This is a genomic window from Priestia sp. VA7 (assembly GCF_055710015.1).
Map to the genome: position 1 here is coordinate 733,262 of NZ_JBVQPN010000003.1, position 57,671 is coordinate 790,932.

General features: G+C 38.9%; 61 protein-coding genes (2 of these 61 running past the window's edge). 49 read left to right on the forward strand and 12 right to left on the reverse strand.

The features are described 5' to 3' along the window. Positions 1-422, forward strand: partial view of an isoleucine--tRNA ligase gene (ileS, locus tag AC0C45_RS16545; protein ID WP_472928277.1) — the 3' end only. It extends 2,677 nt beyond the left edge of the window; 422 of the gene's 3,099 nt are visible here — the last part of the coding sequence; the start codon falls outside the window, past its left edge; it ends in the stop codon at positions 420-422. 42 nt (positions 423-464) lie between these two features. Here ileS and AC0C45_RS16550 read toward each other — a convergent pair whose 3' ends face one another. Further along, the gene (locus AC0C45_RS16550; protein WP_205661360.1) at positions 465-968 is read right to left on the reverse strand and encodes an immunoglobulin-like domain-containing protein; all 504 of its coding nucleotides are present in this window, start codon (positions 966-968) and stop codon (positions 465-467) included. A gap of 106 nt (positions 969-1,074) precedes the next feature. On the opposite strand from AC0C45_RS16550, the gene AC0C45_RS16555 reads away from it, so the two are divergent. From AC0C45_RS16555 to AC0C45_RS16565, 3 genes are all read left to right on the forward strand, one after another. Continuing rightward, positions 1,075-1,782, forward strand: a complete 708-nt coding sequence (locus tag AC0C45_RS16555; RefSeq protein ID WP_257062299.1) for a Type 1 glutamine amidotransferase-like domain-containing protein — start codon at positions 1,075-1,077, stop codon at positions 1,780-1,782. An 84-nt stretch (positions 1,783-1,866) separates the two neighbouring features. Next, on the forward strand, positions 1,867-2,451 hold the full coding sequence (locus AC0C45_RS16560) for a hypothetical protein (RefSeq protein WP_047931450.1): 585 nt from the start codon (positions 1,867-1,869) through the stop codon (positions 2,449-2,451). Between the two features lie 55 nt (positions 2,452-2,506). Continuing rightward, positions 2,507-2,749 (forward strand): hypothetical protein, encoded by a 243-nt coding sequence (locus AC0C45_RS16565; protein ID WP_223268895.1) that lies wholly within the window; start codon positions 2,507-2,509, stop codon positions 2,747-2,749. A gap of 54 nt (positions 2,750-2,803) precedes the next feature. Here the strand turns inward: AC0C45_RS16565 and AC0C45_RS16570 are convergent, their stop codons facing one another. Continuing rightward, positions 2,804-3,469, reverse strand: a complete 666-nt coding sequence (locus AC0C45_RS16570; RefSeq protein ID WP_047931451.1) for a cupin domain-containing protein — start codon at positions 3,467-3,469, stop codon at positions 2,804-2,806. 231 nt (positions 3,470-3,700) lie between these two features. Here AC0C45_RS16570 and AC0C45_RS16575 point away from each other — a divergent pair, with 231 nt between their 5' ends. The 4 genes from AC0C45_RS16575 to AC0C45_RS16590 all read left to right on the forward strand — a co-directional run bounded on the left by AC0C45_RS16575 (position 3,701) and on the right by AC0C45_RS16590 (position 8,491). After that, on the forward strand, positions 3,701-4,531 hold the full coding sequence (locus AC0C45_RS16575; RefSeq protein ID WP_257062304.1) for a glycosyl transferase family 2: 831 nt from the start codon (positions 3,701-3,703) through the stop codon (positions 4,529-4,531). A gap of 140 nt (positions 4,532-4,671) precedes the next feature. After that, entirely contained in the window at positions 4,672-5,556 is an 885-nt protein-coding gene (locus tag AC0C45_RS16580; protein WP_034651345.1) for a superoxide dismutase, read from the forward strand. A 550-nt stretch (positions 5,557-6,106) separates the two neighbouring features. Continuing rightward, the gene (locus tag AC0C45_RS16585) at positions 6,107-6,664 is read left to right on the forward strand and encodes a 3D domain-containing protein (protein ID WP_472928282.1); all 558 of its coding nucleotides are present in this window, start codon (positions 6,107-6,109) and stop codon (positions 6,662-6,664) included. 339 nt (positions 6,665-7,003) lie between these two features. Continuing rightward, positions 7,004-8,491: a DHA2 family efflux MFS transporter permease subunit gene (locus AC0C45_RS16590; protein ID WP_034668819.1), complete on the forward strand. Its 1,488-nt coding sequence runs from the start codon at positions 7,004-7,006 to the stop codon at positions 8,489-8,491. 32 nt (positions 8,492-8,523) lie between these two features. On the opposite strand, the gene AC0C45_RS16595 is transcribed toward AC0C45_RS16590, so the two are convergent. Further along, on the reverse strand, positions 8,524-9,204 hold the full coding sequence (locus AC0C45_RS16595; protein WP_047931455.1) for a DUF421 domain-containing protein: 681 nt from the start codon (positions 9,202-9,204) through the stop codon (positions 8,524-8,526). A gap of 158 nt (positions 9,205-9,362) precedes the next feature. Here AC0C45_RS16595 and AC0C45_RS16600 point away from each other — a divergent pair, with 158 nt between their 5' ends. The 4 genes from AC0C45_RS16600 to AC0C45_RS16615 all read left to right on the forward strand — a co-directional run bounded on the left by AC0C45_RS16600 (position 9,363) and on the right by AC0C45_RS16615 (position 13,616). Further along, positions 9,363-10,007 (forward strand): LytTR family DNA-binding domain-containing protein, encoded by a 645-nt coding sequence (locus tag AC0C45_RS16600; protein ID WP_047931456.1) that lies wholly within the window; start codon positions 9,363-9,365, stop codon positions 10,005-10,007. Between the two features lie 132 nt (positions 10,008-10,139). Beyond that, complete coding sequence (locus tag AC0C45_RS16605) at positions 10,140-11,654, forward strand: acetyl-CoA hydrolase/transferase family protein (protein WP_472928285.1); 1,515 nt, start codon at positions 10,140-10,142, stop codon at positions 11,652-11,654. Positions 11,655-11,772: 118 nt separating this feature from the next. Beyond that, the gene (locus AC0C45_RS16610; RefSeq protein ID WP_472928287.1) at positions 11,773-12,735 is read left to right on the forward strand and encodes a quinone oxidoreductase family protein; all 963 of its coding nucleotides are present in this window, start codon (positions 11,773-11,775) and stop codon (positions 12,733-12,735) included. A 104-nt stretch (positions 12,736-12,839) separates the two neighbouring features. After that, a complete protein-coding gene (locus AC0C45_RS16615; protein WP_472928289.1) occupies positions 12,840-13,616 on the forward strand; it encodes an SDR family oxidoreductase in 777 nt (258 codons plus the stop codon). A 16-nt stretch (positions 13,617-13,632) separates the two neighbouring features. Here the strand turns inward: AC0C45_RS16615 and AC0C45_RS16620 are convergent, their stop codons facing one another. Continuing rightward, complete coding sequence (locus AC0C45_RS16620) at positions 13,633-14,415, reverse strand: SDR family oxidoreductase (RefSeq protein WP_034651359.1); 783 nt, start codon at positions 14,413-14,415, stop codon at positions 13,633-13,635. A gap of 306 nt (positions 14,416-14,721) precedes the next feature. Between AC0C45_RS16620 and AC0C45_RS16625 the strand changes: the two genes are divergently transcribed. Together AC0C45_RS16625 and AC0C45_RS16630 are read left to right on the forward strand one after the other, a co-directional pair. After that, positions 14,722-14,919, forward strand: coding sequence for a hypothetical protein (locus AC0C45_RS16625; RefSeq protein WP_013057412.1), 198 nt, complete (start codon positions 14,722-14,724; stop codon positions 14,917-14,919). Between the two features lie 143 nt (positions 14,920-15,062). Next, positions 15,063-15,335, forward strand: coding sequence for a hypothetical protein (locus AC0C45_RS16630; RefSeq protein WP_013083497.1), 273 nt, complete (start codon positions 15,063-15,065; stop codon positions 15,333-15,335). A gap of 29 nt (positions 15,336-15,364) precedes the next feature. Here AC0C45_RS16630 and AC0C45_RS16635 read toward each other — a convergent pair whose 3' ends face one another. After that, positions 15,365-15,601 carry a hypothetical protein gene (locus AC0C45_RS16635; protein ID WP_016764460.1) on the reverse strand — a complete coding sequence of 79 codons (237 nt, stop codon included), beginning with the start codon at positions 15,599-15,601 and terminating at the stop codon, positions 15,365-15,367. A 267-nt stretch (positions 15,602-15,868) separates the two neighbouring features. Here AC0C45_RS16635 and yjcZ point away from each other — a divergent pair, with 267 nt between their 5' ends. Next, positions 15,869-16,006: a sporulation protein YjcZ gene (gene yjcZ, locus AC0C45_RS16640; RefSeq protein WP_013057409.1), complete on the forward strand. Its 138-nt coding sequence runs from the start codon at positions 15,869-15,871 to the stop codon at positions 16,004-16,006. Positions 16,007-16,198: 192 nt separating this feature from the next. Here yjcZ and AC0C45_RS16645 read toward each other — a convergent pair whose 3' ends face one another. Then, positions 16,199-16,399 carry a cold-shock protein gene (locus tag AC0C45_RS16645; RefSeq protein ID WP_013057408.1) on the reverse strand — a complete coding sequence of 67 codons (201 nt, stop codon included), beginning with the start codon at positions 16,397-16,399 and terminating at the stop codon, positions 16,199-16,201. Positions 16,400-16,682: 283 nt separating this feature from the next. Between AC0C45_RS16645 and AC0C45_RS16650 the strand changes: the two genes are divergently transcribed. Further along, a complete protein-coding gene (locus AC0C45_RS16650; RefSeq protein WP_047931462.1) occupies positions 16,683-18,383 on the forward strand; it encodes a pyruvate oxidase in 1,701 nt (566 codons plus the stop codon). A 299-nt stretch (positions 18,384-18,682) separates the two neighbouring features. Beyond that, positions 18,683-20,116, forward strand: a complete 1,434-nt coding sequence (pdxR, locus tag AC0C45_RS16655) for a MocR-like pyridoxine biosynthesis transcription factor PdxR (RefSeq protein WP_472928295.1) — start codon at positions 18,683-18,685, stop codon at positions 20,114-20,116. Between the two features lie 204 nt (positions 20,117-20,320). Here the strand turns inward: pdxR and AC0C45_RS16660 are convergent, their stop codons facing one another. Then, complete coding sequence (locus tag AC0C45_RS16660) at positions 20,321-20,521, reverse strand: cold-shock protein (protein ID WP_013057405.1); 201 nt, start codon at positions 20,519-20,521, stop codon at positions 20,321-20,323. Between the two features lie 345 nt (positions 20,522-20,866). Between AC0C45_RS16660 and AC0C45_RS16665 the strand changes: the two genes are divergently transcribed. From AC0C45_RS16665 to AC0C45_RS16730, 14 genes are all read left to right on the forward strand, one after another. Continuing rightward, positions 20,867-21,745, forward strand: coding sequence for an NAD(P)-dependent oxidoreductase (locus AC0C45_RS16665; protein WP_237892397.1), 879 nt, complete (start codon positions 20,867-20,869; stop codon positions 21,743-21,745). 23 nt (positions 21,746-21,768) lie between these two features. After that, positions 21,769-22,563, forward strand: coding sequence for a GDSL-type esterase/lipase family protein (locus tag AC0C45_RS16670; protein WP_033579231.1), 795 nt, complete (start codon positions 21,769-21,771; stop codon positions 22,561-22,563). 13 nt (positions 22,564-22,576) lie between these two features. Further along, positions 22,577-23,488: an ABC transporter ATP-binding protein gene (locus AC0C45_RS16675; protein ID WP_047931464.1), complete on the forward strand. Its 912-nt coding sequence runs from the start codon at positions 22,577-22,579 to the stop codon at positions 23,486-23,488. Continuing rightward, entirely contained in the window at positions 23,481-24,461 is a 981-nt protein-coding gene (locus AC0C45_RS16680) for an ABC transporter permease (RefSeq protein WP_257062324.1), read from the forward strand. Before AC0C45_RS16675 ends, AC0C45_RS16680 begins: the two co-directional genes overlap by 8 nt. 397 nt (positions 24,462-24,858) lie before the next feature. Continuing rightward, positions 24,859-25,305 carry a DUF6376 family protein gene (locus tag AC0C45_RS16685; protein ID WP_051975590.1) on the forward strand — a complete coding sequence of 149 codons (447 nt, stop codon included), beginning with the start codon at positions 24,859-24,861 and terminating at the stop codon, positions 25,303-25,305. A gap of 595 nt (positions 25,306-25,900) precedes the next feature. Further along, entirely contained in the window at positions 25,901-29,539 is a 3,639-nt protein-coding gene (locus AC0C45_RS16690) for a multifunctional 2',3'-cyclic-nucleotide 2'-phosphodiesterase/3'-nucleotidase/5'-nucleotidase (protein WP_472928300.1), read from the forward strand. A gap of 286 nt (positions 29,540-29,825) precedes the next feature. Then, a complete protein-coding gene (locus AC0C45_RS16695) occupies positions 29,826-30,422 on the forward strand; it encodes a TerD family protein (protein WP_047931466.1) in 597 nt (198 codons plus the stop codon). 24 nt (positions 30,423-30,446) lie between these two features. Next, the gene (locus tag AC0C45_RS16700) at positions 30,447-31,025 is read left to right on the forward strand and encodes a TerD family protein (RefSeq protein WP_013083487.1); all 579 of its coding nucleotides are present in this window, start codon (positions 30,447-30,449) and stop codon (positions 31,023-31,025) included. 34 nt (positions 31,026-31,059) lie between these two features. Beyond that, positions 31,060-31,638: a TerD family protein gene (locus tag AC0C45_RS16705; RefSeq protein ID WP_013057395.1), complete on the forward strand. Its 579-nt coding sequence runs from the start codon at positions 31,060-31,062 to the stop codon at positions 31,636-31,638. A gap of 94 nt (positions 31,639-31,732) precedes the next feature. Then, positions 31,733-33,349 carry a YceG family protein gene (locus AC0C45_RS16710; protein WP_472928303.1) on the forward strand — a complete coding sequence of 539 codons (1,617 nt, stop codon included), beginning with the start codon at positions 31,733-31,735 and terminating at the stop codon, positions 33,347-33,349. An 18-nt stretch (positions 33,350-33,367) separates the two neighbouring features. Continuing rightward, positions 33,368-34,459, forward strand: coding sequence for a toxic anion resistance protein (locus tag AC0C45_RS16715; RefSeq protein WP_257062331.1), 1,092 nt, complete (start codon positions 33,368-33,370; stop codon positions 34,457-34,459). Positions 34,460-34,736: 277 nt separating this feature from the next. Continuing rightward, positions 34,737-35,507: a DeoR/GlpR family DNA-binding transcription regulator gene (locus tag AC0C45_RS16720; protein WP_013083484.1), complete on the forward strand. Its 771-nt coding sequence runs from the start codon at positions 34,737-34,739 to the stop codon at positions 35,505-35,507. Further along, positions 35,504-36,538, forward strand: coding sequence for an oxidoreductase (locus AC0C45_RS16725; protein ID WP_047931470.1), 1,035 nt, complete (start codon positions 35,504-35,506; stop codon positions 36,536-36,538). The genes AC0C45_RS16720 and AC0C45_RS16725 overlap by 4 nt, the downstream gene beginning before the upstream one ends. 13 nt (positions 36,539-36,551) lie before the next feature. After that, positions 36,552-37,025, forward strand: coding sequence for a heme-degrading domain-containing protein (locus AC0C45_RS16730; RefSeq protein ID WP_047931471.1), 474 nt, complete (start codon positions 36,552-36,554; stop codon positions 37,023-37,025). A gap of 37 nt (positions 37,026-37,062) precedes the next feature. On the opposite strand, the gene AC0C45_RS16735 is transcribed toward AC0C45_RS16730, so the two are convergent. Both AC0C45_RS16735 and AC0C45_RS16740 read right to left on the reverse strand, forming a co-directional pair. Beyond that, positions 37,063-38,322, reverse strand: coding sequence for an erythromycin esterase family protein (locus tag AC0C45_RS16735; protein ID WP_237892392.1), 1,260 nt, complete (start codon positions 38,320-38,322; stop codon positions 37,063-37,065). Between the two features lie 93 nt (positions 38,323-38,415). After that, the gene (locus AC0C45_RS16740) at positions 38,416-38,574 is read right to left on the reverse strand and encodes a hypothetical protein (RefSeq protein ID WP_162837676.1); all 159 of its coding nucleotides are present in this window, start codon (positions 38,572-38,574) and stop codon (positions 38,416-38,418) included. Positions 38,575-38,745: 171 nt separating this feature from the next. On the opposite strand from AC0C45_RS16740, the gene AC0C45_RS16745 reads away from it, so the two are divergent. From AC0C45_RS16745 to AC0C45_RS16820, 16 genes are all read left to right on the forward strand, one after another. After that, positions 38,746-39,507 carry an exodeoxyribonuclease III gene (locus AC0C45_RS16745; RefSeq protein WP_171777129.1) on the forward strand — a complete coding sequence of 254 codons (762 nt, stop codon included), beginning with the start codon at positions 38,746-38,748 and terminating at the stop codon, positions 39,505-39,507. A gap of 117 nt (positions 39,508-39,624) precedes the next feature. Continuing rightward, the gene (locus AC0C45_RS16750) at positions 39,625-40,062 is read left to right on the forward strand and encodes a MarR family winged helix-turn-helix transcriptional regulator (protein WP_034651403.1); all 438 of its coding nucleotides are present in this window, start codon (positions 39,625-39,627) and stop codon (positions 40,060-40,062) included. A gap of 193 nt (positions 40,063-40,255) precedes the next feature. Beyond that, positions 40,256-41,911: an MFS transporter gene (locus AC0C45_RS16755; RefSeq protein ID WP_047931474.1), complete on the forward strand. Its 1,656-nt coding sequence runs from the start codon at positions 40,256-40,258 to the stop codon at positions 41,909-41,911. 29 nt (positions 41,912-41,940) lie between these two features. Continuing rightward, positions 41,941-42,573: an HlyD family secretion protein gene (locus tag AC0C45_RS16760; protein WP_047931475.1), complete on the forward strand. Its 633-nt coding sequence runs from the start codon at positions 41,941-41,943 to the stop codon at positions 42,571-42,573. 152 nt (positions 42,574-42,725) lie between these two features. Further along, positions 42,726-44,120 (forward strand): MATE family efflux transporter, encoded by a 1,395-nt coding sequence (locus AC0C45_RS16765; RefSeq protein WP_034651412.1) that lies wholly within the window; start codon positions 42,726-42,728, stop codon positions 44,118-44,120. A 337-nt stretch (positions 44,121-44,457) separates the two neighbouring features. Further along, on the forward strand, positions 44,458-44,889 hold the full coding sequence (locus AC0C45_RS16770; protein ID WP_034651415.1) for a YwqH-like family protein: 432 nt from the start codon (positions 44,458-44,460) through the stop codon (positions 44,887-44,889). Beyond that, on the forward strand, positions 44,886-45,143 hold the full coding sequence (locus AC0C45_RS16775) for a YwqI/YxiC family protein (protein ID WP_045291795.1): 258 nt from the start codon (positions 44,886-44,888) through the stop codon (positions 45,141-45,143). The genes AC0C45_RS16770 and AC0C45_RS16775 overlap by 4 nt, the downstream gene beginning before the upstream one ends. Before the next feature lie 18 nt (positions 45,144-45,161). Beyond that, positions 45,162-47,156 (forward strand): ribonuclease YeeF family protein, encoded by a 1,995-nt coding sequence (locus AC0C45_RS16780; protein WP_047931477.1) that lies wholly within the window; start codon positions 45,162-45,164, stop codon positions 47,154-47,156. A 16-nt stretch (positions 47,157-47,172) separates the two neighbouring features. Further along, the gene (locus AC0C45_RS16785) at positions 47,173-47,886 is read left to right on the forward strand and encodes a hypothetical protein (protein WP_047931478.1); all 714 of its coding nucleotides are present in this window, start codon (positions 47,173-47,175) and stop codon (positions 47,884-47,886) included. Positions 47,887-47,956: 70 nt separating this feature from the next. After that, on the forward strand, positions 47,957-48,109 hold the full coding sequence (locus AC0C45_RS16790) for an immunity protein YezG family protein (protein ID WP_137738957.1): 153 nt from the start codon (positions 47,957-47,959) through the stop codon (positions 48,107-48,109). A gap of 306 nt (positions 48,110-48,415) precedes the next feature. Continuing rightward, complete coding sequence (locus AC0C45_RS16795; RefSeq protein WP_412762263.1) at positions 48,416-49,516, forward strand: HNH endonuclease; 1,101 nt, start codon at positions 48,416-48,418, stop codon at positions 49,514-49,516. Between the two features lie 5 nt (positions 49,517-49,521). Then, positions 49,522-50,007, forward strand: a complete 486-nt coding sequence (locus tag AC0C45_RS16800; RefSeq protein WP_047931480.1) for a DUF6985 domain-containing protein — start codon at positions 49,522-49,524, stop codon at positions 50,005-50,007. A gap of 137 nt (positions 50,008-50,144) precedes the next feature. Further along, the gene (locus tag AC0C45_RS16805) at positions 50,145-50,345 is read left to right on the forward strand and encodes an immunity protein YezG family protein (protein WP_053215304.1); all 201 of its coding nucleotides are present in this window, start codon (positions 50,145-50,147) and stop codon (positions 50,343-50,345) included. A 190-nt stretch (positions 50,346-50,535) separates the two neighbouring features. Next, positions 50,536-51,054, forward strand: coding sequence for an ankyrin repeat domain-containing protein (locus AC0C45_RS16810; protein ID WP_047931481.1), 519 nt, complete (start codon positions 50,536-50,538; stop codon positions 51,052-51,054). A gap of 185 nt (positions 51,055-51,239) precedes the next feature. After that, positions 51,240-51,770, forward strand: coding sequence for an ankyrin repeat domain-containing protein (locus tag AC0C45_RS16815; RefSeq protein ID WP_171777833.1), 531 nt, complete (start codon positions 51,240-51,242; stop codon positions 51,768-51,770). 53 nt (positions 51,771-51,823) lie between these two features. Next, the gene (locus AC0C45_RS16820; protein ID WP_237892387.1) at positions 51,824-52,312 is read left to right on the forward strand and encodes a hypothetical protein; all 489 of its coding nucleotides are present in this window, start codon (positions 51,824-51,826) and stop codon (positions 52,310-52,312) included. Positions 52,313-52,403: 91 nt separating this feature from the next. Here AC0C45_RS16820 and AC0C45_RS16825 read toward each other — a convergent pair whose 3' ends face one another. Both AC0C45_RS16825 and AC0C45_RS16830 read right to left on the reverse strand, forming a co-directional pair. Beyond that, positions 52,404-53,798, reverse strand: a complete 1,395-nt coding sequence (locus AC0C45_RS16825) for an APC family permease (protein WP_257062347.1) — start codon at positions 53,796-53,798, stop codon at positions 52,404-52,406. 41 nt (positions 53,799-53,839) lie between these two features. After that, on the reverse strand, positions 53,840-54,610 hold the full coding sequence (locus AC0C45_RS16830) for a carbon-nitrogen hydrolase family protein (protein WP_415761965.1): 771 nt from the start codon (positions 54,608-54,610) through the stop codon (positions 53,840-53,842). Positions 54,611-54,852: 242 nt separating this feature from the next. Here AC0C45_RS16830 and AC0C45_RS16835 point away from each other — a divergent pair, with 242 nt between their 5' ends. Together AC0C45_RS16835 and AC0C45_RS16840 are read left to right on the forward strand one after the other, a co-directional pair. After that, on the forward strand, positions 54,853-56,112 hold the full coding sequence (locus AC0C45_RS16835) for a sigma-54 interaction domain-containing protein (protein ID WP_415761963.1): 1,260 nt from the start codon (positions 54,853-54,855) through the stop codon (positions 56,110-56,112). A 12-nt stretch (positions 56,113-56,124) separates the two neighbouring features. Continuing rightward, positions 56,125-56,919 carry a carbon-nitrogen hydrolase family protein gene (locus AC0C45_RS16840; protein WP_472928313.1) on the forward strand — a complete coding sequence of 265 codons (795 nt, stop codon included), beginning with the start codon at positions 56,125-56,127 and terminating at the stop codon, positions 56,917-56,919. 26 nt (positions 56,920-56,945) lie between these two features. Here the strand turns inward: AC0C45_RS16840 and AC0C45_RS16845 are convergent, their stop codons facing one another. Next, positions 56,946-57,671, reverse strand: the 3' portion of a protein-coding gene (locus AC0C45_RS16845) for a glycerophosphodiester phosphodiesterase (protein ID WP_280168511.1). It continues 147 nt past the right edge of the window; the window shows 726 of its 873 coding nt (coding positions 148-873); its start codon lies off the right edge, out of view — the gene reads right to left on this strand; its stop codon occupies positions 56,946-56,948.

Below are 57,671 nucleotides of genomic sequence, written 5' to 3' on the forward strand. Positions count from 1 at the left end.
AGTTTGTTGAACAAGGCAAGCTAAGTGTTACGCTTGCTTCAGGAGAGAACCTAACGCTTGAAACGGAAGACGTACTTGTTGAAAAAGTGCCAAAAGAAGGTTTTGCAGTGGCATCAAATGGCATGTATACTGCGGTGTTGGATACGGCGTTAACGGAAGAACTCGTGCAGGAAGGAGTCGCTCGTGAAGTAATTCGAGCGGTTCAAGATTATCGTAAAAAGCTGGATTTACCCGTGAATTTACGTATTAATTTAGAGCTTAGCGGAGACGAAGAAGTGAAGGAAGCCGTCGCGAAGTTTGAAACGCTGCTTCAAGAAAATCTTTTGCTGCACAGTCTCAGTGTGAAAGAAACTATTAAAAACGGAGAGACGGTAAAAATCGGAACAAAGCAAGTTACGCTTCGCGTTTTAAATCAGAACTGATAAAAAGCACTTACCTCGTAGCGGGTAAGTGCTTTTTTACCTTTAATCAAACTGCCCGAGAACGTTCTTAAGACTCGGCCAAACGATTTCAAAAGGAGCCGCTAACACATACTCTTTTCCGTTTTCATCTTTAAAGTGCTGTACAAAACGGTATTTTCCTACCTTGTAGTTAGGTGTTGCGATATCTTGTTTGAATGATTTCCCTGGCTTTAGCGTGACGGTTTTATCAGGGAACTCTAATCCGTTTAGCACAACTTCGTACCACTTTCCGTCTTTTAAGTGATCCGCCGTATTTTCATAAGGAATCGTTAAGGTATGCGTCGAATTGTTTTGGATAACAAAAAAGCCAAACTGCGTTTTATCGTACTTTTCGCTTACAGCAGATAGCGTAATGGTACCTCCGTCAGTGTTAATGGAAGAAGGAATGTGTTTTTCTTGTTTGGCTCCTAGTTCCATTTTTTGACCGTTATAATCGATATAGCCAAAAATACAAAATAAAATAATAAAAATGCCTAGTATTAGTAAAAGTGTTCGTACTATTTTCAAAAGCTTTGCACCACCTTTTTCACTCTTCCATTATACGGAAAGTCATCTATGAGAAATAGTATGATTTTAAATTTTCTATATCACTTTTTTGAAAGGAATGATTGAAATGAGACAAATTATAGCCATGGGCGGCGGAGGTTTTTCGATGGAGCCGGATAACTTGCTGCTGGATCAATACATACTTTCACAAGCTCATACAGATGTGCCGAAAATCTGCTTTATCCCTACAGCCAGCGGAGATGCGGATAATTATATAGAAAGGTTTTATGAAGCGTTTGAGAAATTGATATGCACACCATCTCATTTATCGCTGTTTTCTCAAAACTTTATGAATTTAGAAGCATATGTGATGCAGCACGACATTTTGTATGTAGGCGGCGGTAATACCAGGAATATGCTTTCTTTATGGAAAGAGTGGGGACTTGATACAATTCTAAAAGAAGCTTATAAAAAAGGAATAATCTTAGCAGGAATAAGCGCAGGTTCGATTTGCTGGTTTGAAGAAGGCGTCACTGATTCAATGAACAACAACCTGTCTAAAATCGACTGTTTAGGTTTTTTAACCGGCAGCAACTGTCCTCATTACGACGGAGAAAGCAATCGAAGACCGTCGTATCATGAGTTAATGGCAAGCGGAGAAATGAAAGAAGGCTATGCTGTAGATGATGGAGTCGCGCTGCATTTTAAAGATGAAAAGCTATCGGTATCAGTTAGTTCAAGACCAACAGCAAAAGCGTATGCTGTTAATCGAAAAGCAAGTAAAGTCATTGAGCATGAATTCCCGGTGACCTATTTGGGTGATGGCAAGCAATAAATGGCTGCTTTCCATGTTTCTCTGTATAAAATGAAGCTTATTCGTACATACATAAGCAGAGACTCTATATAGGAGGTTACTTCAGTGAGTTATGAACGATACTGGGGAAACATACATGAACAAAGCGATAAGCTGCAGGAGTTATTATCGTCGTATTGGCATCAGTATTCAGATTTCGGAAACTGGCAGTTTTGGGTGGTACTTGCTTCGCTCGTTCTTCCTCTTGTGTTGTTGTATTTTACCGTAGATTGGACGAGGATCTTTGAGGTGTTTTTCTTCGGTTACACAGTGCATATGCTCTGGGCATATATTGATATTGCACTTGGGAGAAGCGGTCATTTAACGCACACGTTTTTCTTAACGCCGCTGCTTCCCAACGCAACGAATATTACCGCTTCTATTTTGCCAGTAGGCTTTCTGCTGCTTTATCAATATTGTACGAATCAGCAAAAGAATTTTTATCTGTATACGATTCTGCTGAGCGCTGTTTTTTCATTTGGGCTGGCGCCTCTTGAACACCATTTTAAATTTATTGATTCAGAAAAAGGAATGAGTTTGTTTTATATTTTTCTTATTGATATAGGAATAACGTTAGTGGCGTACTGGGTTACAAGGCTGCTTGTAAAAGCAAAAGCCGCAGCCTATCGTAAAGCGGAAAAAGAACGTTGAAAAAATGTTTCAAAATGAGTAGTTAAGGGTATACATACACTTAAGACAAATCGAGGTGAAAAAATTGTATTACTATCGCATTTCAGAAGGACAAGACGAAATGTACTCTGAGACAATTGTTGTCCATGAAGAACAGTTTGATCAAGGTACATTCGAAGAAATGGTAAAAGAAGCGATGGTCGATAAGCCCGGCAAAATCGACCAGGTGGACATTGTGAAATATTTAATTGGACATTATCATTTCCAAGTTGCATATATTGAAGCAGCCTTTCATAGCACGTATATAGAAGAACAATAATGTTATGTATTCGTTAAGAAACCCCGTTGCATTGGCAGCAGGGTTTCTTTGTCTTTACCAATATCGATAGTGATAGGGATTTTGAGGAGAGTAATAAGAATTTTGAGGCAGAGGATACGTATAAGGAGGCGTCTGGTGGTGAACGGGGCCTCCTTGGTTTTTCTTTTTATATTGTTCTTTTTCTCCGCATTCGTCCGTTGGTCCAATCACGATGGTTTGATTTTTTAACGGAGCCAGCGTTTTCTTTAGCTGCTCCGGGTCTAAGCAATACGTGTGAGCAAGGACTTCAATAGGCGTCTTATTTAAAATGTCCGATCCAAAAATGTATTCCGGGTAAGGGGCGTCAAAAATGGCAAGTAAATGCGTATTGTCTTCAGACGCAATCTCCCAGTGCCACCAGCCTTGAGGGATATTGGCTACTTGACCGGGAGTAATCGGAATATTTGTGACTTCGTTGTTAAACGGATTGATTAATGAAACGACGGCTGAGCCTGAAATACAGTAAACAAGCTCAGCGGCATTTTGATGATAGTGCGGTTCGACCACGCGGCTTTTGCTTAAATAAATATCGAGTAACGACACATTTCCTAATGTGTTGAGCACATCCCGACCTAATCGGTTAATGTAATTTTGATCGTTTCGCGTGTTAAGTCTGTTTTTATTCACATCAGAAAAGTATTGCACGTTTGGATTATTGTAATCCATATAAGACGTTGACAACGGTCTTCAGCTCCGATCCTTGAATTTTTTATGATGCTGTATCGTATGTGAAGCGTTGTATTTCGTGACAGAAGCCTAGGCGGAAATGTGGTAAGGGCCTCTTTTTGATGAGATGTACAATCATTTGTCCACTGATTTTCATACACTGTAACAGGTTCTTTTTTTATAGAGCCATGATCAATGTCAGACGCATACGACAGATCATTTTAAGGAAAGTGAGTTGCAGGGCTGTTGCTTGATCAATATGAAAAAATAACTAGTACGTATGAAAAGCTAGATGAACTTCAGCTGCCGTTTAATAGGCCCGTTTTAGTCGCGGTCGAGTGGAACGGAGTGTTGTTTGAGTTTTTAGTGAAATTAAAAAAAGAGTCTTCTCATTTGCTTGTGTTTGGCTCAGGAGGAGGGGCGAGTCAGGAAATGCCGGCAGGCCCTCCCTATTTTCAGCGCCATTCGTGGATGAATGAATTCCAAGATTCCATTATTTATTATAACGATCCTACGCTTTACTTAGGAAAGGTTTCGCTTGCGTGGGGACAAGGGACAAGCGACCGTTTTTATTTAAAAGACATTGCCGTTTTAATTGAAAAGTTCATGAAAAAAGTGCACGTGAATTCGTCCAATGTGCTGTTTTACGGATCATCAGGCGGCGGCTTTATGTCGATGTTTTTAGCGGGGTACGTAAAAGGAGCAAAAGCGCTTGTCAACAATCCGCAGACTTGCTTGACCAAGTGGCTGAAAACGCCGGTTCGGCAAGTGTTTAATTTATCTTATCCGAACTTGACAGAAGATGAAGTGATAGCCTTATACGGTGAGCGAATTAACGCAGTGAAGTTTTTTCGCCATATTAACTATGTGCCGAAGGTGTATTACTTGCAAAACGGGGCGTTTGAATACGATATGAACAATCACTTGCTGCCATTTTTAACGGATTTGCAGGATATGCCAGATGACTGTGAAATCAATAATATAAAAGTCGAGCTCTATTATAATCCAAAGCTGAAGCACGCGGCTGTTAGCAAGCAAGAAACGATTGATTATGTGAATATGGCAAAGAAAATATAATAAAAAAGGCAAGAGTTCAAGCTTAAAGGAACTCTTGCCTTTTTTATGTCGAATTTTCTAACTCAATAGATACAAGTAGGAAGTTATGTTGCTTTTTCTTTTGAATATGATAGTGAAGATGAGGTGTAAGGAGGGAAAGTATGGCCGATCAAGATGAGAGAAAAAGATACTTGATGGAAGTTCAGACCTGGCTTGAACAAGTATGTGATCCGGTATTTGAAGAAGCCATTACAGAAGTAGATATAACGTCATATATAACGCGCACGCAAGAAGACGTTCTTGAATATTTAAGTGAAGAAGATGTCAACGAATATACGTTAGAAGAAATCAATAATGCAGTGCGGCATATTGATAAAGTCTTAAAAGAGCGGCTCGGAGACGACGGCAGGGAGCGAGAATCGATAGCGCCAGGACAGCACGAGCTGCCGCCGCTTGGCTATAGCTATTCAGCTCTTGAACCGTATATTAACCGGGAAATTATGCGTCTTCATCACAGCAAGCATCATCAAAGCTATGTAGATGGATTAAATAAAGCAGAGCTCATGCTGCAGCAAGCCCGTAACACAAACAATTTTGACCTCATAAAACATTGGGAACGGGAAGCTTCTTTTCATGGCTCAGGTCATTACTTGCATACAATCTTTTGGGAAATTATGAGTCCAGAAGGAGGAGGGAGGCCGAGACGACAGCTGCTGCAGCAGCTTCAAAAAGACTTTGGCAGCTATGAGAAATTTATGATGCACTTTTCTCAAGCTGCAAAAAAAGTGGAAGGTGTGGGCTGGGCTATTTTAGTATGGTCGCCGCGTTCGCGAAAGCTTGAAGTTCTGCAAGCAGAGCGCCATCAGCTTCTCACGCAGTGGGATACGATTCCGCTGCTCGTATTAGACGTATGGGAACACGCCTATTATTTGCAGTACAAAAATGAACGTGATCCGTACGTTGATAATTGGTGGAAAATAGTTTACTGGCCAAATGTAGAAAAAAGGTTCGAGGCAGCTAAAATGCTTCAGTGGCAGCCATATTAACAAGTAATGCAGGCATCTTAATTTCAAATAAAAAGGCTATGATAAAAGTATTTTAGTGGAAGAAAAATCCGAACGATGAATTGAGATTCTTGATAGAGAATCCAACTCGTTCGGATTTTTTATTGTTATGGCGGCCATATATGTATGCGCTTCTAGCTGTTGGTTGAAGAGCAAGACTCCAGTGGAAAGCGAAGTCTTGCTCTCCAACCAACGGTGTAAAAAGTGATTTATATTAAGCTCCTTTAACGCATTTATTAATTTTAAATAAACTATGTTCTAAATAACCAATATAAAATAAAATATAAGCCTCTAGAACCAGTGAAATGTTACAAATGAAATAATCCATTATAAATGTGTGTAAAAGCACCGTCATATACCTAAATATGTATGTTTTTTGAAGAGTAAAGGTGATTAATTTACTAGTTTAAAAGGAAGAATCTTTATTTTTACTGTAACTAAACTATCAAACTATTGACATGTTACTGAAATATAACTGTAATATTCATGTGTTATTTTTTATGTATTGGTAGATAAAGGGGAAATCAATTACATGAAAAAGACAATGATTACGTTCAGTTTAGTTCTAATGTCACTGTTCGGAGTGGCAAGTGGTGCATCAGCTGCAACAAATACATATACAGTAAAAAGCGGAGATTCGCTATACAAAATTGCAAAGACATATAAAGTATCGGTTAGTCAGCTGAAACAGTGGAATAACTTAAAGTCAGACAGCATTCATCCGAAACAAGTATTAAAAGTATCTCAAACAAAATCAAGCACGCCTGCTAAAGCAGCGCCTGCGAAGTCTTCAAACGTTGTGAAAGAATTTAAAGTAACAGCAACAGCGTACACAGCGAACTGCAAAGGCTGCAGCGGAAAAACAGCGATTGGAATTGACTTGAAAAAGAATCCAAATCAAAAAGTGATTTCTGTCGATCCAAAAGTGATTAAGCTTGGTTCAAAAGTATACGTAGAAGGTTACGGCATGGCAATTGCAGCTGATACGGGCGGTGCAATTAAAGGAAATAAAATTGACGTTCTTCTTCCTTCTCAAAAAGAAGCGTTAAAATGGGGAAGAAAAACAGTAAAAGTTCAAATCTTAAAATAAGTATTTCTTAAGGAAATGAGAGCCTTCGTTGAAGGGCTCTCATTTTTTTCTTCATTAAAGGGTATACTACTTTATATATACTGATGAAAGGGTATACTACTTTATATATACTGATGAAAGGGTATACTACTTTATATATACTGATGGAAAAGTTTTACGAAAATGATCATATTTGTTGACAAATATTTCGGAAACAGATATATTTATCCGGTATATAATTAAGTTCATTAAATATTCGTAACATAAATTAATAGAATGAACACATAAACTATATTCTTAACCTGTTTGTCATCTGAAGATTTACATACAGATAATTTTAAAGGGAAAGGTCTTGTTAAAATGAATACACAAACACAACAGTCCGATCAAGCCCGAACTCGGTCTATTTTTGGCGTAATGATAATGGGAGCGCTCGTCGCTTTTTTAAATCAAACGCTGATTAACATTGCGCTTCCGCAAATGATGGATCATTTCCATGTAACGGCGGCTACGGGTAACTGGTTAACAACCATCTTTATGTTAGTAAACGGAATTGTTATTCCAATTACAGCATTTTTAATGAATCGATTTACTACAAGGCAGCTGTATATTACAGCAATGGGGCTGTTTACAGTAGGAACACTGCTTTGCGGTATTGCACCGACATTTTCCGTTATTTTAGTGGGACGCGTCGTGCAAGCAGCAGGAGCAGGGATTTTATTTCCGTTAATTACCAACGTTATCTTTACATTATTCCCGCCTGACCGACGCGGCTTTGCGATGGGGATTTTTGGTGTAGCGATGAACTTCGCACCGGCAGTAGGGCCGACGCTTTCTGGTTTAATAGTTGAGCACTACTCATGGCGCGTTTTATTCTTTATGATGTTTCCAATTGCACTCATTAACGTAATTGCGGCTATTATTTTAGTGAAAAACGTGACGGAAACAAGCCGACCTAAGCTAGATGTGCTTGGCGTTATTTTGTCAACAATTGGATTTGGCGGCTTGCTTTATGCGTTCGCTACGGGCGGTACAAAGGGCTGGACCAGCACTGAAGTATTAGCTATGTTCATTGTAGGCGGTATTTCAATTCTGTTCTTTATTTTCCGTCAGTTAAAAATCGATCAGCCGCTTCTTGAATTCCGTATTTTCCGTTACCGTATGTTCACTTTAACAACAATCATTAACGTGATTGTGACAATGGCAATGTTTTCAGGTATGATTTTAATGCCGATTTATATGCAAAACGTACGCGGTTTTTCACCGTTTCTTTCAGGCTTGCTGTTACTGCCAGGGGGAATTGTAATGGGGATTATGTCTCCGATTACAGGACGTCTGTTTGATAAGTTTGGAGCAAGATGGCTTGCTGTTATTGGTTTAGCGATTACCGTTGTGACAACATATGAACTAACAAAACTTGAAACAACAACAACATTTATGTATGTAATGATTGTTTATACTGTTCGTATGTTTGGTATGTCGCTGCTCATGATGCCAATATTTACAGCAGGATTAAATGAGCTTGCGCTTAGCTTAAATAAATACGGCACAGCGATGGTTAATACGCTGCGAATGGTTGCTGGAGCTGTAGGAATGGCGTTCTTTGTATCTATTATGATGAATCAAGGTGAAAAACACGTGAAAAACATCGTAACGAATCAGCAAATTTTGCCGGCAGATAAAGGCAGTATGGCTGAAGCTGTGAATCAAGGTACGGCAATGGGTATTAACGATGCGTTTATGATTGCAACGATTTTAAGTGTGATAGCGTTTGTTTTAGCCTTCTTTATTCGTAAAACATCACCAAAAGAAGATACCATTACAAATCGTGTGAAAAAAGCAAGCTAATAAAAAATCCGTGCCTTTTGGTACGGATTTTTTTATGAGTTAAATTTGTCTTTTTTATAGTCAATGTAAAGCGATCCGTCGGACTGGACCTCAGCGTAAAAGACGTCATCAATTGAGTTAACTTCCGCTTTTTCTAGCTGTTTATGCAGCCAATTATTATCTACATGCAGGTCCTTCAAGGCATCTTCATTCGCTTTTCCATCGTAAATAACGCCCGTTGAAGTGGGAAATAAAAGCGTTTTTGACCACGAGTTCGGCTTTTTATCTTGTTTTTGCATAACAGAGAGGTTTCCGTTGATTTCTAATATGGCGTATTCTACATCTTTTATGGAAAATACGTTTTGCTGCCTCAGCATGCCTAAAAGAGATTCAATATCTAGCCGGACTTGTTTTAATGCCTTTTCCATCACTTTCCCTTGCTTAATCACAATTTTAGGCTCACCGGTAATAAGATGCCGCGCTTTTTTCGATTTCATTCCAAGATAGCCCATAGCGATCGTTAAAAATGTCCATCCTAGCAGTGAATAAACTCCTTTATCAATCTCTACTCGCTTATCAGTGGAGAGGGAAGAAGCAATATTACCAATCGTAATCGCCGTAATAAACGTAAACACATTTAGCTGGCTGATTTCTGTTTTTCCCATGAGCCGCGTTAAAAGAAGCAGCACAAAAAATGAACAGGCGATTCGAAACGTCGATTCAGCATAGCCCATACATTTCACCCTTCCTTCATTTCATTGTTTTATGTTGTGAAAAAATAGAAATTTTATGCAGTTGAAAAGATAAATTCCATGCTTCTTTCCCACTAGCTTTTGCTTTTGCGCTACAATAAAGAAGCAGCGTGTTTGACTAGACAAAAGAAGGTGAAAAGATGAAACCATTTAAAGCTTCAGCATTATTAGACGTTATCAGCGAATTGTTCTCTGATGAAGCGTCGATTGCCGTTTCAGATCTAGAAACGTACGTGTATTACCGGGCAAGTAAACGAATTAATTTAAAAATCAGCCCTGGAGATCAAATTAAAAAAGGAACGATTACATATAAAGCATTAGAACGAAAGCAAAAAGTATCAGAATTTATTCACCGAGACGTGTTTGGCACGCCTTACTACGGCATGGCCGTGCCTTTCTTAGACGAAGGAGAGGTTCAAGGGTGCGTGACGGCGATTTTTCCTGCGTTAACGAGCGGAAAGTCAGTTGTGACGTTAAAGGTGAACGAGGGATGGATACCGGTTCCTTTCTCAAAAATTATCTACGTAGAAGCGCGTGACCGAAAAACATATGTGTACACACAGAAGTATACGGGTACGCATAAATACACGTTAAATGAATTTGATTATGTGCTTCCAAAAGAAGAGTTTGTGCGCTGTCATCGTTCCTTTATCGTCAATGTGACGCAAATTCAAGAAATTTATCCTGATACACATTCAACTTTTTTACTAGTAATGAGCAGCGGAGAAAAAATTCCGGTCAGTCAGTCGTACGCCAGCTATTTTCGAAAACTCCTTGGGTTTTAACCGTCATTTTGCTTAATTATCATCAAATATGCTGTTTTATCGCTATTTTTGTCCATTTCATTCCAAAAACTCTTGTAGACGCTTGCTTTACAGTAAAATGGTAAAAAAGAGCAAAAACAAGGAGTGAACAGAATGGAAAACGTTTGCAGTCGAATTAAGCATGAAGCACTACAGAATCGCATTGTCTCTGCTGAAGAAGCAGCATCTTGGATTCAAGATGGAATGACCCTTGGTCTAAGCGGTTTTACACGCGCGGGGGATGTCAAAGCTGTACCGTTTGCGCTAGCGAAACGAGCGGAAACAGAACCGATAAAAGTAAGCGTGTATACCGGTGCTTCACTTGGGTCAGATGTGGATAAGCTATTTGCAGAAAAAGGCATGTTAAATAAACGCTTGCCCTTTCAGGCGGACCCTACCATGCGTAAAAAAATTAATGAAGGTGAATTTCAGTTTATTGATCAGCATTTATCGCATACTTCTGAATGGGTACGTTCAGGCGTGTTAGATTCAATAGATTTCGCTATTTTGGAAGCGGTTTCTATCACAGGTGACGGAATGATGATTCCAACAACGTCAATTGGCAATTCAATGGTGTTTGCCGAGCATGCAAAATCTATTATTATTGAAATTAACACAGCGCAGCCAGAGCTGTTAGAAGGTATTCACGATCTGTATGATCCGGGCGTTCAAGGACAGCGAGATGCAATTCCTTTGAAAAAATCTGATGATCGTATTGGTTCGTTAGGCATACCAATTGATTTAGATAAAGTAAAGGGTATTGTATTTACAAATCAGCTAGATTCACCGTCTACGATTGTAGCACCTGACGAAGAAACGGTTGTAATGGCTCAAAATTTGATTTCATTTTTACGCCAAGAAATTAAAGAAGGGCGATTAACTGAATCGCTTGCTCCTTTACAATCTGGAATTGGATCTGTGGCAAATGCCGTTTTCCACGGTTTGTTAGATTCAGAGTTTCATGATTTAGAGGTGTATTCAGAAGTATTGCAGGATGCCGTGTTTGATTTATTTGACGCAGGAAAAGTTACGTTTGCTTCCTGCTGCTCAATTACGCTTTCAGCAGATAAAATGGAACAAGTTTTCTCTAATTTTGAAGCCTATCGAAATAAGCTCATTCTTCGCCCGCAGGAAATTTCAAACCATCCCGAAATCATTCGTCGCTTAGGACTGATTTCTATTAACACTGCCCTAGAGCTAGACATTTACGGAAACGTCAATTCCACGCATGTGATGGGAACAAAAATGATGAACGGAATCGGAGGCTCAGGAGATTTTGCCCGAAATGCGCGCCTTGGTATTTTTGTAACAAAATCCATTGCAAAAAACGGCGATATTTCAAGCATAGTGCCGTTTGTTTCGCACGTTGATCATACGGAACACGATGTGGATGTGATTGTAACAGAGCAAGGATACGCAGACCTGCGCGGACTCGCTCCAAGAGAACGGGCAAAATGCATCATTGAAAATTGTGCCCACCCAATGTACCGCGACCAGCTTATGGCGTATTACGAAGAAGCGCTCCCGCGAGGCGGACAAACACCGCACGTTCTTGAAAAAGCCTTTTCTTTTCATATGTCTTATCAAAAAAATGGAACAATGCGAGAAGCTGTAGCGCAAACAAATTGAAAAAACGCTTTGTCTCCTCATGAGACAAAGCGTTTTTTGCTGAGTAAGAAACTTGTGTTTGTTATCTCGTTGAATTACGATGAAAGGGAATACATAAAGAAAACGAGGTAACTTATCTATGAAAGCATTAGTATTTGAAAGATTTGGAGGACCTGACGTTCTTCACTATCAAGATATATCGAACCCCTCTATTGGTCCAACAGACGTGCTAGTAAGAACAAAAGCAATTGGACTTAATTTTGCTGATGTGTACCGAAGAAAAGGGAACTATCACTTAACGGGTACACCTCCGTATATTTTAGGATATGAAGGAGCAGGTGTGGTAGAAGAAGTAGGAGCAAAAGTAAGTCACGTTAACGTAGGAGACCGTATTGCGTTTGCTGACGTTCCTTTTGCAAATGCAGAGCTTGTTGCCGTGCCACAAGATAAAATCATTGCCGTACCTGACGATATTTCGTTTGATGCAGCTGCTTCTGTGCTTTTACAAGGGTTAACGGCGCACTATTTAACGCAAGACAGCTACAGTATTCAGCCCGGCGATTATGTACTTGTTCACGCAGCTGCTGGAGGCGTAGGTCAGCTTTTAGTTCAAATTGCTAAGCTATTAGGCGGACAGGTCATTGGCTTAACGTCATCTTCTGAAAAAGCAAAAGCAGCGGCTCAAGCAGGCGCTGACTATGTCTTTTTATACGAAGATAACTGGGTGGAACAAGTGAAAGAAGTAACGAAGCGAGGCGCAGATGTTGCCTATGAATCTGTAGGAGTTACGCTAGAAAAAAGCTTTGAAGCCGTAAAAACAAGCGGAACCGTGGTATTTTACGGAATGGCAGGAGGCGATCCGGCCCCGGTCGACCCGCGTATGCTGATGGATACCTCTAAAACGCTTACAGGCGGAGACTTATGGAACGTGCTTGTGTCACATGAAGAACGCAAAGTACGTTCACAGCAGCTGTTTGAGTGGATTAGTAAAGGGCAGCTTGTGCTAACCGATCCCGTGGTGTTTGACTTAAAAGACGGAGCAAAAGCACATGAGCTGCTTGAAAGCCGGAAAAGTACAGGGAAAATTTTGTTAAGACCGTAAAAGAAAGGCCCTTTAGTCAAGGGCTTTTTTTTGTTAGTAAAGGAGAAACTAAGGAGCTGTCTAATATATATAGTAGATAAGTAGAGTGAAAGAGGTGAAGGAAGATGAAACATGCATTGATTACAGCGGGTCATAAAGGTATTGGCAAGAAGGTAACAGAACAGTTTTTAAAAAAGCAGTATTCTGTTACCGTCCATTTTCGCAGTGATAAAAATAAAGTACGAGAACTGCAAGAAGAATGGCATCAATATAAAGACAACGTACAGTTTGTAGAAGGAGATATAACGAATAAAGCAGATATTGAACACGTCGTTGCGCAGGCTATGGAGCGATTCGGACGTATTGATATTTTAATTAATAATGCAGGTCCGTATGTATTTGAAAGAAAAAAATTAATAGAGTACACAAACAGTGAATGGTATGAAATGCTGGAAGGGAATTTAAGCTCCGTTTTTCATTTTGTAAAAGCGGTTGTTCCTATTATGAAAAAGCAGCAGTTTGGAAGGGTTATTACATACGGTTTTCAAGATGTAGAGCACACCCCTGGATGGATGTACCGCGCGGCTTTTAGTGCCGCTAAGTCAGGGCTAGCTTCTCTGACCAAATCGCTTGCTCTAGAAGTAGCCGAATACGGGATTACGGCCAATATGGTCTGTCCCAGAGATATTGTAGGAGACATGAAAGAAAGTGATATTATAAAAGCAAGATTACTAGAAGATAAGGAAACGCCAGTGGGCCGATCAGGGACAGGAGAAGACATTGCGCGTATTATTGAGTTTCTTTCCGATGAAAACTCAGATATGATTACAGGCAGCATTATATCTGCTTCGGGCGGAGTAGATGTTGTTCATAAAAGTAAAAAAACAAGCCCCTCACGTTGATGCAGGGGCTTGTACGTTACAGCAGCGATTCTCCGCCGTCAATAAACATTTCACTTCCGGTAATATGTTTGGACGCGTCAGAAGCTAAAAAGAAGATTAAATCTGCTACTTCTTCGGGCTTAGCTGAGCGTTTAGCAAGCGGTTGATTGCCATTTGGATATTCAATTGGAATCGCTACTTCTTTTAATTTGTCTTCTTGACGGAATGTATTGCTTTCAATATTTGTATCAACTGCTCCTGGACAAATGACGTTTACCCGTATCCCGTATGTAGAAAGTTCAAGAGCTGCCATTTTGCCGAACGCCATTTGGCCAGCCTTTGAGGAACTGTATGCGCTCATGCCGATATTTGAAAATGTACGGTTGCCGTTAATTGAGCTAGTAATAATAATGCTTCCTCCCTGAGCTTTCAAATAAGGAATAGAATGCTTCACAGTTAAAAAAGTACTTGTTAAATTTGTATCAATCGTTTTTGTCCAATCTTCTGGTGACAGTTCTTCAATAGAAGAGAACGTACCGTTGATGCCTGCGTTAATAGAAATAATATGTAATTGACTCCATAAGCTGCTGATCGTTTCGATACTCTCTTTTATACTTTCAGAGTCAGATACGTCTGTTTTAATGGCTATACACTCTCCGCCGCTCGACATGATGGTCTCTTTTACTTCTTGTAATTTTTCTTCGTCTAAATCTAAAAGAGCAACGCGCGCTCCTTGTTCAGCTAGTGTAATGGCTGAAGCACGTCCAATTCCAGACGCCGCTCCCGTCACAAGCGCAACTTTTCCAGTTAATGCAATCATTTATAACCCCTCCATATAAAAATGTTGTTTCCTTTCTTTAGCCTATACCAAGGAAATAAAAACCTCTTTTAAAATATTTGTGTTTAAATTTGCTAAAAGATGCCAAAAGGAAAAGAGAAAACAGCAGCGAATTATTAATATGACGCCAGAATATGAAAAGCTAATGTCAAATGGTCCTACTTGAGCAGCTAAAGATATACCCTGTCTTTTCAGAAGAATATTTATATAAAATTTTACATCAGAGGGACTTGCAAATCGTTCCTTGAAAGCTTACACTAGTAAAGCACAGAAAAAGGACGGTGTTTTATGAAGAAGAAAAATAATGTGATTCCATTCCCGCAAAGAAGGGAAGCGGCTGCTTATGTTCCCGCTTCTATTAGTTTAGATAAGGATATTGTGGAATTTTTAGAAATTATGAATTTTGAAGATCGCAATGATTTTTTAAACGAAATGATTGATTCATTTTTTAAATATGTAAAAGGTGAAGAAGACGAAGTAAGATAAAAGGTAACGTTAAAGACATCCAACGAGATGTTTTTTATTTTGTGACCAATTGCTTAAAAGGCATGCTTAAGCCTCGTATAGTTATTTATGGTATAGTATACATTAGATACTATCTAGCAGGTGCAAATGCGAGGAGTGATAAGATGAGTGGATTTAAAAAAGATATTCGTGCCGGATCTGAAGAACCACACTCACTAGAACAATTGAAGCATGAAATGGAGCAAAGCCTGTGGAATTTAAGAAAAGATTTGCGAAATGAAAATCGCTCGGAAACGGAAATGGCAATGATTAAAATTTCGCTGCTGTCACTATTTGAGGAACAGGCAAATAAATTGAGTAAAACTGAGCTTTCTGACTACCTTGCCGATTACCATAAAAGAGTCGAGCAGTTATTCGACAGGTATAGCTATAAATAAGACAAGCATCCTTGCGGGGATGCTTGTTTTTATTTAAGCAAAATTCGTTTGTATTCATTGCGCTTCAGAGGTTTGGATACATACCCGTCGGCTTCTAGATGATAAATAATGGTGGCAGCTGCATACACGCTAAAGGCATGATCAAGACCAAAGTAGTCTTGCAAAGCGGCGACGCTCACTTCCTCTTGAAAGATTTTACTTCGATTCGATAAGACAATAGGGTAGACGTTTTTAACGATTTGCTTTGAAATTTCGAGTGTTAACATATTAAATCCCTCCCGTGTGAGTGTACATAACTAAAGGTATTCAGCACGGTGTACATTCATGAAAAAGGGAGCGATTACATTTTTAAAAGATAAAGAAAAGAGGAGTAAATGCCCATAAAATCAAATGCTTTATCTCTTTATGGGGCATGTTTGAAAAACGCAGTATTTTTAGTGTATGACAAACATTTTCAAAAGTTCTATGGAATTATTAGGAGCAATTTAACTAAATCCACATATCTTAAAGTATAGCAAATGGAGGTGAAACACATGGGATACTACGGAGGTTACGGATACGGTTGTGGTTATGGCGGCGGTGGCTGCGGCGGCGGTTTCGCTTTAATCATTGTACTTTTCATCTTATTAATCATCATCGGCGCTTCTTGCTTCGGCGGCGGCTGGTGCTAATTATTAAAAAATGATGACGACGCAACATCCACACTTTATTTCTTCAACTATTTCTTCCACAAAAAGTCTCTTCGGGATGAAGAGACTTTTTTAGTTTATTATTTATAATAACGTGTACAAACTGCACGTTAAAAAGGTTTTATGCGTGGTTCTACATAAAAAAAAGACTCTGAAATCAGAGTCTTTTTCTACTTATGCTTTTTGAACGTTAGCAGCTTGAGGTCCGCGTTGACCTTCTTCAACGTCGAATGTTACAGCTTGACCTTCGTCTAAAGATTTGAATCCTTCGCTTTGGATTGCTGAGAAATGTACGAATACATCGTCGCCGTTTTCGCGCTCGATAAATCCGAAACCTTTTTCTGCGTTAAACCATTTTACTGTACCTTTTTCCATGAATGTTGCCTCCTCGTGTGCTATGCACACATTGTATTACTATCCTTGCTCATGATCAAAATCTTTAAGACGAAAGTATTCACCTATCGATTGTTGCCGAACAAAAATAATTCTTCTTATAGAATAGCAAAAGTTAATGATAATTGCAAGGAATGAAGAAAATTTAACGAAAGTGGTTCATTCATTTAATGAAAGAAAACGAAAATTATACGAGTGAAAATAAGTAAGAAAGAGCGTATCAGGTCACACTATCTCTATATATAAGAAGAAAGGGGTCAGTCATATGTTTAAACAAAAAGCAGGGGAAAAACTGATTGAACTGTTAATTGAATGGGGCGTTGATCATATTTACGGCATGCCAGGAGACTCCATTAATTCAATTATTGAACCGCTTCGCAAAGCCCAGGATAAAATTAAATTTATTCAAGTGAGGCATGAAGAAGCGGGAGCTCTCGCAGCGGCTGCATATGCAAAGCTAACCGGTAAAATCGGTGTATGCACGGCTATTGCCGGACCGGGAGCGATTCATTTACTGAATGGTTTGTATGATGCAAAGTTAGACAAAGCTCCCGTGTTAGCACTTACAGGGCAAGTAGAGTCCGATCTCATCGGAAGCGATGCGTTTCAAGAAATTAATTTAGAGCGAATGTTCGATGACGTGGCTGTATATAATCAGCGAATCATGTCCGCTGAACAGCTTCCCACTGTTGTTAATCAAGCAATTCGAACAGCTTATGCTAAAAAAGGTGTGGCTGTGTTAACTATTCCCGATGATATCCCTCGTTTTGAAGTCGGATCAGAAGCACGAGAAACATCAAGCATAATCGTTAAACAAGACGTCTTTCCTCACAGAGAAGACCTTGAAAAAGCAAAAGATTTGATTGGTAAAGCAGAAAGTCCGGTTATTTTAGCTGGTCGAGGCACACATGAAATGAGAGAAGAACTGCTTGCGTTTGCAGAAAAAATCGCAGCACCTATTGTTCTTACGCTTCCTGGAAAAGGCGCAATACCGGATGAACATCCATATTGTCTCGGAGGACTTGGATTAATCGGTACAAAGCCAGCGTATGAAGCGATGCAAGAAGCGGATACGCTCATCATGATTGGAACGTCCTATCCGTTTACAGGCTTTTTGCCAGACCATGCGAAAACGATTCATATTGATATTGATCCTGCACAAATTGGCAAAAGATATCCTGTAGATGCAGGGCTTGCAGGAGAAGCAAAAACAACGGTTCAGTGGTTCTTAGAAAAACTTGGCCGTTCAGAGCATCGCCAGTTTTTAGAGCAAAGTCAAGAACGTATGAAAAAGTGGTGGAGTCAGCTTGATACCCAAGAAGCAAAAGAAAGTCTACCTATCAAGCCACAGCGAGTGATTCGAGCGCTTCAGCACGTAGCGGCTGATAACGCGGTCTTGTCCGTAGATGTAGGAAACGTCACAGTATGGATGGCGCGTCATTTTCGTATGACAAATCAGCAGTTTGTGATTTCAAGCTGGCTAGCGACTCTTGGATGCGGGCTGCCGGGCGCACTTGCTGCAAAAATTGCTTATCCCGAGAAGCAGGTGTTTGCGGTCTGTGGAGACGGCGGCTTTGCGATGACGATGGCAGATTTTATTACAGCTGTTAAATACAATCTTCCGCTAGTTGTGGTGCTATTTAATAACCATAAAATCGGTATGATTAAATTTGAACAAGAAGTAATGGGAAATGCTGAATTCGGCACAGACTTAACAAATCCCAATTTTGCTAGGTATGCAGATATTTGCGGAGGTGTTGGCTACCGAGTAGAAAAAGAAGAAGAGCTGCTGCCGGCTTTTGAAAGTGCTGTTAGGCAAAACAAGCCGTGTATTATCGATGTAATCGTTGATGCAAACGAAGCGCCTATGCCAGCTAAGATTACGCTAGGACAAGCAACGGGTTATGCCAAGCATATGGTGAAAGAATTGTTTCAAGAAGGCAAGCTAGATTTACCGCCTCTATAAAAAAGAGGCTATGACGAAAGTATTTAAAGATCTGAACGATGAATTGAAGCTCTTAATGGAGAATCAACTTCGTTTGGATTTTTTTGTTGGAATGGTGAATGTATTTTAATTAACTATAAAATTATTATGTAAACTTAAATGCTGGCAAATGAAAAGAGGTGATATTATATTTATTTTGTAAAGTGGATGAGCAAAAAAACACCGAATTGGATGGCCTTTTTTTATAAAACTGCTTTAAGATAAGAGAGATAAAGGATAAACTACTAATAAGAAAGTTTAAATGTAAGGACTGAAGCCGCATGAACTGGAGACCAGATCGCGCTAGCAAAAAAGCGATTTATAAACAAATTGCAGAATATATTGAAAGCTGTATTTCATCGGGAGCGTTTCCGCCGGATTCTATGCTGCCATCAGAACGAACGCTTGCTGCTGAGCTAAACGTGAACAGAAGCACGGTAGTAGTTGCTTATGAAGAACTGCAGGCACTTGGAATCGTAGAACGTAAAAAAGGAAGCGGCACGCGAGTTAGTTCGAGCATCTGGGGGATTTCCCGTAAACGTATTCCAAACTGGGGGAGATATGTAGAAGACGGTTCATTTTTGCCTAATTTACCGCTCGTACAGCGAATAAGAAGCGAAGCTTTGCGAACAGATTTTGTAAACTTAGCCAGCGGAGAATTAGCTCCTAGCTTATTTCCAAGTGAAGATTTTCAGCGAATATTAGCGGGCATGCCGTTTAATGAGCATTTAGGCTATGATCATCCTCACGGCAATGAACGTCTGCGTGACGCTATTGCTGCTCATGTTCATGAGTACCGAAAAATCTCCACCGATGCTAATTCCATTTTAATTACATCAGGTGCACAGCAAGCACTTCATTTGATTGTTCAGTGTTTGTTAAAACCAGGAGATGCAGTAGCGATTGAAGATCCGTCCTATAGCTATTCACTGCCGCTTTTTCAATCAGCAGGTTTACGAACGTTTTTGCTGCCTGTAGATAAAAATGGAGCCAACCCGGAGGACTTAGTAGAATTACATAAAAAGCATCGTATTCGTATGGTTTTTTTAAATCCGTATTATCAAAACCCGACCGGTATTGTGTTATCAGAAGCACGCCGAAAGCGGTTTTTAGAGCTGTCTTCAGAATACGGCATTCCGCTTATTGAAGATGATCCTTATTCACTCACGGCATTTGACGGAAATGTACATCAAACGCTGAAATCGATGGACGAGAACGGAAATGTCCTCTATATCAGTTCGCTTTCTAAAATCGTGGCATCGGGTCTTCGAATTGGCTGGATAGTAGGGCCAGAGCAAGTGATTCAGCGCCTGGCAGACGCTAAGCAGCAAATTGACTTTGGTCACAGCATCTTTCCGCAGTGGATTGCTTATCAATTCTTAGATTCTCCTACGTTTTCTTCGCATATTGAAAAGCTTAGACAAGAGCTCAAAAAGCAAGAGTATGCCCTGTCGTCGAGTCTGAACGAATTGCTCGGATCAAAAGTATCTTTTGATTCACCTCAAGGCGGAATTCACTTATGGTGCAAAGTGAATCAGCCGGTCGATGACTATCGTCTATTGGAAGAATCGCTTAAGAGAGGTGTGGCTTTTGTACCAGGAAGCGTGCTGAGTTCTCAAAGCGGAGCTATTCGCTTTACGTTTGGCAGAGGGGAAGAAGAGGTTATTCGAGAAGGAATCAAACGATTTGCGAACGCCCTAGAGAGTCTGGAATAGCTATAAACATAGGTAAACGTACCGGATGAAAGTTTTATTTTATTATTTCGTATAGATTGTTATGATCTTGTGCTATACTAAGAGTACCATTAACTTTACTTCTGTATTTGTACCGACTGGCCCTGTTGAAAAACAGGGCTTTTTTATGTTTGTACACAAAAAAACAGATCCTTTAAAGGATCTGTTTTTGATATGTTGTGTTTCTTATGCTTTTTGAACGTTAGCAGCTTGAGGCCCGCGTTGACCTTGTTCTACGTCAAATGTTACAGCTTGACCTTCGTCTAAAGATTTGAAGCCTTCGCTTTGGATTGCTGAGAAGTGTACGAATACATCGTCTCCACCTTCGCGCTCGATGAATCCAAAACCTTTTTCTGCGTTAAACCATTTTACTTTACCTTGTTCCATAATTGTTGCCTCCTCGTGCGGACTCGCACATTGTGGTACTATTCTTGCTCAAATCTAAAGACGAAAAGTGACAATACTCATACATCCCCACCGAACAAAAATAATTCTCTTATATCTTAGCAGAAATTTCCTATGCTTGCAAGCGCTTTATTTAAAAAGTATCCGTGTTTTTTTGACAAGTTTTTCATAAGACACGTCTAAAAAATGTCACATTTTGAACATTTTAGAAAGGCTATTCTTTGTATTCGCTTTTCCTGTAGTTATATAATAATGAAAATATGGTTTTTCTAAAGGTAGAAAACAAGTATAAATGTACATACTGAGTGCTGAAATGGAGTGGTAAAGATGAAAGTGGGTTTAATTGGTTTAGGAAATATGGGATTACCGATGGCGGAAAATATGATAAAAGCGGGTCATGAACTTGTGATTTATAACCGGACTGCTGCGAAGGCGGAAAGTCTTGTGAAAAAAGGAGCAAAGATTGTGGAGACACCTGCTCAAGCAGCACAAGAAGCAAATCTTGTCTTTACAATTCTTTCAAATGACGAGGCTTTAGAAGAAGTAACCATGTCACAAGACGGTATACTTGCAGGCCTTCAAAAAGGCGGTATTCACGTTTCTGTGAGTACTATTAGCGTAGATTTATCCGAAAAATTAACAAGCGCACATGCTGCATCAGGACAGCATTTTGTTGCAGCGACTGTTTTAGGTCGCCCCGACGCAGCAGCTGCTGCGGCTCTCAAAGTAATAGTTGCAGGTAATAAAGAAGCAAGAGAGCACGTTTGGCCGCTGCTTGAAGCGATTGGTCAAACTATTTTCACTGTAGGAGACGAGCCTTACTTATCAAATGTAGCTAAGCTTGGCAATAATTTTTTATTAGTATCGATGTTAGAAGCTGTTTCTGAAGCAGTAGTCATGGTAGAGCAGTATGGCATGCAAGCGGAGCAGTTTCTTGAAGTGGTTAATAGCTTATTTGCATCTCCTGTGTATAAAAATTACGGCAATTTAATTGCTAAAAGAGACTTTGATCCCGCCGGGTTCAAGCTGGAGCTTGGACTAAAGGATGTAAACCTGGCTATTGATGCAGCCAAAAAAGTGTCCGCTCCGCTTCCGTTAGGAGAGCTTGTTAAAGGTCATTATGAACAAGGAATCGAAAATGGCTGGGGTCATTTAGACTGGTCCGCTTTACTAAAAACAGTTGAAGCTCTAAAAAAAGATAACTAAAAAGACGAAAAGGAGTGCAGGCAGTGAAAGCGAAAGGAAAGTGGGTATGGATTGTATCCTTTATTTCGATTATTTCGTGTCTGCTGTTTGCAGCGGGGCTTGGAATGTCTATTTATGATTATGTTAGCGCCTCAAAAGCTACTGTAAAAGAAATGCCAAAGCCAAAGCAAGAAACAAGCAGCAGTAACAAAAGCACCAAGAATTATACGATTGTCGCTTTAGGAGATTCCCTGACAAGAGGAACAGGAGACGCAGCGGGAAAAGGATACGTTGGGTATTTAAAAGATAATCTTGAAGAAAAAACGAAGAAGAAAATTCTCTTAAGTAACTTTGGTATAAAAGGTCAAACGTCTTCGCAGCTGGCAAGTCAAGTAAAGCAGCAGCAAATTCAGCGGCAGATTAAGTCGGCAGATACCGTGCTGATCACCATTGGGGGAAATGACTTATTTCAAGGCGGACAAACGCTGCAAAACTTAAATAAAAACAATATTCAAAAGCTAGAAAATGACTATTTAAAAAACGTAGACAGCATCTTAAAAAGTATCCGGTCGGCAAATAAAGACGCGACGATTTTTTTGATTGGTTTATACAATCCGTTTAGTAACCTGCAAGATGCAAAAACGACAACGGCTATTGTACGAGAATGGAATTACAAAAGCAGTGAATTAAGTGCTAATTATAAGCAAACTGTTTTTGTTCCGACCTTTGATTTGTTTCAGCTAAAGGTAGATGACTACTTATATACCGATAAGTTTCATCCTAATGCAAAAGGCTACAAGCTGATCGCAGAACGTGTAGCATCGCTTATTACGTGGTAAGGGAGGGAATGATATGAGTGAAGTAACGCTTTCAGTAAAAGGACTGAAAAAAGTAATAGGAAAACGAGAAATTATCAAAAATATTGATTTTGAACTAAAAAGAGGCGAAGTGTTCGGCTTTTTAGGACCCAATGGAGCCGGTAAAACGACAACGATTCGAATGCTTGTCGGCTTGATTCGCCCGACGGCTGGTTCCATTTATATTTGTGGATACAGCGTATCGAAGCAGTTTACAAAAGCGATGGAGCATATCGGCTGTATTGTTGAAAATCCTGAGCTGTATCCATACTTAAGCGGCTGGGAAAATCTGCAGCACTTTTCACGCATGATTCCTTCTATGACGGAAGAACGCATTCATGAAGTTGTGGCATTAGTTGGCTTGCAAGAGCGTATCCACGATTTAGTTCGCACGTATTCGTTAGGTATGAGGCAGCGTTTAGGAATTGCGCAAGCGCTTCTCGGAAAACCAAAAGTACTTATTTTAGACGAGCCAACGAACGGACTAGACCCTTCTGGGATTCGGGATATGCGTAAATTTATTCGCTTTTTAGCTGAAAGTGAAGGTCTAAGCGTCTTAGTATCCAGTCATTTACTGAGCGAGATTCAGCTAATGTGTGACCGAGTAGCGATTATCGCAAAAGGAGAAGTTATTCACACAGAATCGGTGAAGAGCCTGTTAACTCAGCAAGAGCGTTTACTGTGGAAGCTAGATCCGCAGCCCGCAGGAATAGACGTTTTAAAACAAGTGACGGACTTTGTACAAGTGCAGGGGGAGTATGTCACGACGTTTTATGAAGAAGCTGAAGTGGGAGAGTGGAATAAACAGCTCATTCAAGCAGGAGTAACGGTAAAAGAAATGAATCGAAAGCTTCCAACTCTTGAAGATTTATTTATCGAAATGACAGGAGGCGAATCGATTGATTAGTTTGGTTCAAAATGAAATGATCAAGCTCGTTCGAAAAAAGCGCCTGTTAATCGTTACGCTTATCATGGGAGTTTTGATTTCCATGTTTACCTATGCTCAGCTTCGCGAAACGCAGCGCCTTCAAGAAAAGCTAGGAACGACCGATTGGCGCAGTACGCTGCAGCAAGAAATTATCGATACGCAAAACCGGCTGAGCGGAAGCCAAATTTCAGATGATTGGCGCAAGCAGCTTGAAATTCGCGTGGCGCAGCAGCAGTATTACTTAGATAACGATATCAATCCTTCAGAACCAGGAGCGCCAACGCTTGTGCGAGGGTTCATTGAAAACGCCATTCAGCTTTTGCTGCCTCTGATGATTATGATTATTGCAGCGGATTTAGTGTCTTCAGAGTACAGCTTGGGATCCATCAAGGTATTGTTGACGAGACCTGTGAAACGGTGGAAAATCCTGCTTAGTAAATACATCACACTCGTCATGTCCGTCTCGTTTTTAATTTTAATGTTTGGCGTTTTGTCGTACCTCATTTCTGGTGTTGTATTTGGATTTAAAGGCTGGACAGCCCCGATTCTTACGGGGTTTAGCGTACAGGGAAATGACTTAAATACAGCGGACGTCCATTTAATTTCGCAGTGGAGATATATTTTAATGGAGTTTGGTCTTGCTTGGTTTGTCTCACTAGTTGTTGGAACGCTTGCTTTTATGCTGTCTGTTTTAATTAAAAGTACAGCTGCGGGTATGGGTGTGATGCTTGCTTGTTTGATTGCAGGTACAATTTTAAGCAGCATGGTTTCTTCATGGCATTCAGCTAAGTATTTGTTTATGGTTAATTTAAATTTAACTTCTTATCTGCAAGGCACAGCTCCTCCGACTGAAGGAATGACATTAGGGTTTTCCTTGGGTGTTTTAACCATTTGGGGACTTGCCGGGCTGCTCGTGTCGTTTCTGGTATTTACCAAAAAAGACGTGTACTAATTCCGTATAAGTTGACGATAATCAGGAACGTGCGTTATGATTGTATTAACAAAAAATGCTGTTTTGCTCAAAGGGGAGTAGCTCTTGCAGTAAAGTCGTCATTTCGAGATTATTATCTCCGGCTTTATTGACAATGCAAATTGTTAGCGAGACCTTTGCCAATGTTGCCATTGGTAAAGGTCTGGATACAAACACCTTTACCACATGTGGTAAAGGTGTTTTTTGTTATTTCAAAATGAGAGAGGAGCTTGAAAATGTCAAAACTATCGAGACTGTTAAAAAGCCCCGCTGTAAAAAAAGGAATAAAAAAAGCTGTACCCATTATTATGAAAGAGTTAAAGAAACGAAAATCGAAAAGAAGATAGCAGAAAAGAAAATAAGAAAGGTTGAGTGCTAAGTGAAAAAATGGATGCTAGTCATATCAACTGCTGTTCTTTTTATGGTCGGCGGCTGTTCTTTTCTTGAAGATACAAGCAGTACGCTGAACTACGCAAATGATGCGAAAGATTACGTGAGTGAAGCACAAAAGTTTGCTGAAGAAATACCGCCTCTAGCGGAAAAAGCTGTTAATGACGACGAGGCAATAAAGAAGCTAGAGCAAAAGCTGCAGGAAATGAAAGGGAAAGCTGAAGAATTTAATCAAACAAAAGCTCCTGACATCGCTTCTGATGTGCACGATCAGCTTGTTCAACAAAACGAAAAAATCATTAGTGGAATTGAAGCGTATGAAGCCAATATAAAGGATGGGAGCTTCAATCCAGAAACGCTAAAAAACAGTGAATTGTTTCAATCAATTCAAGATGTATCAAGTATTATGAAACAAATTAAAGAATTAGGTCAGTAAGAAAACGCGGCTGAGAAAAAATTATGTTAACTAAAGAACATCCGAACGATGAATCAAGATTCTTGATGGAGAATCAACTTCGTTCGGATTTTTTTATTTGCAGGTAAACGTAGGTTTGATGTAGTTATGTCTTATGACTCAACCTCGTTTCCTTGTGTAAATGTAAAATTATATAAGTATATCTATTTATTAGAAGACAAAAACCTTTTCTTTCTTTTTTATATCTACGAAATTTTGTTAGAAGCTGTGACAAACTTAATGTCTGCTTTTCATATCCTATGTATAGTACATATATACACACCCCTTGAAATGAATTTTTTTTGAATTAAAAAAGGGCGTGGGAACGTTGATGAATTAGGTAATAAGACTCATTTAAAAAGGAGGATTCATCCAATTAACAAAAACTATAGTCCTTGGTTTTAAAGAGAGAAACTAAAAAAATGTTTTCGGTTTACAAAAAGTTAATAAAACGCATACAAATGGTTTACTAAAAAATCAAAAAATTTACATCCTTTATAAATCTTTTCTGCTATACTATTTTTGAACAGTTGCTAGATTTATAGCGATGATAACTTACTTGAAAGGTGAATGGTAGATGAAAAAGAACAAAAGTAGTAAAACGAAAAAAATCCTATCCACATCACTGGCACTTTCTCTATTATCTATGCCTCTTTTAACTACACAGGCAGGAGCGGAAGAACGTCATCCTGGACAAAGCTCACAGCAAAGCAAGCATCAAGGCCATAATAAAAAAGATGCGCTTGTGAACATACGCCTGATGGAAACAACCGATGTTCATACGAATCTATTAAACTATGATTATTTTAAAGATGCCTCTTACGAGAAAGTGGGTTTAGCTAAAACCGCTACCTTAATCAAAAACGCTCGAAAAGAAGTAAAAAACAGCTTATTAGTAGATAACGGAGACCTCATTCAAGGAACGCCTCTAGGCACGTACAAAGCTAAGATTGACCCGCTGAAAAAAGGGGAAGTTCATCCTGTATTTAAAGCAATGAATCAGCTGGATTATGATATTGCAACGCTTGGAAATCATGAGTTCAACTATGGATTAGACTTCCTAACAGAAGCGTATAACGACGCGAACTTTCCTTACATAAATGCCAATGTCTACGTTGATGATCATGACAACAACCCGAAAAACGATAAAAATAAATTTACGCCTTATAAAATTATGAATAAAAAAGTCGTCGATGAAAATGGAAAGAAACGAACCATTAAAGTTGGTTTCATTGGCTTTGTGCCGCCTCAAATTAACGATTGGGATAAAGCAAACCTTGATGGAAAAGTCATTACAAAAGGCATTGTGGAAACAGCCAACAAATATATTCCAGAAATGAAGAAAAAAGGTGCAGACGTAGTTGTTGCAATGGCTCACTCTGGATTTAGCAGCAACAAGCAAAACACGGAAGATGTCATTTATGCATTAAGTGAAGTAAAAGGCATTGACGCTATTACGTTTTCACACACGCATAAAGTCTTCCCTGCTAAAACAGAAGCTTCGCTAGACGGTTTGTTCCTTGGAGCAGATAAAAAACCTCTTCCTGGAGTTGATAATGCAAAAGGAACGATCAACGGCGTTCCGGCTGTTCAAGCAGGTTACGGCGGAGGGTCACTTGGTTTAATCGACTTAACGTTAAAAGAAGAAAAAGGAAAATGGAAAGTAGTAAGCTCTCAATCGTCCACGCGTGAAACGTATAAAGACGTAAAAGACGCGTCAGGGAAAACGGTTACGCAAAGTACCGTAGAACCGGATAAAGGCGTTGTTAAAGCAGTTCAAAAAGATCATGATGCAACGGTTAAATACGTGAACACACCAATCGGTAAAACGACCGATGATATCCACAGCTATTTTTCTCTTGTGCAAGATGATCCATCTATTCAAGTTGTGACAAACGCACAAAAAGATTACGTAGAAAAATATGTTTCTCAAAATAAGCCGGAATACAAAGACCTTCCAATTTTATCAGTTGGAGCACCTTTTAAAGCAGGAAGAAACGGCGTTGATGAATATACGGAAATTAAAAAAGGTGACTTAACGATCCGAAGCGCTGGCGACCTGTATCTATATGACAACACGTTAAAAGCGGTTAAAGTAAAAGGTTCTGTTGTAAAAGACTGGATTGATATGTCTGCGGGTAAGTTTAATCAAATTACACCGAATAAAACAGAAGAGCAGGAATTATTAAACCCAAGCTTCCCTGTTTATAATTTCGACGTAATCGATGGCGTTCAATACCAAATTGACGTCACAAAACCAGCAAAATACGATGTGAATGGAAACGTGATTCACGGAGATTCAAGCCGTGTTGTTAACTTAACGTATAACGGCAAGCCGGTTGATCCGAACCAAGAGTTTATCGTTGTGACAAATAACTACCGAGCTGGCGGAGGCGGAAACTTCCCTGGTCTAAAAGGAAGCGAGCTTGTGGTGGATTCAGCGGATGAAAACCGTCAAATTCTAATGGACTACATCACCGAGCAAAAAGAAATTACACCAACAGCTGACGATAACTGGTCCATTGCACCAATTAACGGAACGGCTAACGTGACGTTCACAAGCTCACCGCGCGGAGAAAGCTATTTAACTGAAGGAAGCAACATTACGTATACAAATAAAACGGATGACAAAGGATTCGGCATTTACAAAATTAATTTAAACGGCGAATCAAAAGATAATACAAAGGTTCAGCTTTTAGGCATGAACGACCTGCACGGTCAGCTCGATACAGATACAAAAATCAATTCAAATGGCCAAGCGCTTTTAGCTGGAAATATGAAATATACAGCAGCAGCTATTCGTAAACAAGAAGCTGAAAATCCAAATACGCTTTTAGTTCATGCTGGAGATATGATTGGCGGAAGCCCGTTAGTTTCAGCGCTGTTTCAAGACGAGCCAACGGTTGAAGTGATGGAATCACTTGGATTTGATGTAGGTACGCTTGGAAATCATGAGTTTGATGAAGGCATTGCTGAGCTTCACCGTATGATTGAAGGCGGAGACCACCCAAAAGGAACAAAAGGATACGACGGCATGAATTTCCCAGTAGTAGCGGCAAATGCTTATAATACGTCAACTGATAAATTAATTACAGAACCTTATGCAATAAAAGAAGTAGGCGGCAAGAAAATCGGCTTCATCGGCGTTGTAACACAAGAAACGCCAAGCATGATTGTTCGTAAAGGAAATGAAAACTTAAAAATTACGGACGAAGCAGCAGCGATTGATAAGTATACGGAAGAGCTGAAAAAGCAAGGTATCAAAGCAATTGTGGTACTTGCTCATAATCCATCTAATCAAAACGGAACTCCTACTGAATTTGATGCAGCGGATATCGCTAAAAAAGTTGACGATGAAGTTGACGTTATCTTTTCAGCTCACAATCACGTATACAACAACAAAGTAGTAGATAACAAATTAATCGTTCAAGCTTATTCATACGGCTCAGCGTTTTCTGACGTAGACGTTGAAATCGATAATACGGGTGACATCGTGAAAAAAGATGCAAAAATTGTGACCGTATATCAAAAAGACTATACGCCAGATCCTGAAGTTTCAAGCATTATGAAAAAGTACGAAGATTTAGCAGCGCCTATTAAAGCAGAAGTGGTTGGGAAGTCATCTACAGATTTGGCAAAAGGCTATCCTTCTAACGGAGCAACAGGGGATATCGCGCTTGGAAACTTAATTGCTGACGGCATGAAAGCAGAAATGAACGCTGACTTTGCTTTAATGAATGGCGGAGGCGTTCGTTCACAGCTTGATGCAGGTGACGTAACATACGGTGATTTGTTTGCGATTCAGCCGTTTGGCAACGTCTTAAATAAAGTAAAGCTAAGCGGAGCAGATTTAGAAACGGTGTTAAACAATCAAATTACATCATCCGGACTAGATTTTCATATTGCAGGATTTAACTATACGTGGGACAGTAGTACTAATAAAGTAGTCGATATTACGCTTCCAGATGGAAGTAAAATTGACAAAGAAAAAGAATACACGGTAGTAGTGAATAACTATATGTACGGAAATGAAAAATACGGTATTGGTGCACTTTCTTCAGATATGGAAGTGGGACCAGAAGATTTACAAGCAACGGTAAACTATATTAAAACACTCAACAGCCCGTTTGAATACAAAGCTGAAGGCCGTATTCAAAACGTGGCAGCTGCTAAAACAGCTGAACAGCAAGAACCTACTTTGAAAATAGCTCAATAAGCCAAAAAAGACTGTCTCATAACTCGGATTTCCGGTTTAGAGACAGTCTTTTTTAGTAGATTATCTTCACTTTCAAACTTTAAATCAATTAATTTATGTCACAACAGACCGCTTAATTTTTGAAACAATCACCAAATTGTGGTATTCTTTCCATGGAAAGAAGATTTACGTAAACGTTAAAAGTGGTATAAAAATTTCACTATTTTTTCATTTATCTGCGCTATGATATAGAGCTATATAGAACCTGAAATAGAATATGTTCGTTACAGTAAAGGAGTAAATAAAAGTGGCTATTAATCTACAAAAAGGTCAAAAAATTGATTTAACAAAAGGAAGAGAAGGCCTATCTTCTATTACAGTTGGATTAGGATGGGATCCTGTAAAAAAACGCAGCTTTTTTGGTTTCGGAGGAAACGGACCAAGTATCGACTGTGATGCATCTGTTCTTATGCTAAATTCAAACGATAAGCTTGTAAGTAACTCAGCCGTTGTGTATTTTGGAAATCGTCACAGTAACTGCGGGAGCGTTAAGCATTCAGGCGATAACCTTACCGGAGCAGGTGAAGGAGACGATGAACAAATTTTTGTTGATTTAAAAAAGGTTCCTAGAAACGTACATAAACTTGTGTTTGTGGTCAACATCTATCAGTGTGTTGAGCGAAACCAAGATTTCGGTATGATTAAAAATGCGTTTATTCGCGTTGTAGACAGCGCTAAAAACGAAGAGCTTGTCTCCTTTAATCTATCTGAAGACCATTCAGGAGCAACCGCTCTATTTGCAGGTGAAATTTACCGAGACGGGAACGAATGGAAGTTTTCAGCAACTGGAGATGCAACGAGAGATACTGGATTAGGAGAAATTGCAAATAAATATACAAAATAAACAGCTTGAAAAGAGGGAAACGAAATGGCTATTAATCTTTCAAAAGGACAAAAAGTAGATTTAACAAAAACGAATCCAGGATTAACAAACGTAGTAGTAGGTCTTGGATGGGATGTAAATAAGTATGACGGTGGAAATGATTTTGATTTAGATTCATCTGTCTTTTTATTAAACGAAGCGGGAAAATGCGCTTCAGAATCTGATTTTATTTTTTACAATAATACGACGGGTGCAAACGGAGCGGTTGAGCATACCGGAGATAACCGTACAGGCGTAGGTGAAGGAGACGATGAGCAGGTTCAAGTAGACTTGAAAAATGTGCCTCAATCTATTGAACGTATCGCGTTTACCATTACGATTCATGAAGCGGAAGCGCGCGGTCAAAACTTTGGCCAAGTAAGCAATGCCTACGTTCGTATTTTAAATGCAACAAATGACGAAGAGTTAATTCGTTATGATTTAGGTGAAGACTTCTCGATCGAAACAGCCGTTGTAGTAGGAGAGCTGTACCGACACGGCGGAGAATGGAAGTTTAATGCTATTGGCAGCGGCTATCAAGGCGGCTTAGCGGCACTTGTCAACGACTTTGGTTTAAACGCCTAATCATTAAAGCAAGAAAACGTACGGAGGATGTTTTATGTCAATTTCTTTATCAAAAGGTCAGCGCATTGACCTAACGAAAACCAACCCAGGATTAACAAAAGTAATAGTAGGCCTTGGATGGGATACAAACAAATATGCTGGATCTCAGGATTTCGATTTAGATGCATGTGCATTTTTAGCCAATAAATCAAGTCAGGTTGTAAATGACGAGGAGTTTGTTTTTTACAACAATTTAAAAAGTCCCAATGGCGCTGTGGAGCATACCGGTGACAACCGTACGGGTGCAGGAGATGGAGATGATGAGCAAATAGCCGTTGATTTTTCCCTTCTTCCTGACCACGTTGAAAAAATCGGAATCAGCGTCACGATTCACGACGCAGATGCTCGCGGACAAAACTTTGGACAAGTATCCAATGCGTTTGTTCGTCTGATAGACGCTGAAACAAACGAAGAAGTGCTTCGTTACGACTTAGGCGAAGATTTTTCAATCGAAACAGCTGTCGTTGTATGCGAGCTATACAAGCACGGAAACGACTGGAAGTTTAATGCCATTGGCAGCGGATTTTCCGGTGGCTTGGCCGATCTTTGCCGCAACTACGGATTATCCGTATAAAAAAGGCATGGGATAAATGAAAAAGAAAGGGTGCTTTAACGAGTACCCTTTCTTTTTAGCATGTATATGTCTGAAAAGAAAGGAGCTGTAAGGCGTGAGTAAACTAATTGATCCTCATATCATTAATCTTAACGAGCAAAATGGAACTTCTCTTTTTTCTCAAGATGTTTCTCTGCGAGGTGACTTTATACAAAATGAGCAGCAAACTTCCTATAAACAAGTGGCGGGAAGATATGTAGGCACCCATCTTGATGCGGACGAGTACGCATCCTTTCTTTATGAACTCGCGCATTCATCATCATCGATCCTTGTCCTGCACGATAAGCTTGATAAGTCCATTTCAAATGATAGATTAAAAGAAGTACAAACGATTCTTAAAATTAATCAAGAAGAATGCGGCCTTTCTGTCAATCGACTGTTTGCTTTTTTAGAAGGAAAAAAGCTGATCGTGAAGTCAGAAAATCCCGCTATACATAGAATAGTACGCGAAAAATTTATTGAAACCTTAACGTGTTTTAAAGAACAACATGCAGAGGGCTTTATGGACGGGCATTTTCAACGCGTATTAATCGATTTAATAAAGTGGCAGTGGAATCATGTAAAACCTTGGATGGTCGATAAAGCATTTCCTGAGCACGCGCCTCGCATCATGTGGTATGGAGATGCGAATAAAAGCGAGCAGTATTTTCTCTATTATTTAATTTTACTAGGTTTTGACGTCCTTACCTTTCATCCGGAGGGAAAGGATAATTTAAAAGAAGTAGATGAGAATCAACATTTAACAACGGTTTATACGTTTCCTTCTACTAGCTCGCTTTTTCCTTTTCCAACGGATAAACCGGTTCGAAAAGGTACGGTAGCATTTCGAGCTTCTCAAGAAATTGAGCAAGTGCTTCATTCAGAGGAGTCCCTGCTGTATAAACCTTGGCAATTTCGTTCGTATTTTCCAACTTCAGTTACTCTCAAAACGACGTATGATGAGATCTTTTTATTAATGAGAGAACGGGCGTTTATTCGTCCTAATTTTGAAGTGTCAAAGCCATATGTACACGTGCCGGTCCTATTCTCAAAAGTACTTGGTATTTCTAAAAACCGAAAAGAGTACTGGAGCAAAGTGCATGAGCTCATGCAAACAGAAAATGAGTTAGCTCTGACGATTGATTCTGTTCCTTTTGTTAAAAAAATAGAAGGAAATAATTACTTTCATTATCAAGGAGCTCTCGGAAGTGATGGGACGCTCAGTCCAGATAAAATGATTGAAAGCAACTGGTGGCGCTATAAAGAACTGCCTATCGGGCTTCAGCAAGGGCTAGCTGCAGCCATTTCCAGATACTGTGCACATTCAAAGCTTCTTCGGTTAGATCATGAAGATGCGTATCAGCATCAAATGTACTTGTTTAATCAGTCTTTGAAGCTTCCAAACAACGTGCTTCGCATGCTTCAAAAATTTGATTATACGCAGCACGTCCCTCGGCTCATTATTTATCACGGAAATGAACATGAAACGTTTACGCGTGAAGATGCAGCTTTACTGCTTCTGTTAAATGAATTTGGCGTTGATATTGTTCTTTTTAATCCGACCGGTCAAATAGATATAGAAGCGTTTGTCGAAGAAAAATATTTCGATATGCACTGGCTAGAAGATATTAGCTTTAATGAAGAATTCAAAGAGCCGTCGCTCATTCAAAAATGGTTAAAACGAATCTTTTAAAGAAAGAAGGGTTTTTAAATGGCACCAAACGAATTACAGCCTTTAGATGTAAACGAAGCCGAAGAAGTTTTAGAAACAAAGCCTAACGAAGTAAAAGCAAAACTGCGAGAAGAGCCAGAAGTACGTCGCTTGGCAGAACAAATTGATTATAAAAATCAGCTGGCTTTACTTGAGTATGGGAAAGAAACAGCTAATGAAATTTCCTCTTTTTCCGGAAAAGTGCTTAGTACAATTAAATCGTCTAGCATGGAAGAATCAAGTCAATTATTAAAGCAGCTTGGAAAGATTATGGATAAATTTGATGCAAAGGATTTTGTTGAAGATAAAGGGTTTTTCTCTAAGCTTTTTAAACGCGGTCAAAAAATAGTAGACAAGCTGTTTCAAAAATATGAGACGATGGGCTCTGAAATTGATAAAGTATATGTTGAAATTACAAAATATGAAACCGAAATGAAGCACTCAACCACAACACTTGAACAGCTTTACGAGCAAAACTATCAGTATTATATGGAGCTTGAAAAATACATTGTAGCGGGCGAAGTGAAAGTAGAAGAGTTAAAACAAGAGCTAAAGGTGCTTGAAGAAAGAGCGTCGAGTGGAAATCAGCTGGCGGCAATGGAGCTTCAAACCTTAAAAAATGCGGTTGAGCTGATGGAGCAGCGATTATATGATTTAGAAATGGCAAAACAAGTATCTTATCAATCTGCTCCTCAAATTCGCATGCTGCAGCGAGGAAATACAAAGCTGATCGGCAAAATCAATTCTGCGTTTATTACAACGATTCCTATTTTTAAAAATGGACTTATTAACGCAATCGCAGCAAAGCGTCAAGATTTAGTAGCCGAGTCGATGAACGAATTAGACAAACGTACAAATGAACTGCTCATTCGAAATGCAGAAAATATTTCACAGCAAAGCGTTAAAATCGCCAAAATGTCCGGTGCCCCTAGCGTAAAAGTAGAAACGATGGAGCAAACGTGGAATATTATTATGAAAGGAATGCAGGAAACAAAAGCAATCGAAGAAGAAAACAAACGTCTGCGTGAAGAAGGGCTTGTTCGCTTGGAGCAATTTCAAGAAAACTTCAAGGCGCTTGAGCATAAGATGTAACGACAAAGCGGGAATCTTTACGATTCTCGCTTTTTTTTCATATAAATTTGCTAGAAGTCTGAATTGTTTAGAAGAGATTAGTTAAAAGCATGAAAGGGTATCAGATATAAAAGAAGTATTATCCAAAATAAGATAGTTATTTCCAGAAGGCGTTTGTTTACTTTTATAATTTAAGTTAAAAACGTAAAAAACTTAATGTTTTTAAGTTTTTTCTGGCTTTTAGTTTTTATTTGCGCTACAATTAGCTCATATCAAAGTAAAAAAGGAGGGTATTCGGATGTATCAAGAGCAGCGCATGAGTGCGATTGTTGAATACCTTCATACACACCGTACGATTACGTTAGACGAAATTTGCGATATGTTTACCGTTTCAAAAGATACGGCGAGGCGTGATTTAGTCAAACTTGAAGAACATGGTGAGGTTATGAGAGTCAAAGGCGGGGCGACGCTATCGTCAAGTCACATCGTTGATTATAGTGAACGAACGCCTACCAAAGCGAAAGAACAAATCGCTAAAGAAGCAGCTTCGTTAATTTCGGCGGGCTATGATGTACTTTTAGATACGTCTTCTACCATCGCACTGATGGCGAAGTATATGGATGTAAAGCATGCAACTGTTATTACGAATTCCATTGATAATGTGGATTTGCTCGATCAATATACGACGTGTGATACGTTTTTGCTGCCGGGCAAGTTTAACGGGAAAAACCGTAACGTCACCGGGCCAAGGACGATTTCTACGTTGCAGGAATACAAAGTAGATCAGCTGTTTTTAGGTACGTGCGGCGTTGGTGCAGATGGTATTACATCTCCAAGTGAAGAAGAAGCGTTTTTAAAAAGGCAGATGATTCAATGTGCAAGACAAGTGATTATGCTTGCGGATCATACAAAGTTTGAACGTGAATTTTTACATCGAGTATGTGATATGAGCGATATTGATATCCTAATTACAAATAAAGCACCAGAAGCGGATGTAAAAGAAAAAATAGAACAAAATCAAGTGCGGCTTATCGTAACAGATGTTGATAAAGGAGAGGAAACACAATGAAAAAAATAAAAGTAGGATTAGTAGGATACGGATTTTCAGCAACAGTGTTTCACACGCCGCTTTTAAGCGTGTTAGACGAATTTCATATTTCAAAGGTAATGAGTTCAAATCCTGAAAAAGTAAAGAGTGACTTAGAGGATGTTGAAGTAGTGAGCACTCTATCTGAACTTCTAGAAGATGACAGCATTGATTTAGTTATTATTACAACGCCTAGCGGCATGCACTATGAAATGGTGAAAGACGCACTACGCGCAGGTAAGCATGTAATTGTTGAAAAGCCGATGGTCGTATCGGAAAAAGAAGCAAATGAATTAATTCAATTAGCAAAAGAACAGGATGTTCAACTAAGCGTCTATCATAACCGCAGATGGGATAATGATTATTTGACGGTAAAGCAGCTGATTGAAGAAGGGAAATTAGGCGACGTTAAAATGTATGAAGCTCATTTTGATCGCTATCGTCCAGCTGTTCGAGACCGCTGGAGAGAAAATGAAGGATCTGGATCAGGAGCGCTTTACGATTTGGGATCTCATTTAATTGACCAAGCCTTACATCTTTTTGGAATGCCTGAATTTGTTCAAGCTGATGTATTTGGTCAGCGAGATCATGCACGTACGGATGATTACTTCCACATAGTGCTTGGATACGGTTCTCTTCGCGTTATTTTACATTCAAGTGCCATTGTGCCAAGCAACGGGCCGCGCTTTCAAGTTCACGGAACAAAAGCAAGCTATATTAAATACGGCATCGACGGTCAAGAAGATATGCTAAGAGCCGGCAAGAAGCCTGTGGATGATACGTGGGGAGCCGACAGCCCTGAGCACTACGGAAAGCTGACAACTGGCGAAGGCGAAACGAAAGAAATTCAAACGCTGCACGGTTCTTATGTGACGTATTATCAAAAAATTGCCGATAGCCTGCTTCGAGGAGAAGAGCTCCCGGTTTCAGCAGAAGAAGCTCGTGACGTGGTTAAAGTCATTGAAGCAGCCTTTGAAAGCAGCAAAGAAAAACGAGCGGTTTATTTTAACTAAGGAGCGAGAAACAGTGAGTAATCATTCGGTAGAGACGCTGCTTGAAAAAGTAGTTCAACAGGAAAAAGAACTAATCTTTCATCAATTTACAAATGACCAGGCGTTACAGATAGGAACAGCAATTATTAATGAAGCAAAAAGTAAGAGAAAATCCGTTACAGTAAATATTAAACGAAATGGTCAAACACTTTTTCATTATGCGATGGAAGGGGCGATTCCGGATCATGAAGAATGGATTAAACGAAAATCAAATACCGTTTTTCGCCACCATCACAGCTCGTATTATATGAAGCTGTACTGCGAGTTAAAAGATCGTTCTTACGCGCAGTTTTATGCAGCGAACCCTCACGAATTCGAAGCGGTAGGTGGTTCATTTCCGATTTCGGTTAAAAACGTCGGCGTAATTGGAAGCATCACCGTATCAGGAATGTCACAAGAAGAAGATCATGCACTGGTAACCGATACGATTCGTAGCTTTTTACAATAAAAAATAAGCGGACTTCTTTAGAAGTCCGCTTATTTAATTAAAAGATGAGTGGCGATAAAGCATGTGTTTCTTCTACATAAATAAAAGCATCATATCGTTTTGACAAGCGAGAAGGAACATAATTTCCGTATTGTTCAATCTCTGGGTCATATACAACACCAATGGCGCGGTGGCCTATCGTTGAATGAAAAAAATTTCGGTTTTCCTCTGTGAACATGAGATATTGATCAAAAGCACCTGCTCGGTGAATGGTATCTTCCCAGCTTCCTTCTATAGCTGGAGGAACGGTTAACTCCTGCTGAGGATTACCCCAGCTATCAGAAGCAATGACCGTGCCGTGATGAGTTCCGAATCCGACGGCGTAAACATGCTTCGGTCCGTATTCTTCACGGGTAAGCTGACCTACATTCACCATGCCGCTGCTTTTCATGTCCGTTGCTCTTGCATCTCCGATGTGAGTGTTATGCTCCCATACAATGCCTTTAGCGCTATCTTTGTAGTAAGCTTGAATATATTTTAAAGCTTCTACCATATGACGATCGCGAATATTCCACGATTCATTGTCGTTGGTAATCATCGTATGATAATAAGCTTCAGCATTGCTTGCTACCAGCGCATTTACCTGCATACTAAGCGCAGCCTCAGGCTCATGAGTATAGGTATCTTTTTTTTGCTGAATGGTTTGTAAAAGCTCTAAGATTTCTACCATGCAGTTTTTTCCGTAAAGAGCAGAAGAGATTCCGTACATCTGTGCTTCGCGATGAAAAGGTTCAAAGCATTCAAAGGCTTTTTTCACTTTCTTTGCATCAGAAGCGTGGTTGTTTTCTAAGTACTCAATAATAGCTTCCATCGATTCCCACAGGCTGTATACATCTAAGCCGTAAAAACCTACTTTCGGCTGATGTGCTGGCAAGTTGTTGTTATAATCACGAAGCCATTCAATCAATTCTTTTATTTCTTGATTGGCCCACATCCATGAGGGCCAGCGGTTAAAAGATTTTAAGACATCTTCGGCATTCGCGTACTGAGTTGTATATCCTTTAATATAGCGATTAACTTCAAAACACGAAGGCCAGTCTCCTTCCACTGCTATAAAGGAGAAATCATGATGATGAATTAATTCTTTCGTAATAGCTGCTCGAATTTCGTAAAATTCAGATGTGCCGTGAGATGCTTCTCCGAGAAGTACGTATTGAGCGCGGCTTGCTGTGTTAATGAGCGGCAGTAAGTCATCGACATCAGCAAAAGGCATAGAATGTTTTTTTATGGCTTCTATCATTTGAATGGTTTTTAGCATACGACCACCTTATTTTTAAGAAATGGATAGCAAGAAGCAAGAGCTTGAGACAGCAAGTCTTGCTACCAGTTAACGGGTTTTTATTTTTATGAATTACCTGCTAAAGTGCTTAATGGCAGAATCATTTAAAGAAAAATCTTCTTTAGTAAGCGCCGTTTGATTCTGTGTTTCGCATTCTTTAGTAGGGTGCTCTTCTTTTTTAGAAACAACAGAAACTTCTTCGTTATTTTCATACGTGTTGTTTGTTGACATTATGTTTCACCTCTTGTATCTAGTGTTTGAGGTACAGAAAATAAAATAAGAAGAAATATCAGGAATACCTTGAAAAGAAAAGTATACGCTTTAAATTATTTGAACTCATGCAAGAAATTGTCTACACTAAACACTGATACATAAATCGAGTGAGGAGAACGTGGACAGTTTATGAAGTTGATTTCGTGGAACGTAAATGGCATTCGCGCGTGTGTGCGAAAAGGATTTTTAGATTATTTTCAAGAAGTGGATGCGGATGTATTTTGTATTCAAGAGACGAAGCTGCAGGAAGGACAAATTGATTTGCAGCTAGAAGGATATTATCAGTACTGGAATTATGCCGTGAAAAAAGGCTATTCCGGAACGGCAGTTTTTACAAAGCAAAAGCCTTTATCCGTTTCATACGGTGTGGATAAAGAATCAGAAGACGAAGGGCGTATTATCACGCTTGAATTTGAACAATGCTATGTAGTAAATGTGTATACGCCAAATTCTAAAAGAGACTTAGCAAGGCTTGAAGAAAGGCTTCAATGGGAAGATGCTCTGCTCGTGTACTTAAACAAATTAAATAGCCGTAAAGCAGTGATTTTATGCGGAGACCTAAATGTAGCCCACGCAGAAATTGACTTGCGCAATCCAAAGTCAAACCGAGGAAATTCTGGTTTTACCATCGAAGAGAGAGGGAAAATGACGACGCTTCTTGCTAGCGGATTTCTTGATACATTCCGCTATCTATATCCAAATGAAGAAGGAGCCTATACTTGGTGGTCGTATATGAACAAAGTGCGAGAACGAAATATCGGATGGCGCATTGATTATTTTATCGTATCAGAGAGAATCAAAGACGTGATTCAAGAAGCTGCTATTCATCCGCATGTAATGGGAAGCGACCACTGTCCCGTGATGTTAGAATTAAATGTACCCCACCTATGATTTCTTTCTATATAATAGAAGAAAAACGGAAAAAAGGTTGGTTCACGCGAACGGTTGCGGTATAGTAAACATATCGAAAAGTACAGAATGTTCTAGGAGATAAAGGGGGAGACAGAGGTGAAGCGAGACTCGCTGCAAACCATTGAGCACGAAATTGCGCTGCTTGTTCGTCTAACAACGACGCACAGTCCCAAGCTTGGAAGCTTGGACCGTTCTGAATATTTACTGTTAAGCGAGCTAGATCAGCGCAGTCCGCTCGGGATTAATGCATTAGCTGAAAATTTAAAGCTGAGCTTATCTACAGCTAGCCGGCAAGTATCTGCGCTTGAAACCAAACAGTTTGTTCGCCGCTTTCCAAGTCCAGAAAACGGGCGAATTAGTTTAATTGAAATGACGGATTCAGGAAAAGATATTTTGCAGCATGTACAAAGCAAGCGTAAACAGGCCTATGCTGAAGTGTTAGAAGATTGGTCGGAAGAAGAGATTTTAGTACTGGAAAAAAGCTTATCCCGCTTGAATCATAATTTTAAAAAATGGCGCAGCAATGGATGTTAAAGCGAATACATATAGGTAAACAAAAAGGCTATTGAAAAATAGTCTTTTTAAGTTGGAACAAAGAAGTTGATTTCTTCATTAAAAGATGTATAATATGGAGTGCTGCTATAACTTGCATGATACAACTTGTACGATAAAATATGTAAGGAATTGTTAGTCATATGAAAAGAATTTAATAAAAGGAGGAATAAATATGAGTCAGAATAATCCAGCAGTAGCCTCCGACAAACAAGGTTTAAGCGTACCTAAATACTTAATTATGGCGATTTTAACGCTATTTTCGATTGGCCCTCAGTATTTTTTGAATTTATCTTACACGGTCAATCAAGTATTGATTCAAAATCGATTTGATGCGAGTACACAAAGCTTACTATTGCCATCTATTATTTCTAATTTGGCATTTGGACTTGGGGTACCAATTGGTCCGATGCTGACGAAAAAATATGGCGTGCGTAAAGCATACTTAACGTTCGTTTTAGTCTTTTTAGCAGGTTCGATTATCAACGTTTTTTCTGAAAATGTGGCATTTTTATCCCTTGGTCGTCTGATTCAAGGCTTAAGCTCAGGAATGTTGTTTTTAACCATTATTCCAGCTGCGCTGATTTCGTTTCCGAATAAAATCCGAAACTTCTTTTTAGTGTTAGCGATCGGCGGACTCTTCGGTTCAACAGCAATTGGAGCCTTTTTAGGCGCTGTATCTCTTAGCATGGACAATTGGCGCTGGGTGTTTGTTCTAGGAATACTTGCTTCTCTTGTCTGTCTGTTTATCGGATATAAGGTATTGCCTGCTCACGATCCAAGTCAGCAAGAAGAGCGTCCAGTAGATAAGAAAAGTATCTTTATCCTTAGTCTTATTATGATTTTACTAGTATATCCACTGTATGAACTAAGATATGAAGGATTCGCTTCTATTCAAGTGTGGCCATTCTTACTAGCTGCAGCAGGGTTAGTTGTCATTTTTGTTTTAGTTGATTTAGCGGCTGAAAATCCGTTAGTACCATTAAAATCGCTGCTAGCCGTAAAACCAGTTGCAGGTACAATTATGGCAATTGGCGGTCATATGGCATACATCTTAGCAATCGCAGGTATTAATGGCGTCATGCAAAATGTGCAAAATGCATCCTACACCACGCTTTCTTATTTTTATTTGTACTTCTTTATTGGGGTACTGATTTCAGCATTTGCGACAACATTCTTGTATGATAAATTTGGTCCAGGTTATCTTGGAGCGATTGGATCACTTCTCATTGTCATTGTAGGATTTAGCTGGGTAAACGTATCAGCTGATACATCACTAGTCAGTTTATATGTTCACATTATGCTCTTTGGTATGGGTGTTAGTATGGCACTGGTATCCGGTGCACTAGGAGCGGCGCTAGCCGGAGATTTACATCAAGCTTCCATGCGCTCAATTTCACTGCACTCCATTCGAAATTTACTAGGAGCTATTATAGCACCTGTAATAGGATGGTTTGTTGTTCGACAAAACGCGATTTATTATGAAGATTTTCGAGGACAAATTAGCTCAGTAGATCCTCAGGTGAAGCTGCAGTTGTCTGAAATGATTAAACGCTATATGGGTATGGGAATGAGTCAAGCAGACGCAAAAACATCGGCTGTGACGGCTGTTGTAGCAGGCGCTAAAAAAGCATCGATTTTACATGCGTATCACAACTTATTTTTCATGCTTGGTATTTTAGGCGTAATTATGCTCATTGCTTCACTAAGTAAAGCGTGGAGCGGTAAAAATAGAATTCTTGTTCAAAAAGAAGAGGTTCAAGAAGAAGCTGAGCCGCAAGAAGAAAGAAAAATGCTGCCGGCACCTCAAACAGAAGAAACATCTATATAATATACTAACTATAGAAAGAAGGAATTCCGATGAGTAAAAGTCGTTTATTGGTTACTAACATTGTTGGAATCATTGTGATTTTATTACTAGTAGGCTTTGGTGGATATTATTTCTACGAAAAAGCAAATTACGTTAAAACAGATGAAGCGCAGGTAGAAGCACCGCTTTCGCAAGTCATTGCTTCAGCTAACGGTCAGTTAAGCGAATGGAATGTAAAAGAAGGAGACAGTGTTTCTCAAGGTGATTCTGTTGGAAGCTTAAAAGAAGGCGACAAATCAACAGACGTAACTTCTATGATTGACGGAACAATTATTAAAAACAACGCATCTCAAAATCAATTAGTAAAAGCTGGCGATGTATTAGCACAAACAGCTGATTTATCTAAAATCTATATCAATGCAAACATTAAAGAAACAGACCTAGGTGACTTAGAAGAAGGAGACAGTGTCGACATTACAGTGGACGGAGATTCAGGTAAAGTCTTTAAAGGCCATGTTGAAGCAATCGGCCGCGCAACCAACTCAGTGTCTTCTATGCTTCCTGCTCAAAATACAGGAAACTATACAAAAGTAACGCAAAAAGTACCGGTGAAAATTTCAATTGATGATGCATCAGATAAAGTTCTTCCAGGTATGAACGCAGAAGTGAAAATTTCAATTTAATAGCGAAAAAAGCCGCTTTCTTCAAGGGAGCGGCTTTTTTTATGCCTAAACAAATAAAATAAAAAATGTGCTAAAAAGGGGATGTATACAAAGGAAATGTGTGGTAAGATACTTCTTGTTTGAAATTGGATATCGGTAAAGAAGGTGATGGGATGACCGCGGTCGAAACAAAAAAAGGGCCAAAAGAAAAGCTGAATTTGTTTTTCTTAACGTGGCCGATCTTTTTAGAAGTGTTTCTTTTTATGTTAATGGGGATTGCTGATACCTTTATGCTAAGTGCGCTGTCGGATGATGCCGTATCAGGAGTCGGAGCAGCCAATCAATACCTTCACATTGCGATTTTAGTATTAGAGGTCATTGGTAACGGAGCGGCAATTGTTGTCTCTCAGTATTTAGGATCAAAACGGTATATGGAAGCGTCAAAGATTTCTGCTTTAGCCGTTACGTTAAATTTAGGAGTCGGGCTAGTTATTAGCGCGGGTTTTCTTTTGTTTTCAAGGCATATGATGGAAGCGATGAACTTACAAGGTGACGTGCTGATGTATGCACAAAGCTATTTATCCATCGTCGGAGGAGCTATTTTTCTTCAAGCGATTATTAACTCTCTTGCAGCAATTATTCGCGTACACGGCTTTACGAAGCAGGCGATGTTTGTTTCACTTGGAATGAACATTTTTCATATTGCAGGAAACTATGCTTTAATCTTCGGGAAGTTCGGCTTTCCGGAAATGGGCGTGCAAGGAGCAGCGATTTCATCCGCGTTCAGCCGATTTGTTGCGCTGATTGTGTTCTTTTGGCTGCTGTATCAAGTGATGGAATATAGAGTGAAATTTCAGTACTACATTACGCTTTCAAAAGAATATATCGGCAAAATTTTAAAAATCGGTATTCCGTCGGCTTTTGAACAGGTTATGTATCAAGGCTGTCAAATTGTCTTTTTATACTATGCAACCTACCTAGGAGCAGAATCACTTGCTGCGAGACAGTACGCGATGAATATTTCAATGTTCATTTACTTATTTGCCATTGCAATTGGAATGGGTACAGCGATTATTGTCGGCCGTTTAGTAGGCGGAAACGAAAAAGATGAGGCGTACCATCGCGTATGGAAAAGCGTCAAATGGGCCAGTGCCGTAACGATGATGATGGTTGTTCTTGTGATGACATTCAGAACACAGCTGATCAGCGTGTTTACAGACAATCCGCATATCATTGAGCTTGGGGCGACGGTGCTGCTTCTGAGCATTGTGCTTGAAACGGGAAGAACGATGAACATTGTGCTGATTAACTCGCTGCGGGCAGCGGGAGATGCCAAATATCCGGTGTTAATTGGTGCGATGTCGATGGTCATGATGAGCTTGCCGCTTGGTTATTTCTTCGTTTTCCATTTAGACATGGGGCTCGCTGGCATTTGGCTTGCCATCGCAGCCGATGAATGGACGCGCGCAGTTATTATGTTTTTCCGCTGGAAAAGCCGGGCATGGGAAAACTACGGACTTGTACAGCACGAACAAACAGCTGAAGAACCAACGCCGGTTCAAGTATAAAACAAAACCTCTGCAGAATGTGCAGAGGTTTTTTGCTGTGTAAAAAAACGAAGTGAAGTTGGTCTTTTTACGCAAAAAGCTTTAATTTGTGGAAAAAAACGGGTATGGGTACAAAGGAATGGTTTTATTCTACTTATTCTTTGTTTTAGATAACGGTATATGGTTGGATAACGTATTTAGGCATGAGTCTTTTTTCTCTTATTTTTCATTTTTATCTCAATTCATGAAACTAGAAGCATAAAAAAAGAGAGTTTTTTCCTATTTAGCTATAATGAGACAAATTTTATACTTATAATTATTGGATTAAACTCGAAATGTGCGGAACAGGAGGAACGATATGGGGTTAGGAAGCGTATTAGACGGACTGCTGGGAGAAGTATCTGGAAGAGTCTCAGATGTAGAAGGGAAAATTTCTAAGCTAAGAACAGCTAAAAGTAAAATTGAGCATGAACAAGCTGTTTCATTAAAAGAAATTGAACACATCAAAAAGCCTGAGCTTGGAGACAAATGGACGGGTACGTTATCGGATGATTTTGACGAAAAACGTACGGCAGCCTACGACAACATAAAAGGCATTTTAGACGGTGATTACGATGGATACATTCGTGAAATTGAAACAAAGATATGGGCGCTAGAAGCTGAAAAAGGAGCTTTGAGCGGCTTGAACGCCGCTATTGGAGAAGCGGATTCTTTATTAGCTAAAGGTGAAGAAGCCTACGACGCAGTAGAAAACAAGATTAGTGAAATTAGAAGGGGGCTGTTTTCATGACAATTAAGCTTGATCACGCTGATGTTATCAAAAAGCTTGAAGCAGTCAGCACAGCGATTGGAAATTTATCCATTAGCAAAATGCCTGACCTTGGAAAAAACAGCCTTGATACTACAGAGAAATGGGCAGCGCGCGAAGAAGAAATTCAAACGCTTATTTCTACTTATATAAAAGCACTAAACAAAAACGTAAAAGATACAAAATCTAATGTAGACTTACTAAAAGAACAAGACGAATCTATTATCCATTCGTAGCAGCAAAGGGGGATGACTGTGGGAAAGGTATACGATGCAAAAGCGCTGTTTGATGTAGCAAAAGACAGGGAAAAAGCCTACGATGAGTTACTCAGCCAGCTGGGTGAACTGAAAAAAGCGCTGCAGGGCGTAGCGGACTTAGAAGGCAGCTTAGAAGGAAAAGGCGCTGACAATATAAAATCTTTTTATAAGCAGCACGCCGATACGGCCGGACAGTGGGAAAACTTAATTAAAATGCAAAAAAGCTATTTTTCAACGCTTCACGTTAAAGCTGAAAAAGCAAAGCTATCAGGAAGCACGATTGTAGATGAATCATTTTTAGAAACAGAGCTAAAAAACGCCAACAGCAACGCTAAACAAATGGTTGCTCAGCAGCACGACGATCTCCAGAGTATTTTAAACGGCATTGACGACATCGTCTCTATTTCAGCGTTTTCAACGAGTGAGTTTAACGATAAAATAGAAGAAGCAGAGAAAAAACGCACCGATACAATTGAAGCAGTGAACCAGCTTGACGCTGAATGGTCAAAAGAATACAGCGAAATGGACGACTTCTATGCGGTAGTGGATACGCTAGTAAGCGGCTTAGAGCTTGCTACGAGTCAAGGAGGAAGTGTCTATCAGCTTGTCTTTGACGAAAAAGCCTATCACGACAGCGAGCTGTATAAAGTTCAAACAAAGCTAAACGACTATGCAACTTCATATGTTGACTACAACAAGCAGCAAGAAGAAGTATACGAGCTGGAAAAAAAGCAAGAAGAAGAAGCAAACAAGCCGTGGTATGAAAAAACGTGGGACGCGGTTTCTACCTTTACAGGAGAGGTCAGCGGATATTATGATTATAAACGAGCAGCAGAAGGCGTGGACCCTGTTACGGGTGAAAAACTTTCCACCTCACAGCGCGTCGCAGCGGGAGCCATGGCAGCAGCCGGCTTCATTCCGGTTGTCGGCTGGGTAGGAAGAGCCGCAAAAGGCGGAAAAGCCATCTACAAAACGGCTAAAGGCCTAAGCGCAGCGGATCACGCCTTAGACGCCTACAAATCCGCCAAATCCTTCAAAGTCCTGGAGCAAACCGAAAAAGGTCTCTACGGTCTTGTGGCTGCAAACGGGCTAGGAGAATACATGACCGGACGCGACATGTTCGGGAATAAAATCAGTGAAGAGCAGCGTAAAGCAAGTCTTCTGCAAGCATTAGGAATTGCTGGAGCTGGGGCGCTTTCTACAAAGGTAGCGGGGAAAACAGCGAAAGCAGGCGCTAATGCCGTGGCAAACGGAGCGAAGAAGCTTAGTGATATGCGGAATGTACTTAGCAAACAAGCGACTCAACGTATTATGCCGCCGCTGCAAAGCGCTCAGAAAGCTTATCGTTCTTCTTCGAATTATATCAAAAAGAAAATTAGTCAAGCCGGAGATATTAAGCTGGCTCCTAAGAAGGTCCGAGTAGTAGAAGAACCGCTGACTGGAACGCGTATGCCAGTGGTAGATGAGTGGATTACTGGAAAAGATGTTGGGCGGATGTTTTCGGTTCGGAGTGGTGAAACTGGTGAAACGGCTCGGAGAGTTGAAAGTGAATCGGGAGCACGGTACGGTGATCAAAAAATATCTGATAAACTCTATAGTAGATTAAGAAAAGAAACGCCTACTGATGAGCTTAGAGATATGGTGAATGAAGGGGTGGACTTGCCTATGCCTGACCCTGCGCTACCTGGTCTAGAGATTACCAAGAGATTAGAAGCTGATCACATAGTACCTATGAAGAACATTGCGCGTATGGAAGGTTTTGATAAGTTAACTTATGAGCAGCAAGTAGCTTTGTTAAATTATAGGGATAACTTTATAGGATTAAGTAAAATTGCTAATACTTCTAAAGGGTCAAAAACTTATGAGGAATGGGTAATATATAAAAAAAGAAATATTGAGGTTGATCCAACGTTTAGAAAGAAAATGATGGGAATTGAAAAAGAATTGCAAGTGAAAATACAGGGTTTAATAGATGGATTTTTAAAAGAATAGGGAGTTGACAGGGATAATGCTTCAAGATAAATTAGATTTCTTAAATAAATATACACTAAGTAAGAAACTATCTGTGAGCTTAATAGGACCTAATGACATTGATAATATCCAAAAGGATTTAATTCCTGATGAATGGAGAGGGATTTTTAAAGAGAAAGATAAATCTATTAGGATAAGTGAAATATTAAATGTATGGAAAAGATATGTAAGTAGTGAAATGAGCAATACCATATCTTTCCTGAATGAATTTTTAATTGATGTTGAATTAATGGCTATTGGTAATCGATACTCTATGTTGTATTCGGTGAAAAATTCAAGAGGGAAAATTTTATATTATGAAGGTCGAAACCCTAAAGAATACTTTAACAACGAGCAGCTTCAAGAAGATTGGAGTAAAATCCCGGATAAAATTAGAAGCTTTTATGAAAATGTTCATAATGGATTTTACTATTATCCAAGTAAGTCAATGGGGTTAGAGTCACTAGAAGATGTTACGTATCTAGATGATTATGAATGGGAGATTGTGGATGAAATTGGAGAACATAATTTGAGAATTGATTTCACATCTTCTTATGGATTTTTCAGCAATGGAATGGGAACTTATGTAGTAGTTGACTATAAAAACAGTCTGAATGACAATGCTACTTTGTGGTCTTCAAAAGAAGAACCAGAATATAACTTAAATTTTTGGGATGTAGTGGATGAATGGATGGTTATAGGATTTGAATAAATTAATAGAACGTAGATAAAGAAAGTATAATCTACGTTTTATTTCTAAAACATTATTAAAAACCGATTAGATAAAAGATAAGCTTTTTGATTCTAATGAACAGCTTAGAGAAATTCCTAAAGAAAATAACCAAGAACTAGAGTATTCTTTTACGCTAATGTTTAACCAAACTAGAAAATTCTTTATACAATTTGATTGCACGGATTGGTCTAATGCAAATTAGGGCTCCATAGCGCATGAAAAGATGAGAGAGTATAGATATTTAGATGAAGTACCAATAGATGAAAAACCTAAGAGCTTAATAGAACAATATTTAAAAGAGTATCCCAGTAATCCTATTTAAATAATTATTAAAGTTATAAGTAAACACACTGTATTTTGTGAAAATCAGTGTGTTTTTATATTATACAGCAACTAAGACTTTAATTTAAGCCTTTCTCACTGGTGTAAAACTCTTCAAATCTCACCTTACTGTAGCAGCCGCCTTGATAAGGAATAAGGAAGAGCTGCAAACGGACTAGGCGAATACATGACCGGACGCGACATGTTCGGGAATAAAATCAGTGAAGAGCAGCGTAAAGCAAGCCTTCTGCAAGCATTAGGAATTGCTGGAGCTGGGGCGCTTTCTACGAAGGTAGCGGGGAAAATGGGACAAAGCCTTGCGACCAAAGGAACCGAAAAGCTCAACAACATGCGCAATACGCTTCGCACAAGCGCTGTTGCCAACGTCACAAAGCAAGCCTACCAAAGCGTCAAAAGCGCACCGGCCTCTTGGACACAGTCGCTACATAAAACGTATAACAACATCCTAGACAGCAGTATGCCAAGACTCGGGCCAGAACTAGCACCAGCAGGTCCGGCATTTGCCCAGCAGACTGTGAGGGAGACCTTGCAGAATGTGAAGCAACAGACGATGCAGATGGTAACGAAGGTGAAATATGATCCAGTTCATAATCGCTATCGCGGAGCTGGCGGAAGATTTATGTCCAAGCGTGATGTGGAGAAGTTGGGTGATTCGGTTAAGGTAGAGACGGTTCGGAGGGTTGATAAGCCTGTAAAAGTAGAGCGTCCAATTCAAAAGGTCGATGAACCTGTAAAAGTAGAACATGTGAGTGAACGTCCGATTCAAAAGGATACTAAAGGGCAGATAGGTTATACAAGAGGTTTTGATGTAGAGCCTAAATATAGTTCTTATGAACAAAGGGTAAAAATTACTCCCGTTAATAAAGGTGAATGGAGTAACGGACGAGCAGAATCGGTATTCATCTCCGATAAAACCGGTGAAATTCAACAATACCTTGATGAAGCTGGTGTTGATGGAGTTGAGTACAAAAACGGAATGCCAGATTTTTCTCCATTTTCAAAAGGTGAAATAAAATTGGGAAATATGACCAATGATAGAAAATTAAATTTTTCAACTGCCGATGAGGAATTGGCTAAAAAATGGAGTACGCCAGAACAAAAATGGACAGCAGAAGATATAGCTGATTGGCGAGAAGATAATAGATATACTTGGCATGAACTCAATGACTTGGAAACAATACAATTGGTACCAAGTAAAATTAATAGTGTTTTTAAACATTTTGGTGGAGTTGGCGAATATAATATAAAAGTTAAGTTAGGAGAGTAATTAGGATGACAATAATTAATGATGATTTATTTGGAAAGCTTGAATATAAAAACAACTTCTGGAGAGGAAAAACGACTATTAGAATGTTTGATGTGGAACAAGAAATACTTTTAAGTGTTGATTCAGATGAAAATGCTGACTTTTCAAATGTGCAGAGAGAAGCATTTCTTAACTTTATTCAAGATATGAAAAACATAACGAATGAGGCGGAAAAGCAAGTATATGATTACTATAGTGAAAATTATGAAGAGTATAGAGAAATGTTAGGTAATAAATCAGAAGCAGACCATTTAGCTCCAAGAATTAATTCTCTTTCAGATTTAAAGAGATTAGTGAAGCCAACTGAATTGATTGTAAGAAGAATAAGGAAGAATGGGAAAAGAAGATTAGGTTTGCTTTGTGATGTTTCTTGGGACATTGAAGATGGATTAGGAATAAAGATAGAAAATGAAATTGTAGAAGAAGTAGGTTATCAAGATATTGTACTATAACTCATCAAATTTAATTTAAGATTGACCTTGAATAGCTAACAGCTTATTCGAGGTCTTTTTTTGGAAGTTAATAGGTGAAAGTAAGATGAAAAAGATAATAAACAATTTATATCATCAACAATATAAAAAATGATTGTATGAAATTCACAAAAGAAAATAATGAAGAAGATAAGCTTTTTGATCTTAGTGAAAAGATTAGAGAAATCTTTAAAGAAAATAACCAAGAACTATGGTATTCTTTTGCGCTAATGTTAGACCAAACAGGGAAGTTCTCTGTATTATTTGATTATACAGATTATGGACTTGTAGCAAAGAAAAAGATTTGGAAGTACAATTAAATGAAGTACCAACAACCAACAGATGAAAAAGGTAAGAGTTTAATAGAGCACTATTTAAAAGAGTATCCACATAATCCTATTTAAATTATTAGATGAATTCTGGAAGGGATTTCAGAGAACTAAAGGGATCTCTCTGATACTATGAACTGATGAAGAAACCGTATGAACAAAAATATCTTAGGAGGTTTCTATGGATAATAAGGAAAAAGCAGTTAAAACCTATGATTTCATTAAGAATGGTGATACAGAACAAGCAAAAGAGATTCTGATTACAGATAAAACGCTGCTTGAGTTTATAACTCCTTTTGGAACGTGGCTACACGTGGCTGCTAGAGCTGGTAGTCTTGACATGGTAAAGTTCCTAGTTGAATACGGGATGGATATTAACACAAATGAAGGTGTACCAAAGTCAGCGCCAATTGCACATGCAGCGAGTGTAGGTGAATTTAGCATAGTTCAGTACTTATACGATAGAGGTGCAATATTAGATGTAAGCGATTCGAGTAGAAATCCTTTATTTTCAGCGATTTATGGTGGTCATCTTGATATTGTAAAATACCTTGTTCAGAGTGGTATTGATATTACTGTAAAGTATACGGGGGATACGATGAAAGATATGGATGCTTATGAATTTGCGATTGAACGAGGAAAAATAGAAATTGCTGAATATTTAAGGCAGAAGTGGACAGTAAATGGAATTAAAGCTTAATGATATTTATCAAGAGGTGACCGATAATTTAAAGGAAATGATATAAGCGAACTACAAATACGACAGTGATTTTCATTGACCACAACTATTTAAAAGTAAAAACGGTAGAAACAGCTAAATTATTGAGGAAGATGTCTATATTAAAAAACGACAATAATGGGCAACTAAATGAAGGGAGATATGATTTGGAGAAAAACAGCGTTAATAAAGCAATAAGGAATGCAATTAAACGTGGTAACATTAACTCAGTTAAAGAGCTAATAGGTAAGGATAAAGAAATTCTACATACCATGACTCCATTTGGTAGCTGGTTGCACATAGCAGCAAAAAAAGGACAGATGGAAATAGTAGAGTATCTAGTGCATAAAGGAATCGATGTAAATATAAAAGGTGATATATTTGATGCTTCTCCCTTACGAGTGGCAGCGGGTGAGGGGCATGTAGAAATAGTACAGTACTTAATCCAATCTGGAGCAGAACTAGATGTAAGCTTGGCAAAAAGAAATCCTTTATTTTCAGCGATTTATGGTGGCCACAAAGAAATAGTTGAATATCTAGTTAATCAAGGTATAGATATTTCCGTTCAATATACCGGAGAGAATATCGAGGATATGGATGCGTACCGATATGCTAAGGAATTTGGACAAACAGAAATTGCTGATTATTTAAAGCAAAAGCTGAATGAAAAAGTACAAAAGAGAGTGCTTGAAGACTAATTAAATTGTATACAACAGGTTACAAAGCTAATAAAAGCAAGGAGGTCCACCTCATGCTAGAACCTATATATGCTGAAAACGTAATTGTCGGAGTTATACATAAAAAGCAGTTTCAATGGTATGTAACCGATCGAGAGCTATGGTATTTAGATTATGTAAAGTTTGCGCAAGCTTTTGAAAGTCATCTAGCGGTTGACGAATACATTGAACCTGAACGAAAAGGAATTGAGATTCTTAGCAGTGAAAATGCTGAGCTTTTTTTAAAGCGTATACAGTCATATAAAGCAGATGCAGCTACTCTTTTAAAGCTGTTTGAAGATAAAATAGAAAGCGGAGAGGAAGAAGACGTATTAGACTTTATCCCTTCGTTTTTGGTGGACTGTGATCAAAAGGTGTTCTATTCACTGTTTCCTGAGCCGGCTTCATTTGAAGAATATGTTCCAAGTGATTGGAAAGGAACGTATGAAGACTTTACAGCTTTGATTCCAGAAACAGAAAAGTATTGGATAAATAAGGACGGAGAAAGTTTATTTGAGCTGTGAGGAAGGAAAGAAGCGTTGGATAGTTCAGTTCGAGTATTCAAGACCGACATGAGAAAGAGATGCTGTAAATAGCATCCCTTTTTTTAAAAAGTTACAATGTCTTTTCAGCAGCTTTTTGATGTACAAGAGAGGAAGGTTTCGTTATTTCCTCTTCATCGAAATCCATTTCTGGAGGAGAAAGCTTAAATCCTTTTGTAAGAAAAGTTAAGTACACAAGTCCTATGGCAGTCCAGACGCTTCCTAGCACTAAGGCGTGTTTATCAAGATTAATAAAGAGATAGAAATCAAGGGCTGCTCCGATAGCCGGTATAAGAAAGTACAGAAGAAAACGATTCTTTCTTTCATTTTTTAACGTGAAGTAATAGTGAAAAATGACCGATAGATTTACAAAAATAAACGTTAAAAATGCTCCAAAGTTAATAAATGAAGTAGATGTACTTACATCAAGCTTAACGGCCAGTAGTGAAATGCCTCCTATGAATAAAATATTCAATAGGGGTGTGTTTGATTTTCGATGAAGATACCCAAATATCTTAGCGGGAAGTACGCCGTCTCTTCCCATTGCAAATAATAAACGGGCTCCGCTTGTTTGAGCAGATAAGCCAGATGCGAATTGAGCAATAATTAATCCAGCTAGAAAAATAGAGCTAAATAAATTGCCGCCGATCTGTACGGCAATTTCAAATGCTGCTGAATCAATATTTTTAAAAGATGTATAGTCAGGATGAACAAGCTGTAGAAAATAAGAAGCTCCAATAAAAATGATGCCTCCAATTAGTGTAATAAGAAAGATAGCTTTTGGCATTGTTTTTTCAGGATTAATGGTTTCTTCAGATAGAGTTGTAACAGCATCAAATCCTAAAAAAGAATAACAAGCAATGGAAGCGCCAGCGGCTACAAACGAAAATGTAAGATGCTCGTTCAAGAATGGGTTAAAGCTAAAGAGTGCAAAAGGTGATGAGCCTTTTATAAGATATATAATGCTTAGTGAAATAAAAATACCGACTACGAGCAATTGAAAAATCATCATTAATGTATTGACGCTCGCCGCCGCTTTTAAGCCAATTATATTAATAACAGTTGTAATAAAAATAAAGGCTAGTACAAATGTCCAAAGAGGAATGCTAGGAAAAGCTGTATGTAAATAAACGGCTCCGATAAGCCAAATAACCATAGGAAGAAACAGGTAGTCTAGTAAAACAGCCCATCCAATCATAAATCCAACGTATGGATTTATGGATTTTCTTGTATACGTATAAGCAGACCCTGCAATAGGAAAAGCTTTAGTCATTTTACCGTAGCTATAAGCCGTAAATAGCATAGCAGCTAAAGCCACTATATAAGCAGTGGAAACTAGTCCATGGGTGGTTTCAGCCAACAAGCCGTAAATACCAAATACAATCATTGGTGTCATATAAGCAAGGCCAAACAAAACAATATGTGACAACTTCAAAGTTGGAACTGCTTGGTTTCTTTTTGTTTCCATCTTTGCGCCTCCCTTAAAAATTGTTTTTAATCTTCCTATATCTATTTGTACAAATCCGCTCTTCTGTGCATAAGGTAATTAAGCTTCTGATCTTTTGATTCCTCTAAAGAAATAGCTACTGTCGATATTTGTTCCTTGCTACCCATTTTTAGAAGAACTTTTCCTTTACTGTTGACGACTGCGCTATGTCCAAAAAAGAATGTATCTTCTTCAGAGCCAATTCGATTGCATAGAGCAATTGGAAGTTCATTTTCCATAGCACGGCTTTTTAAATACGTTATTTGATAATCTTCGTAAGGGCTCATGTTAGCAAGCGGGATGATGAGTAAATCCGCTCCTTTTATTTTTAAAGTTCGGGCCACTTCAGGGAATTCAAGGTCATAGCAAATCATTAAGCCAATGTTTCCGAATTTGGTTTCGAAAACAGGTAAAGTGTTGCCTGGGCGGAAGATTTCAGCTTCCCTGTCAAAAAGATGTGTTTTTTGATACGTACCAATTACAGTTCCGGTATCATCTATAAGAGCGGATGTAATATGATAGTGCCCGTTAGCTGTTACTTCAGGAAAAGATATAACGGCGTGGATGCTGTAATCCCTGCAGCTTTGTTGTAAAAGCTGTAAGCTTTCACCACTAACGGATTCAGCTAGCTCCTTAATATCATCCCAAATAAAATAACCTGTTAAACAAAGTTCCGGAAAGACAACAAGGTCAGCCTGTTCGCTTACAGCTTGCTTGATACAGTCATTTATTTTTCGAATGTTTTCTTTTTTATTGCCTAGTACAGGACAAAACTGAGCAATTGTAATATTCACTGTAAAATACCTCCTCATAATCGTTTTCACTATAAATACAAGCAAGAAGTGTGCCAACGCATTTTTTCAGTTAATTCTGATTTTTAATCTTTAAAAAGATGAATTTTTTCATTATACTAATAGGGATAAAAAGAAAATAAGTCATATTCTGCTTATATAGTTATTTGGAAAGTTAAGATGATGATTTTTATCATTAATGATGCGATTTTTCATTAGAAACAATCGAAAGGAGGAAATGGATAATGAGGAATTCTTCAACAGATACCTGCGAATCAATAGTAGTCATCATAGATCATGAAGGACGCATTGATACCGTATCTATCAATAATAAACAAACCAGTCACTTATCGTTGTTTCAAGAAAATATGTTATTTGAAGAAGTTCAGTGGAAAAAGGTCTTTACTGCTGCTCCAAGTGGCTCTACTCAGTTATTAAGCACCTATGAGGGAAGAACTTATCTATTTGCCCTCCACCTTGTCCAAGCGAACTCTTACATAAATCAAATCGTGACATTAGCGAATATATCTCAAAGCATGTTTAATCCTTATTCGAATGAAGATCAGCATAAAACCGATGAGTTGATTATGGAATCATCTGCTATGAAACGAATTGCTAAAATCATTGAAACAATTGCTCATGTAGGCTCTACTGTTCTTCTACTAGGTGAATCGGGAGTAGGCAAAAGTCAAATTGCTAAATTTATTCATAGTACTAGTACACGTTCAACGCAGCCTTTTATTCCTGTTAATTGTGGTGCTATTCCAGAGAATTTAATCGAATCAGAGCTATTTGGGTATGAAGAAGGAACTTTTACAGGCGGAAAAAAAGGAGGAAAGGTCGGCTTATTTGAAGCTGCTCATAAAGGAACAATTTTTCTAGATGAAATTGCGGAATTTCCTTTAAACCTACAAGCAAAACTGCTAGGTGTTTTGCAAGAAAACGCGGTGCGAAAAGTAGGAAGTACAGAGGAAAAGAAAGTAGATGTGCGAGTAATTGCTGCAACAAATAAAAATCTACAGGAACTTGTTGAGAAAAAATTATTTCGTGAAGATTTGTTCTATAGGCTTAATGTCGTACCGCTCACGATTCCACCTCTTAGAGAGCGAGAAAAGGACATACATATCTTAATTGATCATTTTCTTTTTAAATATAATACAAAATATCATCTTCGAAAAGAAATTAATGATGAAGTAAAACAAGAGCTTATCCAATATAAATGGCCTGGGAACATAAGGGAATTGGAAAACACGATAGAAAGAATTGTCGTCACAAATATGACTGAAAAAGAAGTGCTAGAAGAAAAAAATATACGTGAAAAAGGTTGGTCATTTTCTCCTAAAGCACCAATGTCTTTGAAAGAAGCTAAAAGACAAGTAGAAAAAGAATTAATTTTAAAAGCTTACGGTGAATACAACAGTACTTACAAAGTAGCAGAAGTATTGCAGGTTGATCAGTCTACTATTTCAAAAAAATTAAAAGTATACAAAAAAGAAGGTTTTTAAAGAGGTGAAGGGATGCGTCAATTAAAAATTGCATTAGCCCAGCTTAGAAGCAATTTGCATGATAAAAATAAAAATTTAAAGAGAGTTTTTGGAACGATGGAAGCGGCTAAAGATCAAGGGGCGGATTTTGTGTTATTCCCTGAATTATTTTTGACTGGTTTTTTGTTAAATGAACAGGTGGAGGAATTAGCTGAATCAGTAGAAGGAGAATTAATCACAAAAGTAAAAAAGTATGCTAAAGAATTACAAATAGGAGTTATTCTTGGTTTTCCGGAAAGACACCACTTTAAAATATATAATTCCGCTGTATTTATTAATAAGAAAGGTGAGATAGTAGGAACTTATCGTAAAATTCACCTTTTTGATCATGAAAATTCATATTTTACTTCTGGAGATAGTATACCGGTCTTTGATACACCTCAAGGAAAGTTTGGAGTGATGATTACATATGATATGGAATTTCCTGAAGTGGCGCGAATTCTAGCATTAAAAGGAGCCGAAGTCGTCTTTGTTCTTTGTGCGAACATGATTCCTTACGAGCATCATCAGCACGTTTATTTGAGGTCAAGAGCTTTAGAAAATCATATTTTTATTGCAGCTGCTAATAAAGTTGGATTAGAAGACGACTATGTCTATTTTGGTGAAAGTGAAGTTATTAATCCTAATGGGCACTGTGTGTTTAAATCTCTTAATAATGAGGATCTTGCGATTGTTGACATAGACCTATCGTCTTCAGCAAGTTCAAAGGAAATTTTGAACTATTTAGATAATCGAAAGTCAAATTTATACAGAAGAGAAGGGCTATAAGAGCTCTTTATTAAAGAAAGCTGCTATTACTTTTTTACACCAATTAAGCGAGCAGTGTGGCTCGCGGAGCTTCTGTGAATGGTTTTCCCTATTTTTGTTGATGTTTGCGCCCAATTTACTTCATCGGGATAATTCGTAATCACTCCGTCACTTTTTGTTTTCCACAAAAATGAAGCGGGAAGCCGCTTGGTTCCAGACCAGGGCGATATTTTCATTCCGGCAGAATGGACTTGGTGGATGAGAGCAGGCGTTAGGATGTCATAGGATGGGTTAAAGTAAGTGGCAAAAGCGGCGAATTGCTGGATTGAGTTTGGGTTTGTATCTCGCTGTGAAGAAGTTAATATGCCTATAGGAACGTTTGGGAGAAGCTCATGCATTTTTTTCATGGATGAAACGTTAAAAGACTGAATGATAACGTGATCGAGCTTTCGCTTGTTGATTTCAATAGCTACTTTTTTTTCAATTCCAGGATAAAGTTCCGGGGCTTTTAACTCTATTAATATACCGATTTTCCCTTGAAATTCATCTAACACTTGTGAAAGAGTTGGAATTTTTTCATTCGCAAAAGAATCCTCTTTCCAGCTTCCTGCATCCAAGCGCTGAAGCTCAGCGTACGTTAACTCTCGAACGCGTCCGCTTCCGTTTGTCGTTCGGTCTACGGTACGGTCGTGCATAATAACGAGTACACCGTCTTTGCTTTGCTGCACGTCAAGTTCAATGTAATCTGCATTCATTTCTAGCGCTTGATGAAA

What these genes read in the sequence shown, in the direction of transcription:
- AC0C45_RS16600 (WP_047931456.1), top strand. Translation starts at nt 9,363, where the DNA reads ATGAAACCATTTAAAGCTTCAGCATTATTAGACGTTATCAGCGAATTG.
- AC0C45_RS16835 (WP_415761963.1), top strand. Translation starts at nt 54,853, where the DNA reads ATGAGGAATTCTTCAACAGATACCTGCGAATCAATAGTAGTCATCATA.
- AC0C45_RS16720 (WP_013083484.1), top strand. Translation starts at nt 34,737, where the DNA reads ATGTATCAAGAGCAGCGCATGAGTGCGATTGTTGAATACCTTCATACA.
- AC0C45_RS16665 (WP_237892397.1), top strand. Translation starts at nt 20,867, where the DNA reads ATGAAAGTGGGTTTAATTGGTTTAGGAAATATGGGATTACCGATGGCG.
- AC0C45_RS16795 (WP_412762263.1), top strand. Translation starts at nt 48,416, where the DNA reads ATGACCGGACGCGACATGTTCGGGAATAAAATCAGTGAAGAGCAGCGT.
- AC0C45_RS16700 (WP_013083487.1), top strand. Translation starts at nt 30,447, where the DNA reads ATGGCTATTAATCTTTCAAAAGGACAAAAAGTAGATTTAACAAAAACG.
- yjcZ (WP_013057409.1), top strand. Translation starts at nt 15,869, where the DNA reads ATGGGATACTACGGAGGTTACGGATACGGTTGTGGTTATGGCGGCGGT.
- AC0C45_RS16615 (WP_472928289.1), top strand. Translation starts at nt 12,840, where the DNA reads ATGAAACATGCATTGATTACAGCGGGTCATAAAGGTATTGGCAAGAAG.
- AC0C45_RS16555 (WP_257062299.1), top strand. Translation starts at nt 1,075, where the DNA reads ATGAGACAAATTATAGCCATGGGCGGCGGAGGTTTTTCGATGGAGCCG.
- AC0C45_RS16610 (WP_472928287.1), top strand. Translation starts at nt 11,773, where the DNA reads ATGAAAGCATTAGTATTTGAAAGATTTGGAGGACCTGACGTTCTTCAC.
- AC0C45_RS16635 (WP_016764460.1), bottom strand. Translation starts at nt 15,601, where the DNA reads ATGTTAACACTCGAAATTTCAAAGCAAATCGTTAAAAACGTCTACCCT.
- AC0C45_RS16770 (WP_034651415.1), top strand. Translation starts at nt 44,458, where the DNA reads ATGGGGTTAGGAAGCGTATTAGACGGACTGCTGGGAGAAGTATCTGGA.
- AC0C45_RS16745 (WP_171777129.1), top strand. Translation starts at nt 38,746, where the DNA reads ATGAAGTTGATTTCGTGGAACGTAAATGGCATTCGCGCGTGTGTGCGA.
- AC0C45_RS16805 (WP_053215304.1), top strand. Translation starts at nt 50,145, where the DNA reads ATGAAATTCACAAAAGAAAATAATGAAGAAGATAAGCTTTTTGATCTT.
- AC0C45_RS16715 (WP_257062331.1), top strand. Translation starts at nt 33,368, where the DNA reads ATGGCACCAAACGAATTACAGCCTTTAGATGTAAACGAAGCCGAAGAA.
- AC0C45_RS16585 (WP_472928282.1), top strand. Translation starts at nt 6,107, where the DNA reads ATGAAAAAGACAATGATTACGTTCAGTTTAGTTCTAATGTCACTGTTC.
- AC0C45_RS16675 (WP_047931464.1), top strand. Translation starts at nt 22,577, where the DNA reads ATGAGTGAAGTAACGCTTTCAGTAAAAGGACTGAAAAAAGTAATAGGA.
- AC0C45_RS16725 (WP_047931470.1), top strand. Translation starts at nt 35,504, where the DNA reads ATGAAAAAAATAAAAGTAGGATTAGTAGGATACGGATTTTCAGCAACA.
- AC0C45_RS16810 (WP_047931481.1), top strand. Translation starts at nt 50,536, where the DNA reads ATGGATAATAAGGAAAAAGCAGTTAAAACCTATGATTTCATTAAGAAT.
- AC0C45_RS16660 (WP_013057405.1), bottom strand. Translation starts at nt 20,521, where the DNA reads ATGGAACAAGGTAAAGTAAAATGGTTTAACGCAGAAAAAGGTTTTGGA.
- AC0C45_RS16740 (WP_162837676.1), bottom strand. Translation starts at nt 38,574, where the DNA reads ATGTCAACAAACAACACGTATGAAAATAACGAAGAAGTTTCTGTTGTT.
- AC0C45_RS16580 (WP_034651345.1), top strand. Translation starts at nt 4,672, where the DNA reads ATGGCCGATCAAGATGAGAGAAAAAGATACTTGATGGAAGTTCAGACC.
- AC0C45_RS16775 (WP_045291795.1), top strand. Translation starts at nt 44,886, where the DNA reads ATGACAATTAAGCTTGATCACGCTGATGTTATCAAAAAGCTTGAAGCA.
- AC0C45_RS16630 (WP_013083497.1), top strand. Translation starts at nt 15,063, where the DNA reads ATGAGTGGATTTAAAAAAGATATTCGTGCCGGATCTGAAGAACCACAC.
- AC0C45_RS16755 (WP_047931474.1), top strand. Translation starts at nt 40,256, where the DNA reads ATGAGTCAGAATAATCCAGCAGTAGCCTCCGACAAACAAGGTTTAAGC.
- AC0C45_RS16595 (WP_047931455.1), bottom strand. Translation starts at nt 9,204, where the DNA reads ATGGGCTATGCTGAATCGACGTTTCGAATCGCCTGTTCATTTTTTGTG.
- AC0C45_RS16690 (WP_472928300.1), top strand. Translation starts at nt 25,901, where the DNA reads ATGAAAAAGAACAAAAGTAGTAAAACGAAAAAAATCCTATCCACATCA.
- AC0C45_RS16840 (WP_472928313.1), top strand. Translation starts at nt 56,125, where the DNA reads ATGCGTCAATTAAAAATTGCATTAGCCCAGCTTAGAAGCAATTTGCAT.
- AC0C45_RS16620 (WP_034651359.1), bottom strand. Translation starts at nt 14,415, where the DNA reads ATGATTGCATTAACTGGAAAAGTTGCGCTTGTGACGGGAGCGGCGTCT.
- pdxR (WP_472928295.1), top strand. Translation starts at nt 18,683, where the DNA reads ATGAACTGGAGACCAGATCGCGCTAGCAAAAAAGCGATTTATAAACAA.
- AC0C45_RS16625 (WP_013057412.1), top strand. Translation starts at nt 14,722, where the DNA reads ATGAAGAAGAAAAATAATGTGATTCCATTCCCGCAAAGAAGGGAAGCG.
- AC0C45_RS16785 (WP_047931478.1), top strand. Translation starts at nt 47,173, where the DNA reads ATGCTTCAAGATAAATTAGATTTCTTAAATAAATATACACTAAGTAAG.
- AC0C45_RS16650 (WP_047931462.1), top strand. Translation starts at nt 16,683, where the DNA reads ATGTTTAAACAAAAAGCAGGGGAAAAACTGATTGAACTGTTAATTGAA.
- AC0C45_RS16605 (WP_472928285.1), top strand. Translation starts at nt 10,140, where the DNA reads ATGGAAAACGTTTGCAGTCGAATTAAGCATGAAGCACTACAGAATCGC.
- AC0C45_RS16645 (WP_013057408.1), bottom strand. Translation starts at nt 16,399, where the DNA reads ATGGAAAAAGGTACAGTAAAATGGTTTAACGCAGAAAAAGGTTTCGGA.
- AC0C45_RS16820 (WP_237892387.1), top strand. Translation starts at nt 51,824, where the DNA reads ATGCTAGAACCTATATATGCTGAAAACGTAATTGTCGGAGTTATACAT.
- AC0C45_RS16735 (WP_237892392.1), bottom strand. Translation starts at nt 38,322, where the DNA reads ATGCTAAAAACCATTCAAATGATAGAAGCCATAAAAAAACATTCTATG.
- AC0C45_RS16590 (WP_034668819.1), top strand. Translation starts at nt 7,004, where the DNA reads ATGAATACACAAACACAACAGTCCGATCAAGCCCGAACTCGGTCTATT.
- AC0C45_RS16760 (WP_047931475.1), top strand. Translation starts at nt 41,941, where the DNA reads ATGAGTAAAAGTCGTTTATTGGTTACTAACATTGTTGGAATCATTGTG.
- AC0C45_RS16765 (WP_034651412.1), top strand. Translation starts at nt 42,726, where the DNA reads ATGACCGCGGTCGAAACAAAAAAAGGGCCAAAAGAAAAGCTGAATTTG.
- AC0C45_RS16800 (WP_047931480.1), top strand. Translation starts at nt 49,522, where the DNA reads ATGACAATAATTAATGATGATTTATTTGGAAAGCTTGAATATAAAAAC.
- AC0C45_RS16705 (WP_013057395.1), top strand. Translation starts at nt 31,060, where the DNA reads ATGTCAATTTCTTTATCAAAAGGTCAGCGCATTGACCTAACGAAAACC.
- AC0C45_RS16825 (WP_257062347.1), bottom strand. Translation starts at nt 53,798, where the DNA reads ATGGAAACAAAAAGAAACCAAGCAGTTCCAACTTTGAAGTTGTCACAT.